This is a genomic window from Robbsia betulipollinis (genome assembly GCF_026624755.1).
GTDB lineage: Bacteria > Pseudomonadota > Gammaproteobacteria > Burkholderiales > Burkholderiaceae > Robbsia > Robbsia betulipollinis.
This window is the reverse complement of the sequence record NZ_JAPMXC010000004.1, coordinates 1-55,542: the sequence shown is the minus strand read 5'-3', so window position 1 is coordinate 55,542 and position 55,542 is coordinate 1. Positions and strand designations below refer to the sequence as shown.

Sequence of the window (55,542 nt, the reverse complement as noted above, 5' to 3'; positions counted from 1 at the left end):
TGAAGGAAGTCAATGGCCGCAAATTCCTCGTCACGATGGAGGAACCGAACGGCAACAAACCCGAGCCCATCACATTCGAGATCACTGGCGGCGGCGTAAGCTGGATTCGCTCGGCGTCCATCGGAGCACCGGCCATCATCCTGTCTTCGCCACCGCGGGCGGGCTGATGGCCGACGACTATCACGAACTCGCAAATGTCGTTGAGCTTGCGGACGCGGCGGAGTTGACGATTTCGCGCACCCGGCTGCTTCATGATGCCGTCGCGCGACAGCGTGATTTCACGATCGTACAGCTCCTGCAGCACAGCGAAGGCGACACGCCGAAGCTCGAATGCCTCATCGTCGATGTCGAGTGCGATGGAGTACCCCCCAAGAACGGCGCCGGCATCCACTATCGGGAGCGTTTGGCGCTGTGCGTGCCGGACGACCCTAAGCGGCTCGTCGACGTGTTGGCGCTGCGCAAGGATTTTCCGGTCCTGATGCACCAGAATCAGGGCATTGCCGGCGTCCCGGCTAGCCTGTGTCTCTATTTCGAGTCTGTCACCTCAGTAATGCGAACTTGGACGCCGCAAAGCTTCTTGCGGCGTATCCAATGGTGGCTCGAAAAAAGCGCCAGAGGTGAACTGCACCCGGCGGATCAGCCGGTCGAACATCTGTTCTTCGCAACGCCGTACGAGCTGGTTTTGCCGTGGGACCTAGCCGCGCTACGCAATAACGCGGAAGTTCGCTTCATTCTGGCCCGCGGCCCTGACCACCCCAATGGAGGCTTCACCTCCTTCCTTGAGGCGGTTCCAAGAGATGCCCCGCTCCAGGCCGACGCGGCTGCGCCGATCGAATTGACGTTGCCGCCGATTGTGCACGGCTTCATAGAGCGCGACCCGGCGACCTTGGGACAATTGGCGGATATTCTCGCCAGGCGCGGGGTCGAGCTGCTGCCTATACTGTCGACCGCACTGCAGGCGCGGGTAGGCGCCACGGGTGCAGCTGCATCCGCCGAAGACAAATGCACGGTTATCCTGCTCCATATCTCCATCCGTCGGACGGATGGCGCAGAGGTGGTCGGGGTCACACACCGCGCTTTCCTGACGCCGATGGGTGGACTTGAGCTTGGCGTGGCTACCGGGGCCTTGTTCTTTCACAACAAGCAATATTTCAGCGCAGCGGGCGTACTTGGCGCTGAACCTGCGACTGCGTGGCAAGAGCAGCCAGTGTTTCCGATGGACGTTTTGAGCAGAAACGACGCCCAAGCGGCCAGGAGACAGTCGGGCATCGACGAAGAGGGCCCCAACGCCGTGCTGGTCGGCGCAGGCTCTCTCGGCAGCGCGATGCTTAATCTATGGGGGCGCGCTGGCTGGGGGCGATGGACCGTCATCGACAAGGACCACGTCAAACCGCACAACCTGTCACGGCATGTGGCCTATGCCCAACATGTTGGCGACCCCAAGTCCGATGTCGTGGCAGGCCTGAACGCCGCGGTCATGAATGGCGCCACGGTGATCACGCCACTGAACGCCGATGCCACCGACTTCGAGCAAAGCTCAGTCAAAGGCGCGTTGACTAGCACGCAACTGGTCATCGATGCGTCAACGACGCTAGAGTATCCCCGCGCGGCAAGCGCCGTCGATGCGTTCGCTAGGCACATATCGGTGTTCATCACGCCAAGCGGCGACGCTGGAGTGTTGCTCGCCGAAGATGCTCAGCGTTCGCTTCGCCTTCGGACACTTGAAGCGCAGTATTACCGCGCCCTGATTCAACAGGAATGGGGACGCGCTCATCTCGCCGGCAACGTCGGTTTGTTCTGGAGCGGCGCAAGCTGCCGTGACATTTCGATGGTCATCCCGTATTCGCGGATCATGGGGCATGCCAGCACGCTCGCCGAACAGATCCCAGCGACGGCCGCGCACGAGGGCGCAGTGATCTGTGTGTGGCAGCGCGATCCAGTTCGTGGCTCTGTAGACGTTCACGACGTACCGGCCGTTGCGGAACGCCGCATGTCACTCGACGACTTCGATTTGTTCTTCGACGCCGGCATAGAGCAGCAACTGAGGGAGCTGCGCACGCAAGGTTTTCCCAATGAAACCGGCGGTGTTCTGCTTGGCTACTACGACTTTAATATCGGTGCGGTTGTAGTTGTCGCAGGCCTGCCAGCGCCGCCTGATAGCAAATCGAATCGCGACTCGTTCGAGCGTGGCATAGCAGGTTTGACGGAGGCCGTCGCCGAGGCATCCAGAAGAACCGCCGGTGTCGTTGGCTACATCGGCGAATGGCACAGCCACCCTCCGGGACACTCCAGCTTGCCCAGCAGGGATGATCTTTTGCAACTTGTCCATCTGGCCCTAGGCATGGCCGACGACGGACTGCCTGCTGTGCAGCTCATCGTCGGCGAAAACGATCTGCAGGTCGTGCAGGGGATGATGAAGTGAGCTTCCGCATGGCCTTATCCGCGTATTTGCGATACGAACAACCTGAGCTTGGTTGTCTTCTTCAAGTTCGGTTCATTCAAGGTCCTGTTCCCCGGCGATCTGGAAAAAAACGATGGCTGGTTGGCATTGTTCGAGCAGGCCGCCTTTCGCACCGAACTGGTGCGAACCACTGTATTCGTCGCATCGCATCATGGTGGAGCAAGTGGCTACTTCCAGCGGATATTCGACTACTGCGAGCCGCGGGTCGTTGTCGTCCCGGACAAGGCGCTCGTTCACCCCACTCAGAAACCGCAGTATCAATACGTGGCATCGGACAACGGCGTGCTCGTTTCAAATACCAATCGACGCCGGCGCTGCCCAACGACGCGAAGGGATACCGGACGCCGTGACGACCGAGGACGCAAAGCGACCTCGCCTCGGACTCGCGGCATCTGGCGGCGGAGTGCGCGCAGCTGCGTTCCACGCCGGCGTGCTGAAATATCTCGCTGAACAGAGTTTGCTCGAGCGGGTGCAGCATATTTCTTCGGTGTCCGGAGGGAGCCTTTTCGTCGGCCTTGTCATGTGCCGTGCTGGCTATAAATGGCCAACGTCCCAAGAATATACGGAGCGCGTCTACAACGAAGTCAAATGCACCCTGACAACCACATCCCTGCAACTCAGTGGTGCTCTCCGCCTGATTTTTAATCCGCTAAACTGGCGATTCGCTCTATCGCGGGCTAACATCCTGGAACGGACCATTTGGACAGTTTGGGGAATCAAGGAACCCTTGAGTTCAATAAGAGGCGGTCCGGTATGGTCGATCAATGGCACGACCGCTGAGACCGGACGGCGCTTCCGCTTCAAGAATGGCGGATTTGGCGATTACGAACTTGGCTACGCGCATGCCGGGGCACTAAGTCTGGCTTCTGCGTTGGCGGTGTCGGCTGCTTTCCCGGGAGGTATTGGCCCGTTGTCGGTCAAAACGCACCGCTTTGCGTGGAAAAAGAGTACAGAGTGGGATCTGGACGCAGTACCGATTGATATGAAGCCTCACTTTAAACGCCTCCACCTATATGACGGCGGGGTCTATGATAACCTCGGAATAGAACCCCTGTTTGACTGCGGCACGCAGCGGTTCAAGAAAGGCCGGGACACGCCGATCATTGACCACTTGATCGTGTCGGATGCCGGCGCTCCATTCGCGCGAGCGCGCATTAGCCATCCGCTCAACCCTGCACGCTTCAAAAGAATCGCCGACATCGCGCTCGACCAGACGAGAGCCTTGCGCGTGCGGAGCCTTTCGAACTTTCTGATCAACAATCCAGGCGCTGGCTTGTACCTACAAATCGGGGCCGGCGCGCTCGCTCAGATAAAAAAATTCGGCCCAGGTCGACCTGCGCAGGCCGCGCTTCTGGCGGGCGAATGGCTCGACACCACAATGGTGAAGGAGGCCGCAGCAATTCCAACGTCGTTAAAACGCTTGTCGGAAAAAGAGTTCAACCTACTCTCGCAACACGGTTACGAGACTGCGCGATGGAATAGTGAACTTTGGCGTTAGCGGATCTCCGACGTGGCAGTAGACGCGGCAGTAAAGTCGTTGAACACCTCTGACCCCGTAGGCCTCTTTTAACAAATTTCCTGACGGGGAAAGAGGGAAAAGACAAGGACTCGTTCCGTGCGCCGCCGCTGTATTGTATAAACATGATGCGAAAATTAATCTAATAAAAATGCGAGGGCTGCATGAAGCTTTTTGCTGAATATTATTTTTACCCTGTCGGTCAAGGCATGTTTTCAAGCGGCGCGCTTGGAACGAGGTTTTTCGGAGAATTTCATTGGGTATTCGATTGCGGATCCGTAAAGAAAAATCAGTCGCTCCTCGAAAATGAAATTAGGCGTCTGGAATTGCTCCTTTCGAGAACAGCTTTGAGATCAAAGCCAAAACTCGACGTGACATTCATTTCTCACTTCGATGTCGATCACATAAGTGGACTTGTCAAGCTTCTGAACAGTTTTGATGTAGACACTCTTGTTATTCCATACGTGCCCTTGTGGCAACGCATCGTCGCAACCATAACGTCTCCGCAGGCTGACAATCAGCGCTTTCAGCATTTCATGATGAACCCGGTATCGTTCATCGGCTCGCTCGATGGCGCGAAGGTTCGCAGAATTGTGCTGGTCCCGCCATCAGCCGGATCGCTGCCGGATGACCCTGACGATATCGTGCGGGATCCGCCATCGCCACTGGGTGGTCTGCCCCCGCTCGAACCAGATCGCATCATTGCCCCAGCCGATGAACAGATTGCTCTAACTGCAGATCGGCCGACGAACATATCAATAAGCTGCCTTGCACCTGGGGGGAGATTGCTGCTTGGGAAGGTGTGGGAGTTTGTGCTTTACAACGAACCCAACCTCAACATCAAGGCGACTGCACACTTCAAGCTCGCCGCGCGACGCGTAAGCACCGCGCTGCTCCAGACAAACGATCCGGATCAGCGTGACCGAATCCTGAAGCGGTTAAAGCGTATGTATGATCGCATCTTTGGGTCAACGTCCACCAAGAAGAACGAGATCTCGCTGTTTGTCTACGGCGGTCCTGTTGGTCGATATCTGGCACAGTACAGAGGAGCTAAGGACGACATCTCAAGAGCACGAACTGGTTATAATCATTTTAAGTTCTGGCACTGCCCCATTTGTGTAAATCACCTGCCGGTGAAAGTCGACGACACAGCTAATATCCTATACACCGGAGACGGATATCTCTCCAGCAAGCAACGAGTTCGAAAGCTCCGAGAGTATTTCGGTGCACGCCGACTAGAAAATCTCGCGGTTTTCCAAGTTATGCATCATGGATCGCTTAGAAACTGGCGGAAAGGAATTGCGGCCGAGTTCCAACCGGAGACGAGCATTTTTTGCGCGGACCCATCCTACAGTTATGGACATCCAAACCGCACCGTCTGGGACGATTTCGAGCCGTACGGTGCTAAGCTCGTAAACCGCGTGGGCGTGTTGCGGTTTTACAGGCTTAAGCTGCTATAGCTCGCGAACAATGGGAGCGCGGAGTGACCTTGCCTCAAAACGACGTACAGCAGAGATGTTGGATAATCTGTTGAACGGAGGTTGAGATGGGCGAAAAAGGCGTACCGAATCGGCGCTACATGGAGGAATTCCAGGAGGAAGCGGCGCGATTGGCAAATTCTGTTGGATACAACGAGGCGGCACGTCGTCTCGGGGTTCCGGCGGCGACGATTGGCAACTGGGCACGCAGGCGCTCGCCCGGGGCTGGGGCTGGTGATGTCGCATTGCCGGGGGTGCGGCAAGCCAAGCCCGGGCTGTCGGAGTTGGAGGCCGAGATCAGCCGGCTGCGCAAGGAACTGGCCAGCGCGAAGCTTGACGTGGAAATCCTCTCAAAAGCCACGGCATACTTCGCGAAGGGGTGGCGGTGAGGTATGCCTGGATCGAGACGAGCCGGGACCAGTACAGCGTGAGCCGACTTTGCCGGGTGCTGGACGTCTCGCGCAGCGGCTACTGCCAATGGCGGGTGTGCGCGCCGAGCACACGTTGGCAACGACAAGCGGCATTCGATGATGAAGTGGCGCGCCTGCACGCGCAAAGCCGGGGATCGTACGGCCTACCCCGATTGGTCAAGGCCTTGGCCGCCGAGGGCACAAAAACCAGCGCGGAGCGGGTGCGCCGCAGTCTGTTGCGCCAGGGGATTGCGGCCGGTGTATCGCCATGCCTGGCGAGCGACCACGGACTCGGCGCATCGCCTGCCGGTGGTGCCGAACGTATTGGCCAGGCGTTTCGATGGCTGGATGCCGAACCAGGCCTGGGTCGCAGATATCACGTATCTGCCGACCGGTGAAGGCTGGCTGTATCTGGCGGCGATTCTGGACCTGGGAAGCCGTCGCATCGTCGGCTGGTCGATGTCCGAGCGTATTGATGCAAAGCTCGTGTGTACGGCGCTGCGCTCGGCGTATTGGCAGCGTCGCCCGCCCCGCGGCCTGATTGTCCACAGCGATCGCGGGGTGCAATACGCAAGCTGGGCGCACCGGGAGCTTGCTGACCAATATGGCATGGTCATGTCAATGAGCCGGCGTGCGAATGCCTGGGACAACGCGCTAATGGAGAGTTTCTTCAAGACATTGAAGGTCGAGCAGACGTCGCGATGCCGATACGAGACGCGGGCACAGGCGAGACTGGACGTGATCGACTGGATCGAAGGTTTCTACAACCGACAGCGCATCCATTCTTCGATTGGATACCGTACGCCTTGCGAGTACGAGGCGATGTAAAAAGCGGCGTGAGTTGCTGTACGTCAAAGCGAGGCATGGTCACCATTCCGACCGTGGGTCGCAATATTTAAGCATTCGGTATGGCGAGCGATTGGGCACGGCGGGCATTGAGCCGTCCGTAGGCAGCCGGGGGACAGCGACGCTCTGGACAATAGCGTTAGTTCGGATGCGCAGCGAACCACGTACCCGAGCTTACGTCGATCGCCGGACCAAAGAAGGACTGTCCACCAAGGAAATTCACCGCTGTTTGAAACGCTATATCGTCCGAGAACTGTACCCGCTTATCCTAGTGGATCTCGCAGAATCGCGTGCCGCTTGACATAGGAGCGTCAATGCCCTGGCCGAGACGATCAACGGGCTATACAAAGCCGAGGTGATTCACCGCCGTGGTCCCTGGAAAACACGGAAATCAGTGGAGATCGCCACGCTTGAATGGGTGGCGTGGTTCAGTCATCACCGTTTGATGGGACCGATCGGTTATATTCCGCCGGCCGAGGCTGAGGCAAACTATTATCGGCGTGCCAAAATCGCTGACGTCGAGACAGTGTCAACTTAAACCAAACAGCCTCCACGAAAGTCGGCGTGGTTCATAAAATACTAGAAGTAATTTTTTAATTACGATTGAAATTACATTGCGAGTGATATACTAATTGAGCTTCACTAACGAAAAATGGAGAAAAAAATGGCGATTCTTAATCAAGAAAAAATTATGCAAGCGATCGATTGGGCGTATGAAAAGTCCGTAAATGGAGTGCCAGGATTGGATTCTGCTGTTGAGATGGCAGAAAGCTACATGAAAGAAGGGATTTCATCGTATGACCAATCAAATTCTTTAATTCGTTGGCAAAATACGAAGGCAATAACCTCAGGTTTCATTACTGGATTAGGTGGCATTCTAACCTTGCCTGTTGCCATTCCGGCAAATATCGCTAGTGTTTTATATGTTCAAATCCGTATGATTGCGGCGATTGCTCATATCGGAGGCTACAACGTTAGGGATGATAAGGTCAAAGCACTTGTTTATTCATGTTTGGTTGCCAATAGTGCTAAGGATGTTCTGAAAGACATCGGGGTCGCAGTTGGAAATAAAGTTGCATTGAATGCCGTAAAATCTATATCTGGTAAAACAATACAAGAAATAAATAAGAAGGTGGGAATGAAGCTATTTACCAAATTTGGTGAAAAAGGATTTATAAATCTTGGCAAGGCTGTTCCTTTGATTGGTGGCGTTATTGGCGGAACATTCGATGGAATAGCAACTAACACCGTAGGTAACATCGCACGAGATACATTTACGCCAGCAACTTGACCAGTGAAAAATTCGCAACGACACTTAACATAAAACCTGATCGCAGACATCTCATCGGCGCGCCCATCGTCCCAGTTTCGGCCTGGGACATTCACATTGCCTCTGTCAATGTCCGAAATGTCTATCGACCGGTAGTCAACTTGCGAAAGCCTTACGCTTTTTTTCGAGTGTGCCAAACCCCTCGCGATTCAGGATGAGGAGCAAGCTCAACATAAAGACGATCATAAATACGAGCGCGCTCCCAAATGCTGCTGGGAAGCCATAACGACTTGCCAGTCCTGTCAGAATGAGAGAGTTGAATGCACCCATCAAGTTAAGCACGCCATTCAATATGCCGTAAATTATCCCTGTTGAGGCCTCATTCGGCGCAGCATCAATGCCGATAACGGCCCATGCGCCGACGGTGGTGTTCATCGCCATCTGAGCTAGTCCAAAGAGCACTGCAGTTGTTTGTGCTGCACCCGCTTTCGCGGTTAGAAGGGACAGTGCAACACAGGCTGCGCCTACCAACATTGGGCCAACCGCGCCGATACGTCGCGCAGTCAAGCGCTCGAAGCGTTTTGCAAGGAAATCATTCAACGGACCGGATAAAAAGAATCCGGCAAACCCCAGTACCGATCCAATGCTAGACCAGACTGCGCTTTTCAGAATGGTCATGTGGAAGGTATAGAACATATAGCTGGGCACCCAGTACAGAAAAGTGAACAGGATGTATCCGAAAGTCAGGTAAATCAGCAAGAGCCCGGCGCCGGTGCGGGAGAGCAGCAATCCGCGAATTCCGGGCCAGTCCGGCTTATTCGTGGCGTCTTTCGCATTACCGATCCATGCGAGTTCATCTGCTTGAACACGTGGATCCTGTTCCGGCCGATCGCGAACCACCAAAATCCAAAAAGGCAAAATGACAAGTCCAGCAGCCCCAAATGCGATAAACGTCCAGTGCCATCCAAAATGAACGACTATCCACCCGGCCAGCACGCTGCCAACGGCAGGTCCGAGGTATTGCCCAGCACCGGCCCATGTGTAAGCCGTGGATCTTTCCGTAGGCGCGGCCCAGCTGTTCACGGCTTTCGCGTTATAGGGCCAAATCGGTGCTTCACCTGCTCCCATCAGTGCCCGGATCGCAAACCACATCCCAAGGCTCCCTGCAAAAGGTGTGGCAATCGTGAACAGCGACCACCAGCCTAGCGCAACCACCATCCCCCATCGCAGGCCAAGCTTGTCGGCAATCCATCCGCCGGGAAAATTGAACAAGGCATACGCTAATCCCCAGACGAATGCAATTTGCCCTATTTGATGTAAATTGAATCCGAACGCGTGTTGGATTGCTGGAATCGAGACAGAGAAGTTAACGCGGTCCATGTAGTTGATGAAAATTACAAGAAACATCAACAAAACAATCAGATATCGACGATGGCTCGAAGTTTTCGCCATATTTTGTCTCCTCTTTATCTGTCACCTCGAGGCGACGCTTTATATTTAGATGGGCGCAACACTGCTACTCTACGCCAATTGTGTCAATTTTGTGACATTGGTTGTCCGCATCCGTGCGGTCGGCAAGAAAGGGAGAGCGGTGTGGCAAGTCAATGGGAAATCGTAGGACGCCTCGTATTCGCGGCGGCGCTGGGCAGTGTGATCGGCTTCGAACGCGAACGTTTGTCGTGGTCGGCAGGGCTTCGTACGCATATGCTTGTGTGCGTAGGCTCGGCAATCCCGGATCCGACTCGTATCTGGATGTTGGGTACCTGAGATCTTGAGACGTTCGAGTGACGAAGTCAATTTGCCGGTAAATATTCGAATGCGACCACGCCCTGACAGTGGATCTTGTGAAAACGAGGGCCTTTAACGGGACGTTATACGTATAGGAATACTAATGGTCATAGCACTTGGATTTGTAACTAAGGTCGCAGCCCCCGGGCAGGGATACCTTGAATGACCTATTTATAAAACCTGTTTGTTATTGTCTCTGTCCAAAAGTATTGCACTCACGACACAATTAGGAATATCACGACCGGATAAAAAAGCGGTGTATTTCATCTGGTAAGGTCGATAGTATTCCCATCTTTCTATTAAGCGTCAACAAATCAGTTAAGTTGCCTAGAACGGGGAAAATATGAATGAGAAGGAGTCTCCTGTTCACCTGTAGGCCCTAGGAGCCTTCGAGGCGAGCGCGCGCCACCAAGGTGTTTTCGCAGCTGTGGCCGAGTTAAATGTCACACCTGCAGCTGTTGGGGCTCCTTGTACGAATACGACATTACTATCGAACGCTAACATTCAATGTCATGAATGGCGGAAAACCCGCGTCGAACGCGGCTGATATACAAGAGTTCAATCGAGAGTGCTAGATTCCGGCTTGGCGAAGACATCTGGATTGCCCTTGACCCTGCCGCGAGTTCTTTTACCAAACGGTACGTATCCTCTTGCGCGCGAAGGTCGGCACTTATCTCAGGAAGAGATGATTTCGTTCTGGCAAGATTGGGCGAGTCGTTATCCTATTATTTCTCTTGAAGACCCTTTGGCGGACAGTGATTGGGAGGGCTTTTCAAAAATCATCGCGCTTCTAGGTGATGAGGTGCAAATCGTCGGCGATGACTTATTCGTGACGAATCGGCGGTTTCATGATCGGGGGATTCGAAAGCATTGCTGCAATAGCATATAGATCAAGCCGAATCAGATCGGCCCGGTCAGCGAAACGTTGGACACCATGGCCATGGCCACGCAGGCAGGGTACACCTGCTTGGTATCGCACCGATCCGGTGAAACCAACGACACGTTTATTGCCGATCTGTGTGTGGGCGGAAACACGGGACAGATCAAGTTTTGCGCGCCCGCCCGTGGCGAACGGCTCGCGAAGTACAATCGCTTAGTGGAAATCGAACGTACGCTTGGCAGCGCCGCTGTTTGCCGGACGCGATGCGTTTCCAAGGATCAAGCGATCAGACGCCAAGCACTATTTATGATTTCAACTCTGTCGGCGGCGACAGCGTCTCGACGATGCTGTTGTTGTCCCGATCGATCTTTACAATGCTCAGGTCTTCGTTCAGGACATAAGCATAGCGGTTATCGTGCGTAAAGACAGTGGCTTGGCGCGGTTCTTTCAGCCCGGTAATGGTCGCTTCGACTTTTTGCGTTGCCACCGAAACGACGGATACTGAGTTATCACCCAGATTGCCGACGTAAATGAATTTTCCGTCTGGTGACAGCGCTGCGCCGTAAGGGTCTTTTCCGACAGGAATGGTGTTTGTAATTTTTCGATTTTGGATGTCGACCACCGCGATGGAATTCGTGCCGCTGTTCGCCGCAAATAGCGTCGTGCCATCGGCTGTGACGGAAATGGCGCGGAGCATTTTGAAACCGGTAATCTCACCGTCGATCTTATTGGTCTGGGTGTTGACGATCGTGATCTTGTCGCCAAGGAAATTTGTGACATAAAGCGTTCCATTATCGGGGCTCAGTCGTACCCCTTGCCGCGGCTGTGCGAAACCAGTGATAACCGCTTCGGGTTGAAACGCCCCCGTGTCATAGCGGGTTACGGTGCTTGCCGCTTCGTTATTGATGTAAAGCGACTTGCCATCTTTAGAGAGGATCGTACCGAAAGCACCTGGACCCACGGGTAATGTACGAATCGTCTTCAGATTTTTCGCATCAATGATCGTGACGGTTCCCAAACTGCTGTCGGAAATATAGATCCTATCGCCAGACGGCGAAAATACGATGTTGCGCGGCGTTACGTACCCGTGCAGTACTGCTTTTACCCGCTTAGCGCGCACGTCATAAACAATGATGTCGGGACGTTGACTATAGGACACGACGGCGAGCGTCTCGTCCGGGCTCAATGCTAAAGAATTATTGTGGATAGCACCGTCGAACGTCCACCGAGCCGTGTTGACCGATGCGGCCGTTTGTGCGGCGGGCGCGGTTGCTTCAGCATGCACTAATGGTGACGTAGCGCAACCAAGCGCCAATAGCGTCACCAGAGACAGACGTGAGACTCGAAAGGAAAGTGGCATGGTTATTTTAGTTCGTAATTGATGGGGCTTACCGTCTGCATTACGCTGACGCCGACACTCACACACCTGTTTTCCATAGCGTAGCGGCAGGGTGCTCTAGTATTGCTTATGCAGGTAATAGGTGCGCGATGGCATCGCGTTCAGCAACGAGTTCGTGCAGCGACAGCGCTATCTTTTCTAGCGCAAAAGGAGATATCTCCAAGTTTTCGATACGGTGATACGATCCCGCACTGCATCTCACGGGTACGCCAAACATCAGACCCTCTGGGATACCATATGAGCCGTCCGATGCGATGCCCATCGATACCCATCGACCATCGGTCCCGCTTATCCAGTCTCGCATCTGGTCGATTGCGGCATTCGCGGCCGAGGCTGCGGATGAGTGGCCTCGGGCTTCTATTACCGCAGATCCACGTTGTGCCACGATAGGTATGAAGGTCTCTTCATTCCACTGGGACAGCTCGGGGGAACTTGGAATCGGCACGCCGTTACTGGTACAGAATCGGATGTCTGGGAACATTGTTGGCGAATGATTGCCCCATACAACCATTTGTTCAATCGCGTGGCTGGGCACAGAAAGGCGCTGGGATAATTGTGAGAGCGAGCGGTTATGGTCCAGGCGAATCATCGAGGAGAAGTTTTCAGCAGGCAGGTCGGGCGCGGACTTCATCGCAATGTAGGCATTTGTGTTGGCCGGGTTGCCCACCACTAGCACTTTGACATCACGGTTAGCCACTGCGTTTAGCGCCTGCCCTTGCGTTGTGAAGATGGCGGCGTTGGCCATGAGCAGGTCGGCTCGCTCCATGCCTTTACTACGCGGCCGCGATCCCACCAAGATGGCATATTTCACGTCGGCAAATGCGGTCATTGCGTCATCGCTGATTGTCAAGCCAGTGAGCAGGGGAAAAGCGCAATCCTCGATCTCCATCACAACCCCCTTCAAGGCTTGTTGGGCTTGAGGTAGATCCAGCAAACTCAAGATGACAGGTTGATCGGCGCCGAGCAAGTCGCCATTCGCGATACGGAAAAGAAGCGAATAACAGATTTGGCCAGCGGCGCCGGAAACGGCGACTTTGATAGGAGGTTTTTGCATGACGATTTGCTTTTCTGTTGAAGAGTCGTTGCGATGTAGCGAAGATAAAGGAATCTTATGAATAACAAAAAGACATTATTATTATGATTTGGATGCGTAAAAAGCATGGCAGGGCGATTCATGGGGTATCGCGCCGATTAGATGAGGCGCATTTGGTACGAGCGCCGTACATCACGGCTTATCCCAGATAGGTAATATTTAGCGACGTCGCGCTGCAGGGCGAGGCATGGTACCGATCAAAAATAACTTCGACCCCAGGGAATAAACCACCCCTCATCCTCGTCTATCGATGGGTAAGGTCCCTTTTTTCGATATTAGGATATAGACATGAACCCAATTCGCTCGGTATCAACCCTGGCCCTCGTCATCGGCACCATGCTGTGCGCCGCCAGTGCATACGCGGAATCGCCTCCTATGATGACGGGGGGAATGTTGGTCGATAGTGGAGGCATGACGCTCTACACTTTCGACAAAGACGCTGTGGACAGCGGTAAAAGTCAGTGCAACGGACCATGCGCAAAGCTCTGGCCACCCGCTTTAGCTACGGCAGAGGCAAAACAAGCAGGTAACTTCACCGTCATCAAGCGGGACGATGGTGCGAGTCAATGGGCATTCAAAGGCAAACCCGTCTATACATATGCCGACGATAAGAAAGCGGGTGACATGAGCGGTGACAATTTCAAGGGTGTGTGGCACGTAATCAAGTAAAGTAGCGCCGTTATCTCACTGCCCAGCGAGCACCATGCGATCCCAGGACGAAGCGGCCATCGTTGCGTGTATACCCAGTCTGCGCCGTTACGCGCGTGGACTGACGTCCCATCGTGACCAAGCGGATGATCTTGTGCAGGACACGCTGGAGCGAGCATGGAAGCAGTTCTCACTGTGGCAAAGGCGCAGTGATATCCGTGCGTGGATGTTTGGCATTCTCCATAACCGCTTTATCGATCTGGCCCGCTCACAGCGCAGGAGTGTGGAACAGGATGTGGGTGACTCCTTGCCGGAGTGGCCGCAGCGTGCGATGCAAACCGATCAGCTTGAAATCCGTGACTTGCAAGGTGCTTTGCAACGCTTACCCATGGAACAACGGGAAGTGCTGCTGTTGATCGGTGTTGAGGGGCTGACATATCAAGAGGCCTCCAGTGTCTTGGACATTCCGCTAGGCACAGTAATGTCTCGCTTGTCACGCGGACGTGAAAGTCTTCGTCTGGCATTACAGGGACCGGAGGCGCAGGAGGTCATTCCTGCCCGAATGCAACTGGTGAAATCATGATTGACGATCAAGCGAATCCCGATCGCTCGATGGGCGCTCCTGTATTGGAGGCGGAACTGCATGCCTTTGCGGATCGTCAACTTAGCGGCGCGCGCCACGCGCAGGTTGAGCAATTTCTTGCCTCGCACCCTGCAGAACGCCAGCGCGTGGCGGCCTGGCAACGGCAGAACGGGTTGATGGCCGCGTGGCTTGATCCAGTATTAGAGGAACCGTTGCCTACGCGTTTGCCGACGTCGCCTATCGCGACGGTAAGGTCTTGGCGAGGTATAGCGGCAGGGCTCATCATTGCCCTCGCCAGTGGCAGCGGCGCGTGGATTGCGCGGGGCAGTGTCGATAACCACTCCCTACAACTCGCCAGTGGAGGGGCGCCGCATCAGATACTGGCAGCGAATACGTCCGATCTGGAAGGTTTTGCGCGGCGCGCGGCGGTAGCTTATGTGGTCTACAGTCCCGACGCCCGACGCCCCGTGGAAATTGGCGCGGATCAAGAGCAGGCGCTGGTCACGTGGCTGACGAAGCGCATGGGCACAGCCATACATCCGCCTTCGCTGGCCGGGTTGGGCTACGAATTGATTGGGGGGCGATTATTGCCTGGCGAACGGGGACCCGTCGCGCAGTTTATGTATCAAGCAGCAGACAAAGCGCGTTTGACGCTGTATGTGACGCGCGATGTCAGTAACAAAGACGTCGGCTTCCGTTTTGGGAATGACGGTCCAGTGAACGTGTTCTACTGGATAGACGACCATTTCGGCTACGCCATCTCAGCCGGTACGGATCGATCGACGTTGCTGAAAGTGTCCCAGGAAGTCTATCGGCAGCTCAAGGCGACACGGCCCGTGCCGGCGACGTGACTTCATGCCTCGGCCACTGACTTATTCAGAGGTAAGTTTTTGATCTGTTAAACGTGCTTCCCGAACCAACGCGATGAAGGAGGCCGTACTCGGCGAGAACGATCGATTTTTCAGCCAGATCATTCGTAATGATCGCTTGATGTCAAAGTCGATGAGTTTTACCGTCGCCAATTCTTTGCGACGCAGCTCGTCGGCCACGCTGAGGCGCGAAAGATAGGCTAAGGATTTACCGCGCAGCAACATGCGCTTGATTGCCTCCGTATGACTGATCGACATGGCCGGGACGATTGTCAGATTCGCGCGAGAATAGGCCTCTTCCACGGCTGCGCGCGTACCCGACCCGGGCTCCCGCAAAATCAATTGTTTGTTTAGTAACGTTGTCGCCGCCACTTTTTTACCGGCCATTGGGTGAGAAGGGGAGGCGACGATGACGATTTCATCTATCCCAATTTCCTCGGCATCGAAGATGTTGGCATCGTAGGGACCCTCTATGAATCCCAAGGCATAGGTCTGGGCCATCAATCCCGCTTCCACCAACTCCGTGTTCACGACGTTCAACTCGATGTTGACCTGCGGATACGTTCCGTTGAATCGTGCAATCATGTCTGGTATCAAATAGACGCCGACCGTCGCACTTGCCCCGACAGCCAATTGCCCTGCCGTGAGACCGGCTAGTTCGCGCAACTCGGACTCGGCGGCATCTGCCAGCGCGAAGATGCGTTCGGCATAGGTCAACAGTACGTGGCCTGCTTGCGTCAAAGCAACGCCGCGCGGCAGGCGATCAAACAATATCAGACCGATGCGGCCTTCTAATTCCTTGATTTCACGCGTTACTGCAGGTTGGCTGACATTCAGTCTTCCCGCACCCCCGCTGACAGAGCCAGCGCGAGCAACCGACAAGAAGGCTTCGAGGTGGGTAAAATTCATAATTTAAAGGTATCGATAAAATATCAAGTATGTATTTTTATTATACATAAAACTGCACTATGATTCCTTTTATGGAAACCGAGCAGTGCCAACTGCTCCTGGGAGAGAAGAAGTGAATAAGCAGCCAACACCAGAAAGTCTTTCAACATCCCGATTTTCGCCTTTCATCGCCGTCGGTCAGCGGCGCGAGATTGTCCGGCAGTTCACGCCAAATTGGTTCGCGATGACGATGGGCACAGGCATCGTTTATTTGATCCTGCTCGCGCTGCCAATTCAGTTTCCGGGACAGGTTCACGTAGCAGAGGGACTGTGGATGGTAGACAGTCTGTTTTTCGTGACGTTCTCGGTGCTGTTTTTATCGCGATTATTCTTCTTCAGCGAAACCGTACGTCCGATGCTGGACCATCCGATTCAGTCGATGTTCCTAGGCGCCATTCCGATGGGCTTGATTCCGATCGTCAATGGGTTGACGAACTTTGGGCCGGGATTGTTCGGTCCCGCCGTCCTCGACGTCGCGCAGGTGCTGTGGTGGCTCGACGCAGCTCTCGCGGTGTCCATTGCTTGTTTGGTGCCGTATCGGATGTTCACGAGCCAAAAGCATTCGGTCGATCAGATGACGGCGGTGTGGCTGTTGCCGATTGTGGCACCAGAAGTGACCGCATCCAGTGCGGGGGTGCTGGCACCGCATTTGTCGCAGGGCGCTGCGCAATTATTGGTTGGTACCGGGTACGTGCTCTGGGCCATTTCCGTTCCGCTCGCGTTTTCGGTATTGACGATCGTGTTTTTGCGCTTGGCGCTGCACAAGCTACCGCACCGGGACATGGCAGCCTCATCTTGGCTGACGTTGGGTCCCATCGGAACAGGGAGTCTTGGGCTGCTACTGCTGGGCCAGGCTGCACCGCTCGCTTTTGCTGGGACGCCTTTGGCGCACTATGCCGACATGGCACGCGACATTGGTTTGTTCGCTGGCTTGCTGATGTGGGGCGTGGGCGTATGGTGGCTCATCATTGCCGTCATATTGACGCTGCGTTATCAGCGTGAGGGGATGACGTTTAATCTGGGCTGGTGGGGTTTCACCTTTCCAATCGGGGTCTATACGTCAGCGACATTTACGCTGTTCCGCCTCACCCAGTTTTACCCATTCGCCGTAATCGGGATGGTGCTTGCTGTCGCGCTGTTCTGTTTTTGGTTGCTCGTTGTCAGTAAGACGCTAGTGGGCATGTGGCGCGGTCATCTGTTTCAAGCGCCTTGCTTAGCGACAGCAAAGAAAAATTAATTCAGTTTTACCCAAACGAAGGCACATGATGAACCAAGTCACCCGATATCTCGCCGCCGCTGGGCTGGTCTTAATGACGAGCGGCGCTTATGCGCAGGCCGTACTCCACGTCTACGGCCCCGGCGGCCCGGCCCCGGCGATGAAAGAAGCAGCGGCGGCATTCCAAAAGCAAACGGGTACGCCTGTCATGGTGACGGCCGGTCCAACGGGGCAGTGGTTGGCAAACGCAAAAACCGACGCTGACGTTATCTATAGCGGCTCTGAAACAATGATGACGGATTTCATCAATGCATTAGGAGATCAACTGACGCCCCAGTCGGCCGAGCCGCTTTATCTGCGACCCATGGCCATGTTGGTGCGACCTGGCAATCCGCAGCACATCAAACGCTTCGCGGATCTCTTTAAGCCCGGTGTCAAGATCTTGGTTGTGAATGGCGCGGGCCAAAATGGCGTTTGGGAAGACGTCGCGGGTCGTACTGGCGACATCAAAAAAGTCGCGGCGCTACGTAAAAATATAGTCGGTTACGCGGGCAACAGCGCCGAAGCGCGCAAGACATGGACGGAGAACACGGATATCGATGTTTGGCTGATCTGGAATATCTGGCAAGTCTCGAATCCGACACTGGCTGACGTTGTGCCGATCGAGCCCCGTTATGCCGTGTACCGCGATACAGGCGCTGCTATTACAAAACGCGGGGCAGAAAACCCCGCATCGGCGCAATTTGTCGCGTTTCTAAAATCGCCTGAGGGCGCCGCTATTTTCTCCCGATGGGGCTGGCTGACCAAAATGCCGAAAACCACAATGCGGACGGTCAGCGCTGAAAGCAAGCATTAATCGAGAGAGCCACCTCCAGCAACTGGCTTGCGGAAGGATCCGTAATCAACAAAGGCCTCGCACGTACGATTAATCCGGATGCCTTTGCCGTAAATGCCCGCGTCGATCAACATGACCGGCGGCAATACGCGGCTGACACCGATTCAGTGTCCGCAGTGGTCTTTACAGATCACAAATTGCGACCGTTGGCGACAGCGAGGCGCATGCGCATCGCGTCGGCATCAAGATCGATAATCGAATGCTCTCGCTAGAAAACATTCCGCACGCGCTGGCAAATTTCAACACATACGGCTTCATCAAGATGGTGGTGGAAGCCAGCAGCGGGCAAGTCATTGGTGTGACCAGTTTTTTCCTTACCCGATCATGGACGAGGGACTCAAGCTCAATGCCCAGAGCCTCTTAATGGATCTTGATCAGCTCTCTCGTTGTGCCGATTAAGCGGGGGCGACAAACCTTGATTTGCTTTCTCAGGACGAGCGAGCAGTTCGGCCGAACGGAGCAGAAAGTCCCGTTTGATCAAGCGCCTCTCGCATGCTTTTTAGGCATTAATATGATAGGTAATTGATATTTTTCATATACCAAAAAAAAGCGCATTCTATCTAAACACTGGAGAACAGGATGAACAAACGTACGATGTTTCTCGCTGCAGCCTTGTCCTTGAGCGCGCTGACGTGCCATGCACAGTCCAGCACGGAGGGCTTTTGGACCACGCCGACGATTGCAGGCTATGGGAAGATGCACGCGCTGCCTAAAGCCGCCTATCAGCCTCAAGCAGAAAAGCAGTACAAAATTGTGTTTGCACTAACGCAAGGCGCCAAAACGCCCTCTGCAGTAAATCCTGGACTCGATCACGTCGCGCGCACGGTCAATTTATATGTTGCTTCGGGCGTACCGATTGACCACCTGAAGTTCGTTGCCGTCGCCTATGGTGCAGCCACGCCGCTGGCACTGAACGACACTCAGTACCGGGCCAAATTCGGCGTTGCGAATCCAAATCTGCCGTTGATTGCAGCACTTAAAGCGCATGGCATCGATGTGTCTGTCTGCGGACAGGCGGTGGCCGAGCATCACTTCAAATACGACTGGCTCGACAAACAAGTGACCTTGGCCTTATCGGGATTGACGACCGTGACGACCTTGGAGTCCGGTGGTTATGTCCTCATGCCTTTGTAAGCTTTTCTCGTTCATCGCGCGTGTATGAGCGCACAGCATTGAGGTCGATATGGCTACGTCATTTTTGAGATACCCCCGTGTTGTAGGGGCGCTGCTCGTGGCATTCATCGCGAGCAGCGTCATCGTGCCAGTGGAAGCGGCAGACGTCGGCACCCCAACTGCTGCGAGCAGCGTCTATCCTCCCTGGCAGCACGGCGCAAACAATGATGCGCTGAAGCGAGGGCTGGGATTTGATGAGCCGGACGCAGATAATCTGGCGGATTTTCATGGGGATCCGCAGCATCCAGCGCTGTCGCTGTTTGTCGGTGGCAATTACTTCTTCGCCATGGCGCCGCTGGTAGCCCAGTTCGAAAAGCAATACCCGCAGTACAAGGGCCATATTTATTGGGAAACCATTCCTCCTGGTCTGCTGGTCAAGCAAATGGAGGCGGGCGGCACGGTCACGGTCGGCAACATGACTTGGACGGTTAAGCCTGATGTCTATTTGGCGGGATTGAATGCGGTCAAAAAGCAAATTGATGCTGGCAACCTCGTTGCACCGGCCACGCCGTATGCCACGAATAATCTGACGATCATGGTGGCTGCCGGTAATCCGAAAAATATTACTGGTCTCACCGACCTCCAAAAGGCCGATATAAAGCTTGCGATGCCAAATCCCGCGTTCGAAGGCGTGGCACATCAGATTCAGGCGTCTTTGAATAAGGCCGGAGGCGATGCGCTTTCAACTGCGGTTTATAAGACGAAGCTAGACGATGGCTCAACGCAGTTGACGCACATCCACCATCGGCAAACGCCTTTGTGGATCATGCAACATAAGGTTGATGCGGGTGTGACCTGGAAATCCGAGGCGCTTTTCCAGGAGCAAGTAGGGCATCCCATCAGCCACGTCGATATTCCAGACGAACAAAACACGACAGCAATTTATGCCGCAGCCGTTGCGAAAGGTGCTCCTCACGCTCAGGCAGGCGAGCAGTGGTTGCACTTCATCAAATCGCCCGCCGCGCTTTCCATTTTTGAGCGATATGGATTTAAGCCCTATGTGGCCGCTGCAAAGTAGGCCGTGAGCAGCCCTGCGCGCATAGCGGGGTTGGGGCCCACCAACGCATCTTCTCTTCGAGGTTGTCATGAACACTGTTAATCGTCCATTCAGCAGGGTCGCTTCCCTGCCTGCCGTCAACGTCAATCAGGCTTGGCGCATTGCGGCTATCGCGATGCTGTCGGTACGTTTTATCCAAGGCTTTATTTATTATGGCGGTGGCTCGCGTCGTTTCATTTTCGCCCCCAGTAAATTGAATCCGGATGCGGCGCACTGGATGGCAAACAAGTTTCAAACGGCGATGCCTGGCGCCTTGCTGGGCACAGGCCATCTGATCAGTTTTATGCTGCATCACTTCTACATTCTGTATGCAGGCGTGCTGCTCTTCAGCGCAGCTGAATTGGTTGTTGGCTTAATGCTGATGGCCGGTCTGATGACGCGAGCGGCGGCGTTGGTGTCAATGGGCTTCTCCGTCATCCTGATGCTGATGTTCGGCTGGCAGGGCGCGACGTGTATTGACGAATGGACGATGGCAGCGTGCAATCTCGCAATGGGCGCGACGCTGTTGTTAGGCGGCAGTGGCGCTTATTCCGTGGACAATGTTTTGCTGAAGCGCAAGCCGGCCTTGGCCGAGAGTCGGGTCTTTCGCTGGGCGAGCGGCAGCATGAGCTTGCCGGTCAATGAACTGAAATTCCGCAATATCGCGCTGGCCGTATTTGCACTCGTCGTGGTGTTCAACGTTGCCACTTACAACTACTATCGCGGCTCTGTCGTGACCCCGTTTCATAGCGGCCCAGTAAGCCCAACCACGCACCACTTGACGCTTTCGAATGCTGTGCTGATGCGAGATGGCAGCGTGCAGGTGCATGTGTCGCTTGATGGTGGGACCCCGGAGGCACCAGTACATGTCGTGAAGGCTACGGTGACGGATACAGCGGGAATGGTCGTTGCGCAGTGGGATGCAGCGGCGCTGTCCAAATTGCCGAAGTCCAACTTTCAAAACGACTATGACTATAACAAGTTTGGACCCGGTCCGTTCGGCATACGCGCGCCGATGGGCGCAGCTGCAACGCTCTCGTTGTCTAGTCTGAATAAAGGCGATGCGAATACCTCGATTGCGGCGGGCGATACCATCAACCTAACGGATGTTGATGGGAAGACATTTTCGGCGACGTTGAGTCAACCGACATCCTAACGGATTACCCCTTTCAAACAGCTCAATACTGGATCGTCTTATGAAGGGGGCCGCTAATGTAGACACTGCACAAGTCCTATTCGACTCTTTAGCGCTGGCCGGGGAGCGCGAAAAACGCGCCTTGCGCCTGGGCCAGCCACACATGCGTCAACTGACGGCGTACGTTCATGAACTGACCAAGCGCACAGGGCTCGTCCCGTATTTTGACCCCATGGACGGAGGGTGCCGCGCAAAAATACTGCTTCTGTTGCAGTCCCCTTCGGCGTATGCAGTGCACCCCCGGTTTGTGTCTCAAGATAACCCGGTTGCGACACAACGAAATCTTCGATCGTTTTTAGCCGAGGCAGGCGTAAAGCGCGAAATGCTGGTGATGTGGAACATCTTTCCCTGGTTGCCAGAAAGCCGGGGAGCGCGAAAACGCGGCCTGAATAAAATAGATTTTCAGGAAGGCCTCGCTGAGTTACCCGGCTTACTCGTTCTCTTGAAGGATCTGCGGGTGGTCGTTCTCGCAGGACGCGGCGCGCAGAATGCACATACGTTTCTAGCTAGCTGCTTACCGGGCCTAACCATCCTGGACATGCCGCATCCCAGCCCGTTGGCAGTTTGCGCAAATAGGGGAGTTGCGCCGAAGATCGTGTCGGTGCTGAAGTATGCCCACGACCTCGCCTTAGACGCCGAGCTGACGGACAGGGTTGGGCCTTGACATATTTATCGTATGTATGAGCTGTACCCGATTCCGTGGACACCATCCTAAGCTTGTAGCATCGCCTCTTTAAATGCAACTGGGCTAACGTAGCCCAACGTTGAATGTCGGCGCATTGGATTATAGAAACGTTCGATGTAATCGAACACGTCCGACCTTGCTTCATCGCGTGAACGATAAACCTTGCGCGCAGTGCGTTCGGTCTTTAGCGATGAGAAAAAGCTCTCCATCGCTGAATTGTCCCACACGTTTCCGGACCGACTCCTACTGCACGTAACACCTAAATCACGCAGTAAATCTTGGAAATGGTCACTTGAATATTGGGCGCATTCAACCGGTCGTCGCAACACCTCTGATTTAGGAGGTTGCGATGCGCCCCATCAGTAGTGGCGATTTTGATTACCGTGCCAGCAATGCTCAATGGCATGCCGATCGCGCCGCTAAGCGGCCAAGAATAAGCAAGCTTGTTGCCAACTCCATATTGCGCGATTATGTTCAAGAGCGGCTCGCGGGTAAAATTACCAGCTCATGTGGTGTGAGTTTGTCGGACCAAGCGTGACATGGACGGCGCGGCGAGTCGTCCATCGTCAGAACAGGCGCTGGTCAACGGCCTGGAGCCCAGAGCAGATTGCACAACGACTGCAGGTCGACTTCCCTGGGGACCTATCGATGAGAGTCAGCCACGAGACGATCTACCAAGCTCTGTATATTCAATCGCGCGGTGCGCTGCGCCGTGAACTTACAGCCTGTCTGCGATCTGTCGCTCGATAAGGAACGGTCCGAAAGTTCCTGCGGATACGCCAAACTAGCGTAGTGCGGGCAATTACAGCGGCTCTGTTAATCCGAGCAAGTAAGACAATACGAGCAAGGTTGCCGTTGCAATCAGTAGTAAGAGTGTTACGTTGCTAGTAATGTCGTGGCGATTTCTCTTTAGTCCTAAGCCGATGCGATTATCCAGGCAACGGCACATAGGGCATAGCGATTGATGTTCAATCATGGGTTTTCTACAGGTCGGACATTGAGCGAGCATCATGGCGGTCACACCATCAGTATGGTAACTAGGGACAAATGTGAGCATGGCGCAGATTTAATGCCGGGAGAATGGCGCCCATGGTGCTTTGAGAGCTCATTCAACTGGCTTTATAAATTCGTCGACGACTGGACGCAGCTCCGGAGGGAGGCGCGATTTCTCTGGCGCGAATACTTCGAGTGCGTCAATATCGCTATTTCCAACCAGCGCCCAGACGCCCCAACTCCACGGGTATTTTGACGTAGGCGATGTCAACGTTTTCGTTCGCTAGTGCAGCGGCGAGTTGCTGGAAGTTTTCCTCATCTATCGAGACTGTGACCGCTATAGGCTGATCGGCTAATTCAAAAAAACCAATAGAATGGAATTTCCCCAAGTGGTCGAACCCTTCTGCTCCGCTTACTAAAGTGCCGCCTTTAGCCCCATGTTCCTTCGTGAATTTCAGTAACCATTCGCCGATGGACGTGTGGTTGTGGCGCCGGTTTTGTTCAGTGAAAAACGTGACTTGGTATGCGTTCATCATTCTGTCTCCTCACTCGTTGTATTAAATAGGGGCCTTGGGAAACTCCCATGCCCCAACCGTCATTCGTGCCAACCCGAAATGCTGCCGCTCAGGGTCTCCCAATGTGTGAGCAGGCGTAGGTAAGTGTTTGATCAAAAATCAGATCTGGCCCATTTTCCATGCACGTGCCATTTTTGAACCGGCTCAGCTGTAGCGACCTCTAATGATGGTGCGAATTGATTATCGTACGAAGGCCGTATGTCCCGCATAGGTCGCGGCCGCGCCTAGCGTTTCTTCTATGCGTATGAGTTGGTTATATTTTTCAACGCGCTCACCACGACAAGGCGCACCTGTCTTTAGGTGACCCGTGCACAGTGCCACCGTCAGATCTGCAATGAAGCTATCTACTGTTTCTCCGCTGCGATGGGATACCATAGCGCTCCATCCCGCCCTGTAAGCCATATCAACCGCAGCGCGGGTTTCAGTAAGTGTTCCTATTTGATTTGGCTTTATAAGCACTGCATTGGCGACATCCTCGCGTATGCCGCGTGCGATTCGCTCTACGTTTGTCACAAAGAGATCATCACCAACTAACTCAATCTTGCTGCCAAGTGCGTCATGCAGCGTTTTCCAGCCAGCCCAATCGTCTTCGGCTAGCCCATCTTCTAACACCGCGATGGGGTATTTGTTTGTCCAATCAACGTATAGTTCGACCAACTCATCAGCAGTGATACTTCGATTTTCACTATGTAAGTGATACAGCCCATCCTTGAAGAATCCGCTGGATGCAGGATCGATGGCGATCACGACATCTTCTCCTGGTTTGTATCCGGCCGTCTCAATAGCCGTGAGGATCAGCTCCACTGCGTCGCTGTTTCGCTTCAACGCCGGCGCGAAGCCACCTTCGTCGCCCACCGCCGTGGAATGACCGCTTTTTTTCAAGTTGTCGCGAAGACAGTGATAAATCTCGGCACCCCATCGCAGGCCTTCAGCGAAGCTTTCCGCACCGACCGGCGCTATCATGAACTCCTGAAAATCGGCGCCTTGCCAATTTGTGTGAACACCGCCGTTGAGGATGTTGAACATCGGCACTGGCATCCGGTTCGCATGCGGGCCGCCTAGGTACTCAAAGAGCTGTAGCCCTTCGCCCTGAGCGGCCGCTCGTGCGACCGATAAACTCACTGCCAGCAAAGCGTTGGCGCCGAGTCGAGCCTTGTTCGGCGTGCCGTCCAATTCGATTAAGACGCTATCAATCCCGCTTTGATCACTCGCGTCCATACCTTGCAGGGCGACGGCGATTTCAGTATTGACGTTTGCAACGGCATGGCGGACACCCTTACCACCAAAACGCTTCGCGTCCGCATCCCGTAGTTCGACCGCCTCGTGAACGCCAGTAGAAGCCCCCGATGGCACCGCAGCGCGCCCGGTCGCTCCACCAATGAGCCGCACGTCAACTTCGACGGTCGGATTGCCGCGAGAATCTAGTATCTCGCGGGCGTGTAACGTTTGGATGGAAAAATCCATGAACAACTCCCAGTGCAAATAGTTCAAAAAGACCCGTATTTAATGGGTGACTGCATCGCGTAAACAAACGGGGTGTTCGACACCTCATCCCCGTCCTGGAGCTTCAACAACCAAAAACCTCGACCACTTTATTCCGCCGACACGGACGCCCGAACGGTCACCGAAGGGCTTTGCGCCATCGTCAGGTTGGACGCGCCAAAGAAACGGTAGTCATGCCGAGAGCCGCCATGGCTAATGAACCACCGACGTGGAACGCCAGTAGGCGAGCCGACCAACCTAGGCGACCCTCTCGCAGCGTCGTTAGCAGCTCAGCCGAAAACGTTGAAAAAGTAGAGAGTCCCCCCGCTAAGCCCGTAATTAGAAACAGTCGCCATGCCGCAGATAGACCCGGCGATACAGCAAAATAAGCGATGGCGAACCCGACGATGTAGGCAGCAATTAAATTCGAGGCAAGTGTTCCCATCGGCAGATTAGGTACCCATGCATTCATCGCCAGACTTAGGCCATAGCGGGTGAGAGCGCCAACGGTTGCGCCGGCGCTAATGGCGATAACGGTGGAAGCACCGAACATCATCATCCCGCCTTGACGCGCGTGGCTACGCCTGCCACTGGCGTGTTCATGAGAGGCAGCTCACAGAGCACGGCACACTTGGTCGGCAACAATGCCTGCGACGATGCAGGGGAACAGCGCGTCATAGCGCATGCGCCCGATGGTGAGCACTTCGAGGCCAAAGACCGTGCCTGCCAACGGCGTTCCAAACACCGACGCGAAGCCAGCGCTGATGCCGGCCATCAATAGGATGCGACGGTCTTCCTGCTGTATGCGGAACAATCGGGTGAGCTGATCAGCGAGTGCGCCGCCCATCTGTACAGCGGTACCCTCGCGGCCTACTGTTGCGCCAAATAAATGCGAAATAATGGTTCCGCCCAACACCAGCGGAACCATGCGTAATGGCACGACATTCTTTGGGTCGTGGATTTCGTCGATGATGAGATTGTTGCCGCCATCGACAGTTTTCCCTAGCAGGTGATACACAAGCCCTACGGAAAACCCTGCCACAGGCAATAGCCAAATAATCCAATGATGGGTTTCACGCCAATCGGTCGCCTGATCGAGTGAAGCGAGGAAAAACGCAGAGGCGCAGCCGGCGAGAAGAGCGACGACACTGGCGATGACAAGCCACTTGCCGATATACGGCAAAAGCTTGAGTTGTTCTGGGCGGGGAAGGCGCGGCATTGGTCATATTTGCTCGAATTGTTCGGGCTGACCAACGGCAAGAGAGTGTGCGCGAACGCCTACAGCCCTGACCGTGATCAGGTTTCTGTAGGCGTCATCAGCAGCACAATGTCGACTGCGGTTAAAGGAGGAACACCATCTCCCTAACCAAACGATACCGAATGGATCCCAAATCGTCCAGATTAATCGGAAGTTTTTTTGATTAGAACAAAAAAAACAATTTGTCTCTACAGTTTATTTGTTACGATCGTTACTTTATGATTGTTCGCATGAAGACACAAAACTGGCTATTGCTGACCTATAAGGTCCCCGCCGAGCCCGCAAAAACGCGAATCGCGTTATGGCGAAAGCTCAAGGGTATGGGCGGCATTTACTTGCAAAACGGCGTGTGCCTGCTGCCGAAGACCGATGATCACACGCGTCGCTTGAAGATCATGGAAAACGAAATCCACGAAATGGCTGGAGAGTCGGTGCTGCTTGAAACGATTGCCCTCGACCAAAGTCAGGAAGATAAGGTATTGGGTCGCTTCAAGGCCGATCGCGATGAACAGTACATCGAGTTCATCGACAAATGTGACGACTTTGACGCGGAAATCGCAAAGGAAACCGCGGCGAATCACTTCACCTATGCGGAACTCGAAGAAAACGACGCCGACCTGAAAAAACTGCAGACCTGGCTGGAAAAGATTCGCAAGCTCGACTTTTATGGTGCCACCCGTGCGGAAGAGGCGCAGCGACGTCTGACGGCATGTGAAGGTCTACTAGACGTCTATGCCCAACGCGTTTTCGAAGCACATGACGAAAACCGCTAATCTGGAGCGAACATGCAACTTACCGTTCTCAGCTACAACACCTTGTTCGCAGGGCGAGAGGGTACCAACGACGTACGTGCCCGAGCGCAAATCGAGTTAATAAATCAAATTCACCCGGATGTATTCCTGATGCAGGAGGCGAAGGGCTTTGACGCTAACGGAGGCGCGTGGCTGTATGCGATGGAAGAGCATCTTGGTCTGCGTGGGTTCTTGGCGGTCGCGCCAGGAACCGGTCAGCACGTGGCCATTTTTATCCGCACGCCGCTTCGTCCACTTTCCTTTGAGCCAGATAGTGGTCATTTTCACCACGCGCTTGCTACGCTGAAGGTGGCGGTTCCAGGCGTTAGCGAGCCCATCACCTTTCTTAGCGCGCACCTTTGCCCAAACGGACCCGATGTGCGCCGTCGCGAGGCGGCATATTTGGCAGTGCAAGTCGCACCCGAAAAGCTAACGTTGCTCGGCGGAGATTTCAACGCTGCCTCACCGCATGATCCTGAGCCAGAAGGTTTCAATGTCTTGCCGGCGCACCACCGTATTCGCTACCTAGATGATGGTTTAGTGAGTGCGGACCGTACCGTATTGGCGAGGCTCGAAGCCGCCGGATGGGTCGATCTTGGGAACCAGCTTGACGCTCGCAAGACAGCAACCGTACCCACTCAAGGATATCCAAATGCCGAGTTTGCAAATATGCGCTGCGACTACCTGCTCGCATCTGCTTCTCTGGCGAAGAGTGCACGTCATTATGAGGTTGTGCGCACCGCGGCAACAGACCTTGCCTCGGACCACTATCCGGTCCTCGCACGCTTTGAGCTATCGTAAAGGTAGATCGACTATGCGGCGTATCGGTCACGCTTAATCCGCAGTGTCAATTTAGCCAAAACAGGCTTCCTGGGACGAATTTAGTATGACTAATGAGAAAGACGGGCGTAGCGTTGATACTCAAAAGGTGCCGAGCGGATGGCTCAACCGCACCGTTGCAGGTGCAGGAATAACGAGCGCATTCGGTGACTTTTGCTACGAAACAACGACGGTCATCCTACCGGGTTTTCTAGCAGTCTTGGGTATTCCTGCGGCGGCCTTGGGGCTCATTGAAGGCGTAGCCGATGCTGTCTCAAGCTTCACAAAGATGGCCTCCGGTTATATTGCAGACAAGCTTGGTCACCGAAAGCGCCTAGTGTTAGTAGGATACGCGCTCACCCCAATCGGGCAGGTTCTGATTGCGCTGGCCGCGGGATGGCCGCTACTGTTACTTGGGCGTTTAGTATCCTGGTTCGGTAAAGGCCTGCGGGGGCCGCTTCGCGATGCAATCGTCATTCAGGCCGTCAGCCGACAGACGCGGGGGCGTGCTATGGGCTTTCACCGCGCGGTCGATACCATCGGAGCGGTCCTCGGTCCATTATTGGGCGTGTCCGTGCTCGGCTGGGCACAAACTTTCCACTGGGATGACGCGTCCGGTCCCTTTCGATTAGTTCTATGGCTGTCGGTTGTTCCAGGCGCGCTTGCTGTGGTGGCATTCCTGACGCTTGTCAACGATCCTGAACGTTCGCCCAATCCTGGATTGCGCCTTTTCAGCACGCTGCGGGGACTTCCCGTGAGCTTTAAGCGCTATTTAGCAGCGGTCGGAATATTCGGGCTGGGCGATTTCTCGCATAGCTTGCTGATCCTTGGGGCGACTCAATTGCTCACTCCCTCGTTTGGCGTAGTGCACGCGGCTCAAATCGCCGGACTGCTTTATGTTGGGCGCAACATCGTCCAGGTAGTGGCTTCGTATCCCATCGGCGCATGTGCCGACCGCGTAGGCGCACTGGCGCTCCTAGTTGGAGGATACGCTTTGGGCGCATTAACTGGCGTCTTGATGATGCTCGCCTTTTACCTCTCGTCGGCGAGCATACCGTTACTCGCTGGAATCTTCCTCATCGCAGGCCTGTATGTGGCAGTACAAGATGCGCTGGAATCGACAGTGAGCGCGGATATGGTGGCGCAAGACACGCTCGCGACCAGTTACGGCGCACTGGGGACGGTGAATGGTTGCACAAAATTTCTGTCTAGTTCCGTACTTGGTTTGCTGTGGACGGGCGTATCGCCAATCGTGGGCTTTGGTCTTGCCGCAATAGTGATGGTAACGGGCACGTTTGCTCTGATGCGTATTCAACGAGAGCGGCCGCGCGGCTGATGTGGCGCGCTCAAGCACTGTGATCGTTTCGGTGCCGTTTTACTCCATTCATATAACGATAAGGGATAAGCCATGATTTTATGGACTATTGCAGCACCTGCGATGCTCGCATCGTTTATGGGCGCGGGCGTCGAGTGCGTTGAAGCCCTGACAATCGTTTTAGCCGTTGGTACGGTTCGAGGTTGGCGTTCCGCGCTATTGGGCGTAAGCGCTGCGCTAGCCGTTCTCATATGCTTGGTAGCAATACTAGGCCCGTCATTAACGCGTATCCCCCTAGATTGGGTGCAATTAACAGTGGGAACATTGTCGCTGCTGTTCGGCCTACGCTGGTTACGAAAGGCGATTTTGCGCGCTGCGGGAGCGAAGCCATTGCACAATGAAGCGGTGGCGTATGAGAAGGAAACCGCCAATCTGCGATCGATCGAATCCGTCACACCATGCAGGGTGGATGTGCTTGCCTTTATGACGTCCTTCAAGATTGTTATGCTGGAGGGTATTGAGGTCGTCTTTATCGTCATTGCAATTGGTTCTAGCACGCAACTGATGGTACCCGCGTGCCTGGGTGCGTTGCTAGCCCTTGGTGCCGTGATTGTGCTCGGTCTTGCGCTTCATCGCCCGCTGACAAGAGTGCCGGAAAATTCCCTCAAATTTGCGGTGGGCGCCATGCTGAGCGCTTTCGGTACATTTTGGGTTGGAGAGGGCATCGGCGTTGAGTGGCCGGGCGCTGATGTGTACTTGCTGGCGTTAATTGTCGCTTTTCTGGGGATCGCGTTTTTGCTGGTGAAGGTCGTGATCGGGCGCGCCAAGATTCCTACATTGCAGAGTCAATCAACTTCAGCATCGTCGAGCCCAACGAAGCTAGGCGCCATTGCCCTGGTACGAAATGAACTTTTTGGTCTGTTTGTTGATGACGCAAGATTTGCTGGTGGGATAGTGGTATGGGTGTTGATCGGCTGGTTTCTAGAAGGTCGGATAACATTTGGAGTGCATGCTGACGGCGTATGTTTCGCAATGGGCCTTTTGGGGATATTGGCGTTGAACGTTTTGTCATCCAAAAAAAATTAGGGGGGGCTGTGGCATCGCTCATATTGGTGCGGCATGGAGAATCTCAGTGGAATCTGGAGCAGCGTTTTACCGGTTGGGCTGACGTAGGATTGACGGCCCGGGGAATCGAGCAAATGCGGGTCGCTGGCACCGCGTTGCTGAGCGAAGGCATCGAACTCGATGTGACATTTTCGTCGGCCTTAAGCCGGTGCATCCACTCGCTTTGGATTTTGCTTGAATCGATGGACATGGTTTGGGTGACGCAACATGTCGACTGGCGGCTTAATGAGCGCCATTACGGCGCACTTACAGGTCAGATGAAGATGCGCGCGGAGGAACGCTACGGAACGCTCGCCGTGAAAGAGTGGCGGCGCGGTTACGCTGCACAGCCGCCGCCACTAGACGAGGCTGCGAGAGAATATGTGAATCTCGATCAACGCTACGCAGGTGTGCCTGCGCGAGATCTCCCAAAGACTGAGTCGCTGTCACAGACGGTCGGACGAGTATCTAAAGCGTGGGTAGAGGCCATCGCCCCCCAGCTGTTATACGGGCGATCCGTCGTGGTCGTGGCACATGGCAATAGTTTGCGCGCGCTCACCAAGATTGTAGAGGAACTATCGGACGCGGAGGTCGGACAAGTCGAGATAGGCAACGGCGAGCCGTGCATCTACGACATCAATGCCGCATTAAAGGCGACGAATAAGCGCATCCTCATGCAAGACATCAAAAGCCCATCACATATTCTCTAGCGTGATCTTCTGAAATGGCGAAAGTCACGCTACAGAGAAGATGCCTTGAGCGTCTCGATCTGCGGGTAAGGATGTCGTTGCTGTTGGATTTCTTAATTGACGATGATACAACACGTTTCTTATCATTCGCATGAAAAACTCCAAGGTGCCGATCGTCCTGCCGTACTGGGCATGTAGCGTTAGGGGATAAGGAATTCCGCGCGGTCCCTTCCCGCCATCCATCTTGGTGGTTTACCCCGACCGGCCCAGGTCGCCCCGGTTTCGGGATCGCGATACTTCGGTGCGACAGGCTTTGACCGGTAATTTCTTTCTCGGCTAGTACTTGGAATATACAACCCGAGGTCGGCAATCGATAGACCAAAAAGAGCAATCTTACTTTTTATCTCGTTGACTACTGCTTGCTTTTGCTCAGACTTGATCGCATTAATTCGGGTTTCGAGTGCTTCCTGTTCTTTAAGAAGCTGTTCGAGCTCTGCTGGTTCTGCCATGGTTGTCCCCTTGCCTTTATGTTGTTCGTAACGTACATCAAAGTACGCCTCAAATGCGGCCCATGTTCACTTCCCGAATGCCTTTGCGGTCTCGTAAAGCAATCGCCGCCTGGTTGAGGGCACTACGCATTTCTTCAGCATTCTTAATGCCTGGAAGCACCCATGTGGGATTATTCGAATCGCTCGTCATTACGACGATCGCGCCGACGTTAAACATGCGCTGCCACCACGGATGAATCGACGTCAAATCTTGGATTCGGAAAAGTTCCAGACTCGTGACGCGCTTGTTTAAAATCCCTCGACGCAACGTGATGCGCTCGGAATCGATGATGATTTCCGTGAAAGCGGTTTGCAGGTAAGACAGACCTACGCTGAAGACGACAATTGCGACCGCAATCGTTGGGACGATTAACGGCACCGGCCATTGCCCTAGGGCATAGATGTACGCGCCCACGATGACCACCAATGCCAACAGCCCTTTTACGAACGTCGCTGCATTCACCACCTGCGAAGGCGATCCATCGAAAATTATGCGTTTTTCAGTAGCGAAAGCGACAAGGTTTGAATCGGTCATTATCTTAGGTGTCATGTCGTGCGACGGTGCCGTTAGTTTACAAGATTTATGAATCAGCCTTGTTTCGACTAGTAAGTAGTCTTGTTCGCCTGCCCCATAACCCTTTGACTAACGGGTCGTTGCGCCAGGTCTTGGATAGAGCGCAGTGCTGAACCTGTTACGTCTAAGGCATCGAAAATTGTTGGCGCGGTTGCCGCTGCGCGCAAGGCCGCTTGAATGATTGCGTGGATTTGGGCTTGCTCAGAACGAACCGTGACAGGGCGCATGACAAACTCCTATTGAGATAAGAGGTCTACCGTCCACTGCTAAATGGGGTGGGCAGACCATTGGCCGGGTTAGCAGACAGGCTCAATAGAAACCTGCGCATCCGAGGATGCCCCGACCAAGGCCCGCCCATTGTTGGGCGTGCAAAGGCAACGGACGAAAAAAAGCCGCACAGCGGCGGTCCGCCTATTGAGATTCCGGCTGCTAAACCAGGTCGCCTTTGTTTAGGCGACGATTGAGTATACAGAAATTAGGCACGAAGCAAAGCACGTAAGGATAATTTTTTGTTTTTCGATGCTTTGGCTAATTCAGTTGATCAGCGGTGGCAGGGCTGGTCCGTACCCACGCATTCACCATGGCATCCTTTGCAAAACTGTCGCTGTGCTAGACCTTCCAGGTTCCAAGCGTTCACGTTTTTCAGCAAAGGCGTGCCTAAAATATGTCCGTCTTCTTCTGCATAAAAAGCGGGTTCGCCAGCTCGAATGGCATCGTGAATTACATCGCTGCCAAACGCGGCGCGAAGCTGATCGATCCAGGCCGCTACCGTGGGCATATCCGCACGCAAACTCTTTGTCGTCTTGCCGCTTGGCATTCGTTTTCGCCCGGAAATCGTCTAAGCAAACGCCGCTTCGGCACTTCGTGCGCACATTGGTTGTCACGAACAAAGCAAACCCGACCCATCCCTGTTTGCCGACAGGCGTACCGCCGACGCCAACAGAAAGGCCCAAGGTGCAGCAACACCGTGGGGCCTAGGCCGTAAAACTCACAGGAGTACAACGGTTGCCAGCATTATAGCAATAGGCGGCACCGCCGCCACACAAGATCACAGATACTGCGCAAAAACAAATACGGTTTAGCAGGTAGGGGGTTAGCTTTAGTCGGTGGCGAAACCTTCGAATACGGCGGTATGGATACGTCAAAAGGCACAAACGAAATTAAATAAATATAATTCTACTATTTAAAACTATTGCATAACCGATCGAACTAAGGCATAATTACTACATGGAAGCAGCAAACAGATTCGCCGCAAGGTGATAACCCTCCAGGGAACAGCGGCAGCAACCGTCCCTTGGTTTCTTTGTAAAACACAGGAGTACATATTATGAAATTATCATCCCGCTTTGGTCGTAACGCCCCGGTTCTTCGTTCACATTTGCCGCTGACTGATGATCAAATCCGCAACGTAGCGCCGTCTATCTTTGCCGACGCCGCGCACGACAGCCGTTCAAAGCGCTATGCCTACATTCCGACCATTGAAGTTTTGGATGGACTGCGCAAGGAGGGTTTTAGCCCGTTCATGGTGGCGCAGACTCGCGTACGTGACGAAGGCAAGCGCGAACACACAAAACACCTGATTCGCTTGCGCCATGCCAACCAAATCGAGGGTAACGAAGTCAATGAAATCATTTTATTGAATTCCCACGATGGGACAAGCAGCTACCAGATGCTCGCCGGTCAGTTCCGCTTCGTTTGCAAGAACGGCATGGTGTGCGGAAAGACCACTGACGATATCCGCGTGCCGCATAAAGGAAACATCTTGCACGAAGTCATTGAAGGTGCGGTGCGGGTATTGGATTCATTCGAAACGGTGGTTGAGCAACGCGAAGGTATGCAAGCGCTCACGCTCAACCAAGGCGAGCAAGCCGCGTTTGCTCGCGCGGCCCTGGAGCTTAAATATCAAGCGAGCACGACCGGTGCCCCGGCCCCTGTCACCGAATCGCAAATATTAGCCCCGCGCCGGATGGAGGACCGCGCGCCGGATCTGTGGACCACGTTTAATCGCGTTCAAGAAAATATCATCAAAGGCGGACTTTCCGGACGTAACGCGAAAGGTCGCCCGATGCGTACCCGCGAGGTAGGTGGTATTGACCAAAACATCAAATTGAACCGGGCTTTGTGGGTGTTGGCCGAAGAGATGCGCCTGTTAAAGGCAAACTGCTAAAAGTTCATATGGGGGTCACTGGCCCCCATACGGCAACACAGAAAACACGCACCAACGCCGCGTAAAGCCTGTTGCGCTTGGTGCGTTTCATAGGCGGCCGCGCGCTCTGAACTGTGAGAAAATAGAATGCTATCTTCTATTGAATCAATACTTGGCCTTCGACGCATGCCTCTGCCTACGACACCCGCAACAAAAGAACCGTTGATGACGCCCGAAGAATTCGAGGCACTTATGCCAAAAATGCGACGCGTCACGATGGGCACAATCGAAGTGTTGCGGCGCATCATGGTGGAAGGCGAGACGCGTAAAACCGTCGCAGATGCAACCGGGCTTACACCCCAACGCATTGCGGGCATGATCCAGCAATTTCGTGCGGCACAAAACGATATCCCGCCTGGTTGGGTCGAGGTCAAAGAGTGGTTCCCGCCCGAGTTGGCCGCACGCGTAAGAGCGATGGCCGCAGAAGCCAAAGCAGAAGCCGCAAAAAAGTGAGCGAGAAACGCCGAAGCGTGTCGCTGCGCGAAAACTGCGAACTGACGATCGCAGCGCTAACGCCGGCGTTACGTTTTAGTCGCGCTCACGGCTCGCTAACGCCTTGCCGTGCGGTGGTCATCTTGGCGCATCAAACGGTGCCTTGTTGATCGGTGGCATTTCCTTGGCATTAGAAACCCCGCTCGGCTCGCTGACGCATTGCCGGCTTCGGTCGCTTGCGAGCGTCGCGTCATCACGCATGCTCAATCCAAATCGTCGGACCATATCTGACCTAATCCGGCTTCGGCGCAAAGGATTGCCCACGCCGAATACGGGATTGGTGCCTCTTCGGCGATCCATCTGCGCATCTGACGCCCCCCCTTATTAGTCATACCCAAAAAAATGGACACTTGTACGGCGGTCATTCCCAAACGTCGAATCACTTCCCGAACTTCTGGTCCGCTCGGTTGAAGATAATACGCACCAGGGGCCAAGCACTCTCGGCGGATCTCTATTTGGTGGATTGTGTTCATCTTGTTCAACTCAAATATTCGTTGTAAACAGTCGCTAATGATCCAGCCCCCACAGCTTCGCTGCGGGGGAAACACGCAACCTTCGGTTGCTTGACGACCCCAAAACCTTCGTATATTTGAGGTCTGTCCAAAGCATCCCTTCACTCACGTTACGGGCACGGCGCGCACCCCACGCCACTGGCGCGGGTCCCCAGGCGCCTTGCTTTGGGCGCGACGGCGCGCGCTAAGCGTTTGAGGTCCGTCGAAACCTTTGTTTAGCAGGACGGGGGGTATTCACCGCAACAGGCCAAACATCGCCAAGCGTCAGCCGGGCGATCAGTCAATCAGGGTTAGTCAATCGCGCCGCCAATTGTAGCGGCCTCCGCATGGTCGAAGGCAAAATCCCGGAGGTGATGATATCGCTGACCAATGACTCTGTCGCGGGTCAATTCCACCAAGTGGCAAAGCGCAAACATCGTCACCACAATGCCAAACGCGTCAGCACTAAGCACCCCGTCAAAGCCATTCAGGTCCCACTGAACGCGAACAGGACCACTTAGGGGGGCGAGATAGAAACCACCATTTGATAACTCGAAGAATTCCCAAATACCGCCGCTGTATTCAAGCGACAGACGAGACGCCCAATCGTAAATCATTGCCTCGCCACGCACGAAATGTTTGCCAAAATAGGTTGGCAGAAAATTCGCACGCATTTCAGCGGCAACCGGCTTTACAGTAATTGGTTGATCTTCCATTTCGATGGTCATATTTAATTCCCGTGTCGCCCTTGCGAAGCGCAGGACATAAATCCATTTTAGGACCTAAAGTCATATGCAGCAACTAATAAATAAAATATTATCATCTTAAAAAATCAAAAATTTACGTTCCATTATAGGACAAATAGTCCTATAATGTATCTATGGCAAGCAATCAAGCTTGTCCTTCTCCGGAAATATCTGATGAACAGCACAGAACACGAAATCGATGCTTTGGCGGCATCTGTTGAACTGTCCCCTCTGGAAACTGATCTGGGCAATGAAAGCAAGATCGAATACGTCGCGCTTTCTCGTTTGCGTACATCGCCTCTGAATGTGCGACGCAAAGCGGCAACTGGAATCGAGGGGCTGGCCGATAGCATCCTGGCTAAGGGACTTTTGCAAAATTTAGTAGTCCATGCGGTAAAAGGCGGTCGCGGCAAAAATACCCATTTCGGTGTCTGTGCTGGTCAACGGCGTCTTGCCGCTCTTGCCGCCCTTGCAAAGGACGGAAAAATCGCCGCGTCATACCCGGTAGCGGTCAAAGTGGTGAGCGATGCTGAAGCGCTTGCCGCTTCGTTGATCGAGAACCACGCCCGTGAAGCAATGCACCCCGCCGACGAATGCCAAGCCTTTAAGCTTTTGATTGATGAAGGCCGCAGTGCCGACTATATCAGCGCGCTTTTCGGCGTGTCCCCTCTCACGGTGCAACGTCGGTTAAAGCTTGCCAACGTGTCGCCGCGCTTGCTGGACCTGTACCGCGAGAACGGTATCAGCACCGACCAAATGACCGCCTTAGCCTTGACTGACGATCATGCTTTCCAAGATCACCTTTGGTTCGATGCGGCGCAAAAATGGTCGCGTGATGCGCATCATTTGCGCTCGGCCATTACGTTAGAAGAAGTGCATGCGAGTCGTACGCCGCTTGCTGGATTCGTCGGCCTGAACGTGTACGAAAAGGCAGGCGGGTACATTCGGCGCGACCTTTTCAGCAACAGTGACGACGAGGGTTACATTGCGGATATGCCCTTGCTGGAAAGCCTCGCCACGGATCGCTTGGCAACGATAGCCGATGAGATTCGCGCCGAAGGCTGGAAGTGGGTAGAAACCCGGCTCAAATACGACTACAGCGAAATGAGCGCCTTTACGTCTTTGCCGTCCCATACGCGGGAAATGACCATTGCGGAACAACTCGAATTTGAAAAACTCAAGTCTGTTCGAGACACAGCCGTCGAAGCGCTTGACGCCTATCAAGCCAGCGTAGAAGAAAACGCCGAAAACGAAAAGGACGGGGTTTATGAGACGTTGGACGAAGCCGCCACGCTTGCCAGTGAAGCCCTTGATGAATACGGCGCACGGCTCGAAGCGTGGACCGCATCCCAACGAGAGCAATCAGGGGTGTTTGTGATAGTAGACAACGATGGGGATGTGCGTATCGAGCGTGCCCTATCCGAGCGCAAGCGACATCGAGCAACGGGCGAAGCCGGTACAGAGAGCAAAAAGGTAGCGGCATTGCACAGCGAAAAACTGGTACGTCGCCTGACGGCGCACCGTACCGCCGCTGTTAAGGTCGAACTTGCCGCACAGCCTAACGTCGCCCTGGCCGTACTGATGCACCGCATGATCCCGTCAATTTTTGCGGAGAAGTACGGCAACATTTATGGCAATCGCGCTATTGAAGTGCAAATCACGACTTCACGCGAGCGCTTGATGAAAGAGGCCGACGACATGGCAGAAAGCCCCGCATGGATCAAGTTCGAGGCCGAGCGGGCAAAGTGGACCCGCATGATGCCCAAGGAATATGCGGACCTGATGGGATGGTTGCTTGAAGCAGGCAATGACATTACCGCCAACCTATTCGCCTTTTGTATCGCCTCCACCGTTGACAGCGTTTCACCGACTGACACCGGCCACCCCGTAAACGCTGTAATGGACACGCTAGGCGTCGATATGACCGCCTATTGGACGCCGACGCGAGCCAGCTACTTAAACCACGTCACCAAGGCGCGTATCTGCGATGTCGTCTCCAGCGCCGTATCTGCGAAAGCCGCCGCCCCACTTGCGAGCATGAAAAAGGATGAGGCAGCGCAAACAGCCGAAAGGTTGTTGACCGGTACGAACTGGCTCCCCGAGGTGCTTACTAATCGGGAGCATGCGAAGGTCACCTTTTATGGGGGGATGCAGAGCGACGAGGACGACGAAACCGACGACGCGGACGCCGAATAATCGTTAGGTCAAGCCATCCGAGCGCTCAGCGGATGGCAAAGCCTTTTTATTTATTGGGGATACAAAAAATACTTGCTCGGTCCATTTTATGGGGATACAATAATAACTATGGAAATCACATTCGATCCTTCAAAACGCGATGACACTTTCAGGACACGGGGCTTAGCATTTGAGGATGCCGCGTTCATTTTTGAAGGGCGCACCGTCGATATGGTGGATAGCCGGAACGACTACCAGGAGGAACGCATCATCACGGTTGGCATGCTCGAAGGCCGAATGATAGTGGTGGTCTGGACACAACGCGGTAACGCACGCCGCATTATTTCAATGAGAAAGGCTAATGAACGCGAACAAGAGAAATTTGCAGAGCGACTTAGAAAAATCTGATGCCCGTTCATTGACGGCTGAGGACTATCAAGAAATCCCGGAACTGGATGACGCGTTTTTCTTGAACGCCGACGAACACAAAAACGGCGTGCTGGTGAAGCGCGGACGTGGACGGCCAGCAGGATCGAACAAAGAACAGATGAATTTGCGAATCGACCGTGACGTTATCGACGCATATAAAGCGCAAGGCGATGGATGGCAAACGCGCATGAATGAGGCATTGCGTGCGTATGCTCTCACGCACGGTTTATTGTCTTAACATTTTTTTAGAAATGCAGAAACAGCACTATGGCCCCGACATCAAAATAAAATAAACTGGGCACCGCTAATGCAAACGCGTCTTTTACAGATCGGAATTTTTAAAACCTCTTTCTAAAGACTGCCTTTTGATTCATTTTTGTTTATCAGATCGAACGGCGAGGGATGAAAAAATTTATCCCGCGCTTTCCGCCTTTGGGATTTTTGATCGAGTGATAGGCCCCTGAGCACTTCGGGGGGTAACTCAGCGGTTAGCCAATCTTCAGGCAATACGTATTCTGCGAGTTTAGCGGAGGGCTTGGGTCTGGGGACGGAAACCGAACTGCCTGCCGGAGTTTTTTCTACCGATGATGTCGCGTGTCGGTCCTGCGTAATTTCGGATTTGGTACCCGACGACTGCTCCACTTTTCTGCGTTCCTTTCGGATACGAACCAGCAGCATATTGAAGTTGGGTTGCGCGATGTCGAGTCCCATTTTCGCCAATTCGTCGCGTGCTTGTGCCCGACTCACGCCCGATTTGATCGAGTGTTCTACCGCGTCGAACACGTCTCTGAAGCGCATCGCTAGTGATCGATCTGAATCTTTTGCTAGCTCGGCAAATCTGGCGTTGATGTCGCTGGCGTCCATATCGGTGTCCGAGTAAGGTTTTACATCTAACTGTCACTTTCGTGTCACTCTCTGTAACCTCAATGTTACCTGCATGTAGTTTCGGCGTCACCCCTTGGTACTTTGATGTAACCGATGTGTGATTGGCATGTCACTGCCATGTCACTTAAGTGTTATCTCCTGTACAAAAATGGCAGCAAAAGAGGGCACGACGGATATGTATACGAAACCCCACTGGGGTTCCATATACATATCGTGCTCAAAGGGGGAACCCCTTTGAAAACCCCGCAGGCTTCGCCTGCCGGTGCGCCGACTCGGCACGCATTAACGGGCAGGCATCTGCGCTGCTGGTGTGCGTAACCCTAGTTGGCCACAATCTATATGCAACTAACGAGCAACGCGGCACGCTCGCATAGATATTGCGTAGTTACCCTATAACCTAGCGTTGGTCCATCGAGCCAATGCGCCGAGCTTCAAACGAAAATTCTTTATAAAATTATTATATGGCCCAATACGACCAAGCAACGCCTATGGTGAGCAACGACCATCAGGGCATGGAAGACAACCATCAAGACATCTTCTTCGCGGCGGTTTCGACCACGCGCATGCCGATGATCGTCACAAATCCACGACTACCAGACAACCCCATTATTTTTGCCAACCCGGCATTTCTTGAAATGACGGGATACAGCAAAGCCGATATCTTTGGGTCCAACTGCCGATTTCTTCAAGGCGCAGACACCGACCCAAACACCGTATCGGAAGTCCGTGACGCTATCGCAGGACGCCGCGAAATTGCTACCGAGATACTAAATTACCGAAAAGATGGTTCAACGTTCTGGAATGCTTTGTTCATCTCGCCCGTAGTCGATGAAAAAGGCGAATTAGTTTATTTCTTCGCTTCCCAGCTCGATGTAAGTCGGCGCCGGGACGCGGAAGAGGCATTACATCAGTCGCAGAAAATGGAAGCGCTCGGGCAATTAACAGGTGGTATAGCCCATGACTTCAACAACCTACTTCAGGTAATGACCGGGTACGTGGATCTTTGTCGCTTGGCCGCTGATAAACCTGGTGGAATTGATCGTGTCCACGCAGGCTTAGACAAGATTAAAAAAGCCGTCGATAAAGCAAGTACGTTGACCGCACAACTCTTGGCGCTCGCAAGAAAACAGCGTTTAACCGGGCGTGTTGTAAATTTAAATTCAATGGCTGGCGAAATGATCGAATTAGCGGGCCGAACGTTGGGCGAAAATGTCTCGCTTCGAACCCAATTCGCCTCCAATTTACGCAACGCTCGCATTGATCAAACGCAGCTCGAAGTGTCCATTTTAAATGTGCTGCTCAATGCTCGGGACGCGCTCGCCGGGCGGCCCGACGCGACAGTCATTGTAAAAACGGAAAACATTGAACTTGAACACTCGCAAGTTTTTGGGTTCGCCAACCTACCGCCAGGTCATTACGTTTGTATTGCGATCACTGACAATGGCACAGGTATCGCGCCGGAGGTCATTGATCGCGTGATGGACCCGTTCTTCACCACCAAGGAAGAAGGCAAAGGCACTGGTCTCGGGCTTTCAATGGTATATGGATTTGCCAAACAGTCTGGGGGGGCGGTCAACATCTATTCAGAGCTCGGCATCGGTACGACGGTACGCCTTTACTTTCCTGCTGACGATGCGGCTACACCTTCGAATGCACCTGTTGTGCGAGCGATCGAGCAGCCCGGTACGGAGACGATTTTGATCGTTGATGACCGTCCGGAGGTAGCAGAGGTTGCGCAAGCCATGCTGGAGGAAATCGGCTATACCACTCATGTCGCATACGGCGGCGTTGAAGCGCTGCAAGTCATGAGCGAGAATCCCGCGATCGACATGGTGTTCACGGATCTCATCATGCCCGGCAAAATGAACGGTGTGATGCTCGCCAGAGAAGCGCGAAAGATGCAGCCAAACGTAAAGATATTGCTAACCACTGGCTATGCTGATGCCGATATGCAGCGCACGGACGAGAAAGGGGTCGAATTCGATGTCATCCACAAGCCCTATGGTCGTGCTGAGTTGGCGCGCAAGGTTCGAATTATTTTAAACGGTCCCACAGGGGTGGGCTAGTTGTCAGGGAGCTTTTACAAACCGCCGCCACGATTAGGGAGCAGCCCTGCGCCACGATATTTAAACGTCGGCGCTGGTTGCCGTAGAGCTTATCTATGCAACCGAAGACTGGCATGCAATGAATGGTGGCGAGCGGAAAACCTTGGGTAAAGCCGGAGAAGCGTGCCCAACACGTTGGCCGGACAAGCAGTTCATGTAGCGATCTGCCTGCGCGACTGGCGTTGAGATCGATCATGTCGCTACCCGTGTGACAACCCGCGCGTCGACAACGTACAGCAAATGACTTGCCAGTAAGATGATTTCCACCGCCTCGCGCGGGGTATCTACAGAAACATCCCGATGGGAGTGTGGATTTTTATAGGTCCCAATCGCTCCGGAAAATAACGCCGACATAGCTTCTTTCTCACCTCCCTCTGCACTTAGGTCGGTCAAAGCACCTGTCGTCGCATGAAAGGCCTTTCGAACTAGATTTACCCCGACGTCCGAATGCGGCAAATGCGCAGCATCTCGAACAGCGATCTCAACGGCCCGCATAGCCTGAAAAACGGCCGTAGAGTACTCACAACGCATGAATGACAACCAAACCGTCGTGGCGATCGATGGATGCAGTAACTCTTTTGGTAACAACCGAGCAGTTCGGTAATCAGCAAACTGCGCTTGATTTTCAAATTTCTGAGCTCTACGACTCAAGCGTCGCCATCCCATATGACCATTCGTTGCATCAGATGGAACAATAAGTCCTTGCGCTTCCAACCAGGCAACTGCTTCGATCACAGCCATGTCGATTAAAGGCTGATGAGTTCGGGGGTAGGTCGGCCTGCCGTTAGTGGGGATATTCGTATCCCAAAATTCGTTGATAAACGTGGCCGGATGAAACGTGCCTGCATGGCCTGCTCCCGCACGGGTATCTGCTTCAACGCGTTTCTGTATCAGGAAGATCAACGTCGCAGCCAATTCTTCGGCTTCTAATGCGATCAGAACTTCTGGGTCAGGTATCGCTTCGGGCAGCTCGCGCATCTTGCCTCCTATATGTGACAAAAGACGTTACCACATATAGGTTTCCGTAGGGCCAGTGCTATGCAAACAACCAGTTAGGCCGCGCGGCTGGCGTACCCACGAGGATGCCGGGCAACAAAAACATGCGGGCAAGAAACGCGCAAGGGCTAGTTCTCCGTTCCTGAAACGACCGTTTTCTGGACAATAAAAAGCAGAGCAGGGTTCTAGTATTGGCTGTTGTTCGGCCTGAACAGACGGTCGAAAACGCGGCGATCATTGGCGGAAACCCACGGCTGAGCGGTCATTGTCCTGAATTCGAAGTGGCCGCGCTTGCCCTACTTTTCTCTCGCGGCTCGGTGACTGCCAATTATGCGGTTACCGCATGTCGCATGATCGCAGTCAAGCAGTCGCCGCCAATCTTTTCTTTCGCTACTTCGGTGTCGTAATAAGTTTGCAGACTCATCCAGCTTTGCGGGTCGGTGTTGAAATAAGCACCCAGCCGTACCGCTGTATCTGCGGTAATTGCTCGCTGACCTTTCACGATCTCGTTAATGCGGCGAGCGGGTACTCCAATGGCCTTCGCAAGAGCATATTGCGAGATGCCCAATGGCTCCAGCCAATCCAGCGCGAGGATTTCCCCGGGTAATGTCAGCGGAATTTCACGTGTCATGTCGTACTCCGTTGTGTTTGCAGCCGCAATCGAGTCAATGATAATCAACGATCTCAACGTCTGTTGAGGTTCCGTTGGCAAACCTGAAACAAATCCGCCACTGATCGTTAATCCGAATGCTAAATTGTCCCGCCCGATTTCCTTTTAAAAGCTCCAGCCTGTTGTTCGGGGGGATCCGCAAGAAGTTGAGATCCATTGCCGCGTGTACCTGCTGCAATTTCCGCATCGCGACTGTCTCAATATTTACGAAACGCGCCACTCGCTTCCCGTGAAAGAGCGTTTCAGTATCTTTGCACTTAAACGATGTGATCATCGACAAATAGTAACGCACCGCGTTACTAGCGTCAATCGTTACGATCGGCGCAAGCTATGTCGTCGTTCAGCAAGTCGTGCCCTTGGTCGTCCGCCTCGCGCGCGGAAGCGGACAGTCGAAAGCCTGTTGCCTACGACCGCTATGGCCGAACAACTGCCGCACGCCTCAGACTTATTTGCCTAGGCTTTTATTATAAACCTCGGCTTTGTCGTTACTCTTGATAAAATATGTTATCAAGAGTGTTAAGCCAATCAATTGTTTGCCGGAGCAATAATGAAAAAGATGTGGCAGCGAGCGCGCGGTTGGTATGAGGGCGAAGGCAAGGCCACGCTTTACGACAATGACCCCGACAGCGGGGTTTTTATCATGCCAAGCTTCCACACGGAATATCACTGGACAGCGACCGTAGCGCGCTCGTTGGTGAACTTCTATGGTCTCAATTGGCAGTTTATGTGTAGCACTATCATTGCACTAGTCGGCATCTATCTCGCTTATCGGGCGCTCAAATGAAGAACCATCTTGCCGGGCTGCTTCCTGTCGTACCCGCGCCTAAGCCAAGGGCACTTACGGCGGTTGAGTTTCATCGACTCGCGGATGTACCACCCGAAACCGAATGGTTTGCCAATCTCAACAACCCGCAAACGCGGCGTGCCTATGAGGCCGATATGCGCGACTTCATGGCGTTTTCTGGCATCGAACAGCCTAACGAATTTCGCATTGTCACCCGCGCTCATGTGCTCGCCTGGCGTAAGACGCTAGAAGATCGCGTGCTATCTGGCGCGACGATCCGGCGCAAGCTCGCCGCGCTGTCTTCGCTTTTTGAATATCTGTGTGAGAAGAACACGGTTGATTTCAACCCGGTGAAAGGCGCGAAGCGGCCCAAGATCGAAAGCAATGAGGGAAAGACGCCCGCGCTTGGAGACTATCAAGCTCGCGCCTTGCTTGATGCTCCCGACCCGCAGACGTTGAAAGGCCGACGCGACCGCGCCATGATCGCTGTCTTGCTGTATCACGGGCTGCGACGCGAAGAATTGTGTTTGTTGAGAATCAAAGATATTCACGACCGGCGCGGCGTCGCACACCTGCGTATTCACGGCAAAGGCAGCAAGTTGCGCCATCTGCCCCTGCACCCAGGGAGCGCTGAACGCATTCACGCCTACCTCGAAACGTCCCCTCATGGCCAAGTGCCGGATGCGGCTTTATTTCAAGCATTACGACGACCCAAAGGCCAATCACTGGCGCAGGGCATCACCGCCGATGGTGTCTATCGATGCGTGCTGGCTTATGCCACCCAAGCCAAGATTGCCGTCGTGGGCTTCGGTGTGCATTGCCTGCGGGCGACGGCCGCAACAAACGCACTCGATCATGAGGCTGATATCGTCAAGGTGCAGGAATGGCTAGGGCATGCCAATATTGCCACGACGTGTATCTATGATCGTCGGCAAAGCCGCCCTGAAGACTCGCCTACCTTTAAAGTGAATTATTAGATATCTGTCATCGCGTAGGCCCTCATCGTAACTAGGTCCTACGGGAAGGCTTTAAGCGCTTCTTCGTTTGTGCGATGTAGAACGTATTTCCGCATTTCTGACCAATAGCAATTGGCAACGTATAGCGGTCCAACGGTCCCACCACGCTTTCCGATAAGCCTTCAATAGCAAATTTGGTGGGTAAGGAATTCTTCGAGACATTGCGACCCCGAAATCCGTCAACACGAACAATGACGTTATCCAACGTGCGAGTGCTTAGCTCGTGTCGGCGCTACTTCTTTTTGCGAAAGCTCCTGCACTATGCCGCAATCGCCAACGGCTTGCTCCATTCCGCACCGGCTTCGCAATTCGAGAAGCTGGTTGCGTAAGCCGAGCAGCTCTTCGATCCGGTGGTCTACGTGAGAAATGTGTTCGTCGACCAATGAATTAACAGCACCACAACCTTCTGCCGGTGCATCCGTCAAATCCAGCAACGCTCGAATTTCGTCATGTGCCATATCGAGCGCACGACAGTTTCTAATGAAACGTAACCGCTCAACATGCTTTGCCGAGTATTCGCGGTAGTTCGCCTCGGTACGCTCTGCATCGAGCATTAATCCTTCCTTTTCGTAAAAACGGATAGTTTCCGTCGTACACCGGGTGATTTTTGCTAATTCGCCAATTTTCATGTTGCTTCCAAGAAAGGCTTGACCTTGTAGTGGCTTCAAGGTGTTTACTACACCATAAATCCTGCAAGGACGCCACAATGGCTGAGCGAATAGACAACGTAGTCACGAGCGCGGAAGAATCGCCGCTGAAAAACAACGAGCATAGCTGCTGTACTGACCACCACCGCGCAAAAGCGGCCTCGGACGGTGGACACCGACTCAATACTGCCAAGCAGCGTTTCACAATAGCGCTCGTCAAGGAACACGCTGCATGCGGTCATAGCAATGACCATTCGTCATCAACGCACGATCATGATGGACATTCTCACGCCCGCTCTGCTCACGATCATGGACATGACGAAGGGCACGAACACCCCCACGACGCCCATGACCACGATTACAAAGGGAATGTTCATGGTCACGATCATTCGTCGCACTCCGACAGTTGCTGCTCTTCCGCGGTGCCTATACTCGCGAGCCTCCCCGAGGCGCAGATCGTCGGCTCAAACGTGCGCACGCCGATTCGTATCATGCAAATGGACTGCCCGACCGAAGAAACGTTAATTCGGAAAAAACTGGGGACCATGAAGTCTGTTGGAGGTATGGAATTTAACCTCTTGCAGCGGGTATTGACCGTAGAGCATACGCCGGAGTCATTGGAATCCGTCGCAGAGGCTATCCGCTCTCTCGGGTTTACGCCCGAGCTGCCGAACTCGACCGGGAAGCTTGATGCTGTAGGCGTTGAGATTAGAAAGCCTTGGTGGCCTTTGGCGTTGGCCGGAGTGGCGGCGGTAGGCTCGGAAGCTGTAAGCTGGCTGGGAGCCTCGGTATGGATCTCGGCAGCGCTTGCGATTCTGGCGGTCGTTGCTTGCGGGCTGACGACCTATAAAAAGGGCTGGGTCGCCATTTCCAACGGCAATCTGAATATTAATGCTTTGATGAGCATTGCGGTCACCGGTGCGCTCGTGCTCAGGCAATGGCCTGAGGCTGCGATGGTGATGGTGCTGTTCACCATCGCTGAACTCATCGAAGCGAAGTCGCTCGATCGTGCAAGAAATGCCATTAAGGGCCTCATGCAGCTCACCCCGGCGACCGCGACGGTGCGCCAGGCGGATGGATCATGGACTGATATTGACGCCAAGTCGGTGACTGTTGGCGCGGTAGTACGCGTCAAACCTGGTGAGCGTATTGGACTAGATGGAACAGTTGTTGGAGGACGCTCGACCGTAAATCAGACATCCATTACCGGAGAAAGTCTTCCAGTAGACAAGACACAAGGCGATTACGTTTTCGCGGGCACGATCAACGAAGTAGGCTCACTAGAGTTTGCCGTCACGGCTATAGCGGGAAACACGACCCTTGCTCGCATCATCCATGCGATCGAAGAAGCTCAGGGTGCGAAAGCGCCTACGCAACGTTTCGTCGATCAATTCGCTCGAATTTACACTCCGGTCGTCTTTGCGGTCGCCCTCGGGGTTGCCATCCTCCCACCGCTCATTGCTGGTGGTAATTGGCAAGATTGGGTTTATAAGGCGCTTGTCCTGTTGGTAATCGCTTGCCCGTGTGCATTAGTGATCTCTACACCTGTCACGATTGTTAGTGGCCTAGCTGCGGCAGCACGAAAAGGGATCTTGGTTAAGGGCGGAGCGTATCTTGAGGAAGGTCGAAAGCTGACATGGTTGGCCCTTGATAAGACAGGCACGATAACCCACGGGAAGCCTGAGCAAACCGACTTTGAAATGTTGGATAGCGCAGCTAATTCGGACCTATGCAGACGTGTAGCATCCAGTTTGGCTGGCCGCTCGGATCATCCAGTTTCCCTGTCTATTGCCAAAGCAGGGCAAGCGGAAGGGCTCAGTCGCTTGAACGTAGATAATTTTGAGGCGATTCCAGGCCGAGGTGTACGCGGCATGATTGATTCAACCACCTACACTCTTGGTAACCACCGACTTGTGGAGGAGCTTGGACAGTGCTCGCTTGCTTTGGAAGCCCGCCTTGAATCATTGGAGCAGCAAGGCAAGACGGTTGTTGTACTGAGCGATAAAACCCACGCCCTTGCGTTATTTGCTGTCGCCGATACGGTCAAGGAGACTAGCCGTGCGGCGATCGCGGAGCTTCACCAACTGGGTATCCGCACCGCAATGCTAACGGGTGATAACACGCATACGGCAAAAACCATCGCTCAAGCGGTGGGCATCGATGAGTCCCGTGGGAATCAGTTGCCAGAAGATAAGCTAAAAGCGGTGGTCGATCTATCCGCTGATGGCTCGGTGGTCGGCATGGTGGGTGACGGTATTAATGATGCTCCGGCGCTTGCGCGGGCCAATATCGGTTTTGCGATGGGCGCAATGGGAACCGACACGGCAATTGAAACCGCCGACGTCGCTCTTATGGACGATGATCTGCGCAAAATTCCTGCCTTTGTCCGCCTTTCAAAATCGACGCACACGATTCTTGTACAAAACATCGTATTAGCCCTCAGCATCAAAGTCGTATTTTTGACCATAACGCTGGTGGGATTTGGAACGATGTGGATGGCCGTATTTGCCGACGTAGGAGCGAGTTTGCTCGTTGTAGGTAACGGGTTGCGGTTGCTACGAAAATAACAGGTATGCGGCCCGCATGTAGATTTGCATCCGTATGGTATTTGTTTTTGCTGCAATACGAGTTGCTTACACGGCATGGTTCGCCCAGGAGCGCTCGCTAATGTATTTGTCGAGCAGGATGCCGTATCGTTGAATTACACACCTTTCTTTCGATAGGCCTCTTTATTGCTTTATGTCTGCGGACTAAAAAAAGTGGCTTTCGTGCTTGCGCACGAGAACCTATTAAAGCACCCAGGCATCTTGTTATGAGTCGCGGAATTATCGAACCTAGGAGCAGTTATGAACGAACACGCGCATCACGATCACGGCGAGGATAAGCCCAAGGAACATGCGGGCCATACCCATGAAAGTGGAGGACACCACCACCATACTCCGCCTTCTGGTTTCGATGCTGCTTTCGCGATCGGTTCAGCATTGAACGCGCTGTTTGTTATTGCCGAAGTGATCTTTGGACTCGGGGCTCACTCCATTGCACTGCTGGCCGATGCTGCGCACAACTTGGGCGACGTCCTCGGTCTGCTGTTAGCTTGGTGGGCGGCGTGGCTCGGACGTCGTCGCCCCACAGCTAACCGGACATATGGATACGGGAGAAGTTCGATTTTGGCATCGCTCACGAACGGCGTTGTACTTCTCGTCGGCGTGGGCGGCATCGCTGTCGAAGCAATTCGCAGACTTATCGAAGGCGTGCCTGTAGGAGCTGTCGGTGGAAAAACAGTGATGATCGTCGCCGCTATTGGTATAGCTGTGAACGGAATCACCGCATTGCTCTTTGCAAAAGGACGAAAAGGTGACCTGAATGTCAAGGGTGCGTTCTTGCACATGGCGTCGGATGCAGCCGTGTCGGCGGGGGTTGTTGTTTCCGGTTTGATCATGTTAATGACAGGATGGTCTTGGCTCGATCCGGTCGTCAGCTTACTAATAGCCGCAATGATTCTTGTGTCCACCTGGGGCCTATTGCGAGATAGTATTAACTTGGCACTGGACAAGGTTCCTGAAGGGATTGACTCTCAGAAGGTCAAGGCATTTCTCGAAAGCTTGAGTGGGATAAAGAACGTGCACGATCTTCATATCTGGCCGCTAAGCACGACAGAGACAGCACTAACAGCACATCTCGTTCGTCCACAGGCAGGCGAAAACGATCGATTTTTGCATGAAACTTGCGAAGAGCTAGAAGAGCGATTTGGGATCGGGCACGCGACATTCCAAATTGAGTCCGGCGACCCTTCTTACGCGTGCCATCTTGCTTCACAGGACGTTGTTTAAAATACCGCCGTTTCAAATGTAAAGGGTTCGGAGCCTGTGCTGTATGCAGTAAACCGGTGGCCGCCGCCTTATGGGCCACTGCCGGTGGCCCATAAGGCCTATCACTGGTGCAGGGCATCACCGCCGATGGTGTCTATCGATGCGTGCTGGCTTATGCCACCCAAGCCAAGATTGCCGTCGTGGGCTTCGGTGTGCATTGCCTGCGGGCGACGGCCGCAACAAACGCACTCGATCATGAGGCTGATATCGTCAAGGTGCAGGAATGGCTAGGGCATGCCAATATTGCCACGACGTGTATCTACGATCGTCGGCAAAGCCGCCCTGAAGACTCGCCTACCTTTAAAGTGAATTATTAGATATCTGTCATCGCGTAGGCTCTTATCGTAACTAGGTCCTACGTGAAGCAATTAAGCGCTACTTCGTTTGTGCGACGAAGCAAAACGGATTGCCACCCCGAAGGCCATTGCGGAGATGGTAGACACCCCTAAGACGGTCCATTCCACGGGAACGTAATTGCGGTTGACCGCCCAGATGGCCGCAGCGGAAATGGGCGCGATGCCTTTGGCGATATTCGACGGCATCGACAGTAAGCCACTGACCGCGCCATACCCTTCCGTCCATAACACGTCCTGAACGACAGTGCCGCGCAGGATGGTCATCATGCCGTTTGCTCCGCCATAAATAATGGCGAAGGCGATCAAGCGAAAAGGCGAAGTGCCCGCCCAAATCAAAATCAAGACCGACAAAGGAAACGCAATCGTAATCACGATGCCGACCGTCGAAGGCCGCGAGCCTCGCCCTGCTGTGAACCAAAGCACACGGGCTAGGACCTGCGCTGGCCCGATGACTGCCATCGTGGTCAAGATCAACGTTGCCGAGACGTGACGCTCAGTCATAAGCGGCACAAGATGAAAAGTCAGCGCCGCAAACGTCGCATAGTAGGTGGTGAAGCAGACCGCAAGTGCCCAAAATGTGGGTGTTCGTAATGCGCGGCGCGCGGCAGCCGAATTGACCGCTTGAAGCGCGACCTTGTGTTCGAGTTCGTTCTCACGAGGCGCATCCTTGCCAACAGCGAACCAATGCGCAGGTAGGCAAATCGCCAAAATCGAAACGGCCAGTGCTATCAGCGCACCACGCCATCCAAACCAATCGACAAATCCTTGAGTCAGGGGAATAAAGACTGTGCTGGCGAATCCGGCGACCAACGTTATCAGGGTAATTTTTGTGCGGAAACTGCCCGGATAATCGCGTGTGATCACCGCAAACACGGGATCGTAAAGAGTCGCCGCCATGGCGATGCCTAGCCCTATCCAGACCACGAACAGCGTGACCGGACTATGCGCCTGTGACCATAACAAAAGCATCGCCGCCCCGAGGACCGATCCGGCCACCATCACACGTCGGCCATGTCCGTTGTCAATCCACTTCCCGACCGGGTAGGCGGCAAGCCCCGACACGAGCAACCCTAACGATAGCGCTGCGTTTGTCTCTGTTCGGCCCCATCCCATCGATCGCTCCATTGGCACGACGAATAGGGAAAAGCCGTAGTAGATAGCGCCCCATGAAACCAACTGTGCAGCGGCAAGTACCCAGGTCGCTAAGGTTCCGCTCTCACTGCGCTTCGTTATCGTCGCTGTCTGCATGCGCGCCTGCGGTATCGTGGACCATTGCCGCCGCTGCAAGCGTCGTGGCTAGCTCCGGGTGCGCTTGCTTGCGTTCGCTATAGCGGTCAGTGAGATAGTCCGATCTATCCCGCACAAGTAGTGTGAATTTGTATAGCTCCTCCATTACGTCCACGACACGCTCATAGTAGGCAGACGGCTTCATACGGCCATTACCATCGAATTCCTGATATGCCTTCGCGACGGAAGATTGATTGGGGATCGTGACCATGCGCATCCAGCGTCCAAGGAGGCGCAGCGCGTTCACCGCGTTAAAGGATTGGGAACCCCCACATACTTGCATGACGGCCAGCGTGCGCCCTTGGGTCGGTCGGACCCCGGCGCTTTCGAGCGGAAGCCAGTCAATCTGATTCTTAAATACGGCGGTTAGCGTGCCGTGCCGCTCCGGGCTACACCAGACTTGTCCTTCAGACCAAAGCGAAAGCTCGCGCAGTTCGACCACTTTTGGATGATCGGCCGGCACGCTATCGACCATCGGCAAATCGTGTGGATCGAACACGCGCGTGTCCGCTCCGAAGTGTTGCAAAACACGTTCGGCTTCCAATGTGAGTAATCGACTGTAGGAGGTCGGCCGCAGTGAGCCGTAAAGTAGCAAGATGCGCGGCGCATGGTCTGAAACTGACTTTGGCTCCAGTTTTTGCAGGGTCGGGGTATCAAGGTGCGGCGCGCTGATGTTCGGCATCCCTTCTAACATTAGCTGAGTCTCCGTCCATCACTGCCTATAACCTTTTCGCCATCTTCCTTTGCAAATGCGCCCTTTTGCTCTGCTGGCAGAATATCCAGCACGACTTCGGAGGGGCGGCACAGACGCACGCCCATTGGCGTCACGACTAGGGGCCGGTTAATAAGAATGGGATGCTCCTGCATCGCATCCAGCAAGGCGTCATCAGTCAGCGACGTGTCGGCCAGCCCTAACTCCGCGTAAGGCGTGCCCTTCTCACGAAGCAACCCCCTAATGGTTAGGCCCGCGCGGGACACAAGGTCCACCAGCGTTTCGCGGCTTGGCGGGTATTTCAAATATTCGATAACCTCTGGCTCGATGCCAGCATTGCGAATCATCGCTAAGGTGTTACGCGAGGTCCCACAATCAGGATTGTGATAAATCGTCACGTTCATCGTTTAGATCCTTTTTATTAGTTGGCTTTCGCCTCGTACCAGTGCTGTGAGCGATTCACGATACCGACAACGAGCAGCATTACCGGTACTTCGATCAACACACCTACGACCGTGGCGAGCGCTGCGCCAGAATGAAACCCAAACAGGCTGATGGCCGTCGCGACAGCTAACTCAAAGAAATTACTTGCCCCGATGAGGCTCGACGGTCCCGCCACGCAGTGGGCAACGCCTAATTTCCGGTTCAGCAGATAAGCAAGCCCGGAATTAAAGAAGACTTGAATAAGGATTGGCACGGCCAACATCGCAATGATCATTGGCTCCTTGACGATCTCCTGGCCTTGAAAAGCAAAGAGCAATACGAGTGTTGCAAGCAAAGCCGCGATTGAATAGGGGCCGAGCTTTGCCACCGTCGATTGAAAATAGGCGTCTCCGTGCCGCAGCAAGGCGCGCCGGATGAACTGCGCCAATACCACTGGCACGATGATGTACAAGCCCACTGACGTGATGAGCGTATCCCAGGGAACGGTAATCGCAGATAGGCCAAGCAACAGAGCAACAAGCGGCGCGAATGCCACGATCATGATCGAGTCGTTTAGAGCCACCTGGGAGAGCGTGAAATAAGGGTCCCCCTTGCATAGCTGCGACCATACAAAGACCATTGCGGTGCAGGGCGCAGCGGCGAGCAAGATCAAACCCGCAACGTAGCTATCGAGCTGGTCAGCGGGCAGAAAAGGCGCGAAAACGTGTCGAATGAAAATCCATCCGAGGAGTGCCATTGAAAACGGCTTAACAAACCAGTTAACAAAAAGGGTTACGCCGATGCCGCGCCACTGGCTTTTTACCTGGGTCATCGCCGCGAAATCGATCTTCACCAGCATGGGAATGATCATGACCCAAATGAGGACGCCAACCGGTATGTTGACCTGGGCAAGCTCCATTTTCCCAACAGCTTGGAATACACCAGGGAGCACCTTGCCAAGCAGGATGCCACCGATGATGCAAAGCGCAACCCACACCGTTAGATAACGCTCGAAGAATCCTATAGCCGACGGTGCTTGTGAAGCGGTAGTGTCACTGGCGCTCACGTTATTCCTCCACCGGCTTGTCACCGATTGCGCGCATTTCTCGCTGAATGGCGGTGCGATCCAATATGTTTAGAGGCAAGTCGACAAACTGACGGACACGCCAGAGCAGTTGTCGATATATTTTGCTGAACAGCGCTCGTTTCTCTGCATCCGAGCCTTCGAAAGCAGCGGGGTCTTGAAAGCCCCAATGGGCTGTTAGCGGCTTGCCCGGCCAAATCGGGCAAGTTTCGCCTGCTGCTTGATCGCATACCGTAATCACGAAATCCATGTGCGGGGCATCGGGTGTAGCAAATTCGTCCCAACTCTTGCTTCGCAATTGGGCAACGTCATAGCCAAGCGCTGCACACTGTTCTATAGCGAAAGGGTTCACCGTGCCGCTTGGATGGCTCCCGGCGCTGTATGCACGAAATCGGCCTTCGCCCATGACGTTGAATAGCGCCTCTGCCATCACGCTTCTTGCGCTGTTACCCGTGCAAAGGATCAGGATCGAATATTCGTTTTTATTCATGTTTTGCTCGACGTCTCAGGTTTGCAAACGGGAATGACACTTACGGCGCATTGATCGCCGTCACAACAGTTTTCGGTCAGAAAGCCTATCAAACCCTGCATTGCATCGAAGTTCGCAGAATAAAAAACGAACCGACCATCTTGCCGCGCGCTCACCAGTTCGGCGTGCGATAAGTCTTTCAAATGAAAGGACAGGCTGGATGGCGATACCCCTAGTTTCTGGGCGATTTCCCCTGCTGGCATGCCGGTAGGCCCCGCGATCACAAGCAATCGGAAGATCGCGAGACGCGATTCATGAGCGAGCGCGCTTAAAGCACGTACAACGAGATTGGAGTCCATGTGCAGGACAATACCGTATACATTTCAATACTTCAATAGTTATTGAAATATTAGTAGAAGGGGTTTGTGTGTTAGTTATCGACCGTTTACTGGGCACATGCCAAAATGGTCATTTTTCAGACAAACCCGATTGGCAAGGTGTCCACAAACTCGTAAACTGCGTATTCCGGTGAACGTGACCGCTGATTCCGTTATCGTGACCGATTGCGCATTGAATGGTGTTACGCGTTCAGATTGTAGTGGTGGCGGTCACGATGGGTCGATGTTTATCTCCTTTTCAAGGGTTTTGGTTGCGGGCTGACGTAGCGAATCGCCGCTCAGTGTGAAGCGATGGTTTCGCTGCATGATGCGATCGAGCAATGCGTCGGCGATGGTGGCGTCACCGATCCAAGCGTGCCAATGTTCGATTGGAAGTTGGGAGGTGATGATCGTGGCCCTTGTGCCGGCGCGATCGTCAATAATCTCCAACAAGTCAGAGCGCGTTGCGCTATCGATACTGCCCATTCCGGTGACTGTCAAGGTAGTTGGAACGTGATCTACGCGGCCTCTAATTCAGGCAAGATGCTTCGCATTTCGTGATCTGTTCGCGGATTAAGCCAGACACTGCCAATAGGTTGCCAGTTGCGCAGTTGGCCAGACCATCGTGCCGGGTGTTGCTGCCGTGCAAGTTCATAGAGCTGTTTGCGTTTTTCAAGAATCAGCGCATCCTCTGCCGCATGGCGTTGAGCGGGTGCGACGAACCGTATCGCACTATGGCGATGCTCGTGGTTGTACCAATTGATGAAGTGATGCACCCACACGCGT

The 55,542-nt window shown here is 54.0% G+C and carries 53 protein-coding genes, 12 pseudogenes and 1 riboswitch (1 of these 66 only partly in view); of the genes and pseudogenes, 38 read left to right on the top strand and 27 right to left on the bottom strand.

Going from position 1 to position 55,542, the window contains the following annotated elements:
- Positions 1 to 167, top strand: the 3' end of a protein-coding gene (mblB, locus tag OVY01_RS14685) for an anti-phage 6A-MBL system MBL-fold protein (protein ID WP_267848339.1). 988 nt of this gene lie to the left of the window's left edge; only the last 167 of its 1,155 coding nucleotides appear in the window; its start codon lies off the left edge, out of view; it ends in the stop codon at positions 165 to 167.
- On the top strand, positions 167 to 2,422 hold the full coding sequence (cap2-3, locus tag OVY01_RS14680; protein WP_267848338.1) for an anti-phage 6A-MBL system cap2_3 protein: 2,256 nt from the start codon (positions 167 to 169) through the stop codon (positions 2,420 to 2,422). Before mblB ends, cap2-3 begins: the two co-directional genes overlap by 1 nt.
- 72 nt (positions 2,423 to 2,494) lie before the next feature.
- On the opposite strand, the gene OVY01_RS14675 is transcribed toward cap2-3, so the two are convergent.
- A complete protein-coding gene (locus tag OVY01_RS14675; protein WP_267848337.1) occupies positions 2,495 to 2,698 on the bottom strand; it encodes a hypothetical protein in 204 nt (67 codons plus the stop codon).
- Between the two features lie 109 nt (positions 2,699 to 2,807).
- On the opposite strand from OVY01_RS14675, the gene OVY01_RS14670 reads away from it, so the two are divergent.
- From OVY01_RS14670 to OVY01_RS14645, 6 genes and pseudogenes are all read left to right on the top strand, one after another.
- A complete protein-coding gene (locus tag OVY01_RS14670; RefSeq protein WP_267848336.1) occupies positions 2,808 to 3,959 on the top strand; it encodes a patatin-like phospholipase family protein in 1,152 nt (383 codons plus the stop codon).
- A gap of 182 nt (positions 3,960 to 4,141) precedes the next feature.
- Positions 4,142 to 5,437 (top strand): ComEC/Rec2 family competence protein, encoded by a 1,296-nt coding sequence (locus OVY01_RS14665; protein WP_267848335.1) that lies wholly within the window; start codon positions 4,142 to 4,144, stop codon positions 5,435 to 5,437.
- Between the two features lie 86 nt (positions 5,438 to 5,523).
- Positions 5,524 to 6,693 (top strand): annotated as a pseudogene (locus OVY01_RS23315) (IS3 family transposase).
- Positions 6,694 to 6,835: 142 nt separating this feature from the next.
- A pseudogene (locus tag OVY01_RS23310) lies at positions 6,836 to 7,012 on the top strand (IS110 family RNA-guided transposase); the annotation flags it as partial.
- A 12-nt stretch (positions 7,013 to 7,024) separates the two neighbouring features.
- Positions 7,025 to 7,249, top strand: a pseudogene (locus OVY01_RS23305) (IS3 family transposase); the annotation flags it as partial.
- A 126-nt stretch (positions 7,250 to 7,375) separates the two neighbouring features.
- Positions 7,376 to 8,002 carry an EcsC family protein gene (locus tag OVY01_RS14645; RefSeq protein WP_267848333.1) on the top strand — a complete coding sequence of 209 codons (627 nt, stop codon included), beginning with the start codon at positions 7,376 to 7,378 and terminating at the stop codon, positions 8,000 to 8,002.
- A gap of 135 nt (positions 8,003 to 8,137) precedes the next feature.
- On the opposite strand, the gene OVY01_RS14640 is transcribed toward OVY01_RS14645, so the two are convergent.
- Positions 8,138 to 9,433, bottom strand: a complete 1,296-nt coding sequence (locus tag OVY01_RS14640) for an MFS transporter (RefSeq protein ID WP_267848332.1) — start codon at positions 9,431 to 9,433, stop codon at positions 8,138 to 8,140.
- A gap of 141 nt (positions 9,434 to 9,574) precedes the next feature.
- Between OVY01_RS14640 and OVY01_RS14635 the strand changes: the two are divergent.
- The 3 pseudogenes from OVY01_RS14635 to OVY01_RS14625 all read left to right on the top strand — a co-directional run.
- A pseudogene (locus tag OVY01_RS14635) lies at positions 9,575 to 9,712 on the top strand (MgtC/SapB family protein); the annotation flags it as partial.
- Positions 9,713 to 10,112: 400 nt separating this feature from the next.
- Positions 10,113 to 10,232 (top strand): annotated as a pseudogene (locus OVY01_RS14630) (LysR family transcriptional regulator); the annotation flags it as partial.
- A gap of 105 nt (positions 10,233 to 10,337) precedes the next feature.
- Positions 10,338 to 11,072, top strand: a pseudogene (locus OVY01_RS14625) (phosphopyruvate hydratase family protein).
- On the opposite strand, the gene OVY01_RS14620 reads toward OVY01_RS14625, so the two are convergent.
- Both OVY01_RS14620 and OVY01_RS14615 read right to left on the bottom strand, forming a co-directional pair.
- Positions 10,954 to 12,009, bottom strand: a complete 1,056-nt coding sequence (locus OVY01_RS14620; RefSeq protein WP_267848331.1) for a beta-propeller fold lactonase family protein — start codon at positions 12,007 to 12,009, stop codon at positions 10,954 to 10,956. The pseudogene OVY01_RS14625 and the gene OVY01_RS14620 sit on opposite strands and share 119 nt — an antisense overlap.
- Before the next feature lie 106 nt (positions 12,010 to 12,115).
- Positions 12,116 to 13,102 carry a malate dehydrogenase gene (locus OVY01_RS14615; protein ID WP_267848330.1) on the bottom strand — a complete coding sequence of 329 codons (987 nt, stop codon included), beginning with the start codon at positions 13,100 to 13,102 and terminating at the stop codon, positions 12,116 to 12,118.
- 327 nt (positions 13,103 to 13,429) lie between these two features.
- Between OVY01_RS14615 and OVY01_RS14610 the strand changes: the two genes are divergently transcribed.
- From OVY01_RS14610 to OVY01_RS14600, 3 genes are read left to right on the top strand one after another with little or no spacing between them, the layout of a single operon-like run.
- Positions 13,430 to 13,810, top strand: a complete 381-nt coding sequence (locus OVY01_RS14610; RefSeq protein WP_432422251.1) for a COG4315 family predicted lipoprotein — start codon at positions 13,430 to 13,432, stop codon at positions 13,808 to 13,810.
- 34 nt (positions 13,811 to 13,844) lie between these two features.
- A complete protein-coding gene (locus OVY01_RS14605) occupies positions 13,845 to 14,372 on the top strand; it encodes an RNA polymerase sigma factor (RefSeq protein WP_267848329.1) in 528 nt (175 codons plus the stop codon).
- Positions 14,369 to 15,223, top strand: coding sequence for an anti-sigma factor family protein (locus tag OVY01_RS14600; RefSeq protein ID WP_267848328.1), 855 nt, complete (start codon positions 14,369 to 14,371; stop codon positions 15,221 to 15,223). The genes OVY01_RS14605 and OVY01_RS14600 overlap by 4 nt, the downstream gene beginning before the upstream one ends.
- Before the next feature lie 21 nt (positions 15,224 to 15,244).
- Here the strand turns inward: OVY01_RS14600 and OVY01_RS14595 are convergent, their stop codons facing one another.
- Positions 15,245 to 16,150 (bottom strand): LysR family transcriptional regulator, encoded by a 906-nt coding sequence (locus OVY01_RS14595; protein WP_267848327.1) that lies wholly within the window; start codon positions 16,148 to 16,150, stop codon positions 15,245 to 15,247.
- Between the two features lie 112 nt (positions 16,151 to 16,262).
- Here OVY01_RS14595 and OVY01_RS14590 point away from each other — a divergent pair, with 112 nt between their 5' ends.
- The 7 genes and pseudogenes from OVY01_RS14590 to OVY01_RS14560 all read left to right on the top strand — a co-directional run bounded on the left by OVY01_RS14590 (position 16,263) and on the right by OVY01_RS14560 (position 22,368).
- Positions 16,263 to 17,426: a TDT family transporter gene (locus OVY01_RS14590; RefSeq protein ID WP_267848326.1), complete on the top strand. Its 1,164-nt coding sequence runs from the start codon at positions 16,263 to 16,265 to the stop codon at positions 17,424 to 17,426.
- 28 nt (positions 17,427 to 17,454) lie between these two features.
- Complete coding sequence (locus OVY01_RS14585; protein WP_267848325.1) at positions 17,455 to 18,261, top strand: substrate-binding domain-containing protein; 807 nt, start codon at positions 17,455 to 17,457, stop codon at positions 18,259 to 18,261.
- Between the two features lie 99 nt (positions 18,262 to 18,360).
- Positions 18,361 to 18,699 (top strand): annotated as a pseudogene (locus OVY01_RS14580) (mercury(II) reductase); the annotation flags it as partial.
- 180 nt (positions 18,700 to 18,879) lie between these two features.
- Positions 18,880 to 19,434, top strand: coding sequence for a DsrE family protein (locus tag OVY01_RS14575; protein ID WP_267848324.1), 555 nt, complete (start codon positions 18,880 to 18,882; stop codon positions 19,432 to 19,434).
- Between the two features lie 49 nt (positions 19,435 to 19,483).
- On the top strand, positions 19,484 to 20,491 hold the full coding sequence (locus tag OVY01_RS14570) for a molybdate ABC transporter substrate-binding protein (RefSeq protein WP_432422250.1): 1,008 nt from the start codon (positions 19,484 to 19,486) through the stop codon (positions 20,489 to 20,491).
- A gap of 67 nt (positions 20,492 to 20,558) precedes the next feature.
- The gene (locus OVY01_RS14565) at positions 20,559 to 21,665 is read left to right on the top strand and encodes a TQO small subunit DoxD (RefSeq protein WP_267848322.1); all 1,107 of its coding nucleotides are present in this window, start codon (positions 20,559 to 20,561) and stop codon (positions 21,663 to 21,665) included.
- Positions 21,666 to 21,705: 40 nt separating this feature from the next.
- A complete protein-coding gene (locus tag OVY01_RS14560; protein WP_267848321.1) occupies positions 21,706 to 22,368 on the top strand; it encodes a uracil-DNA glycosylase in 663 nt (220 codons plus the stop codon).
- Between the two features lie 47 nt (positions 22,369 to 22,415).
- Here OVY01_RS14560 and OVY01_RS14555 read toward each other — a convergent pair.
- Positions 22,416 to 22,691, bottom strand: a pseudogene (locus tag OVY01_RS14555) (IS3 family transposase); the annotation flags it as partial.
- 65 nt (positions 22,692 to 22,756) lie between these two features.
- Here OVY01_RS14555 and OVY01_RS23300 point away from each other — a divergent pair.
- Positions 22,757 to 23,127, top strand: a pseudogene (locus OVY01_RS23300) (IS30 family transposase); the annotation flags it as partial.
- Between the two features lie 464 nt (positions 23,128 to 23,591).
- On the opposite strand, the gene OVY01_RS14540 reads toward OVY01_RS23300, so the two are convergent.
- The 4 genes and pseudogenes from OVY01_RS14540 to OVY01_RS14525 all read right to left on the bottom strand — a co-directional run.
- A complete protein-coding gene (locus OVY01_RS14540; RefSeq protein ID WP_267848319.1) occupies positions 23,592 to 23,915 on the bottom strand; it encodes a DUF190 domain-containing protein in 324 nt (107 codons plus the stop codon).
- A gap of 222 nt (positions 23,916 to 24,137) precedes the next feature.
- Complete coding sequence (eno, locus tag OVY01_RS14535; protein WP_267848318.1) at positions 24,138 to 25,421, bottom strand: phosphopyruvate hydratase; 1,284 nt, start codon at positions 25,419 to 25,421, stop codon at positions 24,138 to 24,140.
- A 181-nt stretch (positions 25,422 to 25,602) separates the two neighbouring features.
- Entirely contained in the window at positions 25,603 to 25,992 is a 390-nt protein-coding gene (gene crcB, locus OVY01_RS14530) for a fluoride efflux transporter CrcB (protein ID WP_267848317.1), read from the bottom strand.
- 75 nt (positions 25,993 to 26,067) lie between these two features.
- Positions 26,068 to 26,658, bottom strand: a pseudogene (locus OVY01_RS14525) (chloride channel protein); the annotation flags it as partial.
- 81 nt (positions 26,659 to 26,739) lie between these two features.
- Positions 26,740 to 26,810, bottom strand: a riboswitch (Fluoride riboswitch).
- 117 nt (positions 26,811 to 26,927) lie between these two features.
- On the opposite strand from OVY01_RS14525, the gene OVY01_RS14520 reads away from it, so the two are divergent.
- The 5 genes from OVY01_RS14520 to OVY01_RS14500 all read left to right on the top strand — a co-directional run bounded on the left by OVY01_RS14520 (position 26,928) and on the right by OVY01_RS14500 (position 31,436).
- Entirely contained in the window at positions 26,928 to 27,470 is a 543-nt protein-coding gene (locus tag OVY01_RS14520; protein ID WP_267848316.1) for a Chromate resistance protein ChrB, read from the top strand.
- A gap of 12 nt (positions 27,471 to 27,482) precedes the next feature.
- Positions 27,483 to 28,289, top strand: a complete 807-nt coding sequence (locus tag OVY01_RS14515; protein ID WP_267848315.1) for an endonuclease/exonuclease/phosphatase family protein — start codon at positions 27,483 to 27,485, stop codon at positions 28,287 to 28,289.
- An 85-nt stretch (positions 28,290 to 28,374) separates the two neighbouring features.
- Positions 28,375 to 29,643 carry an MFS transporter gene (locus OVY01_RS14510; protein ID WP_267848314.1) on the top strand — a complete coding sequence of 423 codons (1,269 nt, stop codon included), beginning with the start codon at positions 28,375 to 28,377 and terminating at the stop codon, positions 29,641 to 29,643.
- Positions 29,644 to 29,715: 72 nt separating this feature from the next.
- Positions 29,716 to 30,708 (top strand): COG4280 domain-containing protein, encoded by a 993-nt coding sequence (locus tag OVY01_RS14505; RefSeq protein WP_267848313.1) that lies wholly within the window; start codon positions 29,716 to 29,718, stop codon positions 30,706 to 30,708.
- Complete coding sequence (locus OVY01_RS14500) at positions 30,645 to 31,436, top strand: 2,3-bisphosphoglycerate-dependent phosphoglycerate mutase (protein WP_267848312.1); 792 nt, start codon at positions 30,645 to 30,647, stop codon at positions 31,434 to 31,436. Before OVY01_RS14505 ends, OVY01_RS14500 begins: the two co-directional genes overlap by 64 nt.
- A gap of 179 nt (positions 31,437 to 31,615) precedes the next feature.
- Here the strand turns inward: OVY01_RS14500 and OVY01_RS14495 are convergent, their stop codons facing one another.
- From OVY01_RS14495 to OVY01_RS14480, 3 genes are all read right to left on the bottom strand, one after another.
- On the bottom strand, positions 31,616 to 31,924 hold the full coding sequence (locus OVY01_RS14495) for an H-NS histone family protein (RefSeq protein WP_267848311.1): 309 nt from the start codon (positions 31,922 to 31,924) through the stop codon (positions 31,616 to 31,618).
- 49 nt (positions 31,925 to 31,973) lie between these two features.
- Positions 31,974 to 32,498 carry a PH domain-containing protein gene (locus OVY01_RS14490; RefSeq protein ID WP_267848310.1) on the bottom strand — a complete coding sequence of 175 codons (525 nt, stop codon included), beginning with the start codon at positions 32,496 to 32,498 and terminating at the stop codon, positions 31,974 to 31,976.
- A gap of 580 nt (positions 32,499 to 33,078) precedes the next feature.
- Positions 33,079 to 33,354, bottom strand: a complete 276-nt coding sequence (locus OVY01_RS14480) for a hypothetical protein (RefSeq protein ID WP_267848308.1) — start codon at positions 33,352 to 33,354, stop codon at positions 33,079 to 33,081.
- Positions 33,355 to 33,864: 510 nt separating this feature from the next.
- On the opposite strand from OVY01_RS14480, the gene OVY01_RS14475 reads away from it, so the two are divergent.
- Complete coding sequence (locus OVY01_RS14475; RefSeq protein WP_267848307.1) at positions 33,865 to 34,704, top strand: DUF932 domain-containing protein; 840 nt, start codon at positions 33,865 to 33,867, stop codon at positions 34,702 to 34,704.
- A 204-nt stretch (positions 34,705 to 34,908) separates the two neighbouring features.
- Positions 34,909 to 35,196, top strand: a complete 288-nt coding sequence (locus OVY01_RS14470; protein ID WP_267848306.1) for a TrfB-related DNA-binding protein — start codon at positions 34,909 to 34,911, stop codon at positions 35,194 to 35,196.
- 841 nt (positions 35,197 to 36,037) lie between these two features.
- Here the strand turns inward: OVY01_RS14470 and OVY01_RS14460 are convergent.
- On the bottom strand, positions 36,038 to 36,454 hold the full coding sequence (locus OVY01_RS14460) for an antirestriction protein (RefSeq protein ID WP_267848305.1): 417 nt from the start codon (positions 36,452 to 36,454) through the stop codon (positions 36,038 to 36,040).
- Positions 36,455 to 36,646: 192 nt separating this feature from the next.
- Between OVY01_RS14460 and OVY01_RS14455 the strand changes: the two genes are divergently transcribed.
- The 3 genes from OVY01_RS14455 to OVY01_RS14445 all read left to right on the top strand — a co-directional run bounded on the left by OVY01_RS14455 (position 36,647) and on the right by OVY01_RS14445 (position 39,314).
- Positions 36,647 to 38,668 carry a ParB/RepB/Spo0J family partition protein gene (locus OVY01_RS14455; protein ID WP_267848304.1) on the top strand — a complete coding sequence of 674 codons (2,022 nt, stop codon included), beginning with the start codon at positions 36,647 to 36,649 and terminating at the stop codon, positions 38,666 to 38,668.
- 108 nt (positions 38,669 to 38,776) lie between these two features.
- Positions 38,777 to 39,055, top strand: a complete 279-nt coding sequence (locus tag OVY01_RS14450; protein ID WP_267848303.1) for a BrnT family toxin — start codon at positions 38,777 to 38,779, stop codon at positions 39,053 to 39,055.
- Positions 39,009 to 39,314 (top strand): BrnA antitoxin family protein, encoded by a 306-nt coding sequence (locus tag OVY01_RS14445; RefSeq protein WP_267848302.1) that lies wholly within the window; start codon positions 39,009 to 39,011, stop codon positions 39,312 to 39,314. Before OVY01_RS14450 ends, OVY01_RS14445 begins: the two co-directional genes overlap by 47 nt.
- Positions 39,315 to 39,427: 113 nt before the next feature.
- On the opposite strand, the gene OVY01_RS14440 is transcribed toward OVY01_RS14445, so the two are convergent.
- Positions 39,428 to 39,940, bottom strand: a complete 513-nt coding sequence (locus OVY01_RS14440) for a hypothetical protein (RefSeq protein ID WP_267848301.1) — start codon at positions 39,938 to 39,940, stop codon at positions 39,428 to 39,430.
- A gap of 482 nt (positions 39,941 to 40,422) precedes the next feature.
- Here OVY01_RS14440 and OVY01_RS14435 point away from each other — a divergent pair, with 482 nt between their 5' ends.
- Positions 40,423 to 42,027 (top strand): histidine kinase famiy protein, encoded by a 1,605-nt coding sequence (locus tag OVY01_RS14435; protein ID WP_284700896.1) that lies wholly within the window; start codon positions 40,423 to 40,425, stop codon positions 42,025 to 42,027.
- A 231-nt stretch (positions 42,028 to 42,258) separates the two neighbouring features.
- Here OVY01_RS14435 and OVY01_RS14430 read toward each other — a convergent pair whose 3' ends face one another.
- From OVY01_RS14430 to OVY01_RS14420, 3 genes are all read right to left on the bottom strand, one after another.
- Positions 42,259 to 43,044, bottom strand: coding sequence for a TIGR02391 family protein (locus OVY01_RS14430; RefSeq protein WP_267848300.1), 786 nt, complete (start codon positions 43,042 to 43,044; stop codon positions 42,259 to 42,261).
- A gap of 346 nt (positions 43,045 to 43,390) precedes the next feature.
- Positions 43,391 to 43,693: a HigA family addiction module antitoxin gene (locus OVY01_RS14425; RefSeq protein WP_267848299.1), complete on the bottom strand. Its 303-nt coding sequence runs from the start codon at positions 43,691 to 43,693 to the stop codon at positions 43,391 to 43,393.
- 34 nt (positions 43,694 to 43,727) lie between these two features.
- Entirely contained in the window at positions 43,728 to 44,006 is a 279-nt protein-coding gene (locus OVY01_RS14420; protein WP_267848298.1) for a type II toxin-antitoxin system RelE/ParE family toxin, read from the bottom strand.
- Positions 44,007 to 44,279: 273 nt separating this feature from the next.
- Between OVY01_RS14420 and OVY01_RS14415 the strand changes: the two genes are divergently transcribed.
- Positions 44,280 to 44,516 carry a hypothetical protein gene (locus OVY01_RS14415; RefSeq protein WP_267848297.1) on the top strand — a complete coding sequence of 79 codons (237 nt, stop codon included), beginning with the start codon at positions 44,280 to 44,282 and terminating at the stop codon, positions 44,514 to 44,516.
- Positions 44,513 to 45,493 carry a tyrosine-type recombinase/integrase gene (locus OVY01_RS14410; RefSeq protein WP_267848296.1) on the top strand — a complete coding sequence of 327 codons (981 nt, stop codon included), beginning with the start codon at positions 44,513 to 44,515 and terminating at the stop codon, positions 45,491 to 45,493. The genes OVY01_RS14415 and OVY01_RS14410 overlap by 4 nt, the downstream gene beginning before the upstream one ends.
- A gap of 236 nt (positions 45,494 to 45,729) precedes the next feature.
- Here OVY01_RS14410 and cadR read toward each other — a convergent pair whose 3' ends face one another.
- Positions 45,730 to 46,161 (bottom strand): Cd(II)/Pb(II)-responsive transcriptional regulator, encoded by a 432-nt coding sequence (cadR, locus tag OVY01_RS14405; protein WP_267848295.1) that lies wholly within the window; start codon positions 46,159 to 46,161, stop codon positions 45,730 to 45,732.
- 77 nt (positions 46,162 to 46,238) lie between these two features.
- Here cadR and OVY01_RS14400 point away from each other — a divergent pair, with 77 nt between their 5' ends.
- The 3 genes from OVY01_RS14400 to OVY01_RS14390 all read left to right on the top strand — a co-directional run bounded on the left by OVY01_RS14400 (position 46,239) and on the right by OVY01_RS14390 (position 50,365).
- Entirely contained in the window at positions 46,239 to 48,746 is a 2,508-nt protein-coding gene (locus OVY01_RS14400; protein WP_267848294.1) for a heavy metal translocating P-type ATPase, read from the top strand.
- 279 nt (positions 48,747 to 49,025) lie between these two features.
- Positions 49,026 to 50,009 carry a cation diffusion facilitator family transporter gene (locus OVY01_RS14395; protein WP_267848293.1) on the top strand — a complete coding sequence of 328 codons (984 nt, stop codon included), beginning with the start codon at positions 49,026 to 49,028 and terminating at the stop codon, positions 50,007 to 50,009.
- 107 nt (positions 50,010 to 50,116) lie between these two features.
- Positions 50,117 to 50,365, top strand: a complete 249-nt coding sequence (locus OVY01_RS14390) for a tyrosine-type recombinase/integrase (protein WP_267848292.1) — start codon at positions 50,117 to 50,119, stop codon at positions 50,363 to 50,365.
- 51 nt (positions 50,366 to 50,416) lie between these two features.
- Here the strand turns inward: OVY01_RS14390 and OVY01_RS14385 are convergent, their stop codons facing one another.
- The 8 genes and pseudogenes from OVY01_RS14385 to OVY01_RS14350 all read right to left on the bottom strand — a co-directional run.
- On the bottom strand, positions 50,417 to 51,652 hold the full coding sequence (locus OVY01_RS14385) for an MFS transporter (protein WP_267848291.1): 1,236 nt from the start codon (positions 51,650 to 51,652) through the stop codon (positions 50,417 to 50,419).
- Positions 51,621 to 52,385 (bottom strand): arsenical resistance protein ArsH, encoded by a 765-nt coding sequence (arsH, locus tag OVY01_RS14380; RefSeq protein ID WP_267848290.1) that lies wholly within the window; start codon positions 52,383 to 52,385, stop codon positions 51,621 to 51,623. Before arsH ends, OVY01_RS14385 begins: the two co-directional genes overlap by 32 nt.
- The gene (gene arsC, locus OVY01_RS14375; protein WP_267848289.1) at positions 52,385 to 52,807 is read right to left on the bottom strand and encodes an arsenate reductase (glutaredoxin); all 423 of its coding nucleotides are present in this window, start codon (positions 52,805 to 52,807) and stop codon (positions 52,385 to 52,387) included. The genes arsH and arsC overlap by 1 nt, the downstream gene beginning before the upstream one ends.
- A gap of 17 nt (positions 52,808 to 52,824) precedes the next feature.
- The gene (arsB, locus tag OVY01_RS14370) at positions 52,825 to 53,892 is read right to left on the bottom strand and encodes an ACR3 family arsenite efflux transporter (RefSeq protein WP_267848288.1); all 1,068 of its coding nucleotides are present in this window, start codon (positions 53,890 to 53,892) and stop codon (positions 52,825 to 52,827) included.
- A gap of 1 nt (position 53,893) precedes the next feature.
- Positions 53,894 to 54,400: an arsenate reductase ArsC gene (locus OVY01_RS14365; RefSeq protein WP_267848287.1), complete on the bottom strand. Its 507-nt coding sequence runs from the start codon at positions 54,398 to 54,400 to the stop codon at positions 53,894 to 53,896.
- The gene (locus tag OVY01_RS14360; RefSeq protein WP_267848286.1) at positions 54,397 to 54,738 is read right to left on the bottom strand and encodes an ArsR/SmtB family transcription factor; all 342 of its coding nucleotides are present in this window, start codon (positions 54,736 to 54,738) and stop codon (positions 54,397 to 54,399) included. Before OVY01_RS14360 ends, OVY01_RS14365 begins: the two co-directional genes overlap by 4 nt.
- Before the next feature lie 249 nt (positions 54,739 to 54,987).
- Positions 54,988 to 55,245: pseudogene (locus tag OVY01_RS14355) on the bottom strand (ATP-binding protein); the annotation flags it as partial.
- 29 nt (positions 55,246 to 55,274) lie between these two features.
- A pseudogene (locus OVY01_RS14350) lies at positions 55,275 to 55,542 on the bottom strand (hypothetical protein); the annotation flags it as partial.

Excerpts from the sequence above, each read along its gene's own strand:
- cap2-3 (WP_267848338.1), top strand. The coding sequence starts at position 167 with ATGGCCGACGACTATCACGAACTCGCAAATGTCGTTGAGCTTGCGGAC.
- OVY01_RS14665 (WP_267848335.1), top strand. The coding sequence starts at position 4,142 with ATGAAGCTTTTTGCTGAATATTATTTTTACCCTGTCGGTCAAGGCATG.
- OVY01_RS14645 (WP_267848333.1), top strand. The coding sequence starts at position 7,376 with ATGGCGATTCTTAATCAAGAAAAAATTATGCAAGCGATCGATTGGGCG.
- OVY01_RS14640 (WP_267848332.1), bottom strand. The coding sequence starts at position 9,433 with ATGGCGAAAACTTCGAGCCATCGTCGATATCTGATTGTTTTGTTGATG.
- OVY01_RS14620 (WP_267848331.1), bottom strand. The coding sequence starts at position 12,009 with ATGCCACTTTCCTTTCGAGTCTCACGTCTGTCTCTGGTGACGCTATTG.
- OVY01_RS14615 (WP_267848330.1), bottom strand. The coding sequence starts at position 13,102 with ATGCAAAAACCTCCTATCAAAGTCGCCGTTTCCGGCGCCGCTGGCCAA.
- OVY01_RS14610 (WP_432422251.1), top strand. The coding sequence starts at position 13,430 with ATGAACCCAATTCGCTCGGTATCAACCCTGGCCCTCGTCATCGGCACC.
- OVY01_RS14605 (WP_267848329.1), top strand. The coding sequence starts at position 13,845 with ATGCGATCCCAGGACGAAGCGGCCATCGTTGCGTGTATACCCAGTCTG.
- OVY01_RS14600 (WP_267848328.1), top strand. The coding sequence starts at position 14,369 with ATGATTGACGATCAAGCGAATCCCGATCGCTCGATGGGCGCTCCTGTA.
- OVY01_RS14595 (WP_267848327.1), bottom strand. The coding sequence starts at position 16,150 with ATGAATTTTACCCACCTCGAAGCCTTCTTGTCGGTTGCTCGCGCTGGC.
- OVY01_RS14585 (WP_267848325.1), top strand. The coding sequence starts at position 17,455 with ATGAACCAAGTCACCCGATATCTCGCCGCCGCTGGGCTGGTCTTAATG.
- OVY01_RS14575 (WP_267848324.1), top strand. The coding sequence starts at position 18,880 with ATGAACAAACGTACGATGTTTCTCGCTGCAGCCTTGTCCTTGAGCGCG.
- OVY01_RS14570 (WP_432422250.1), top strand. The coding sequence starts at position 19,484 with ATGGCTACGTCATTTTTGAGATACCCCCGTGTTGTAGGGGCGCTGCTC.
- OVY01_RS14565 (WP_267848322.1), top strand. The coding sequence starts at position 20,559 with ATGAACACTGTTAATCGTCCATTCAGCAGGGTCGCTTCCCTGCCTGCC.
- OVY01_RS14560 (WP_267848321.1), top strand. The coding sequence starts at position 21,706 with ATGAAGGGGGCCGCTAATGTAGACACTGCACAAGTCCTATTCGACTCT.
- OVY01_RS14540 (WP_267848319.1), bottom strand. The coding sequence starts at position 23,915 with ATGAACGCATACCAAGTCACGTTTTTCACTGAACAAAACCGGCGCCAC.
- eno (WP_267848318.1), bottom strand. The coding sequence starts at position 25,421 with ATGGATTTTTCCATCCAAACGTTACACGCCCGCGAGATACTAGATTCT.
- crcB (WP_267848317.1), bottom strand. The coding sequence starts at position 25,992 with ATGTTCGGTGCTTCCACCGTTATCGCCATTAGCGCCGGCGCAACCGTT.
- OVY01_RS14520 (WP_267848316.1), top strand. The coding sequence starts at position 26,928 with ATGAAGACACAAAACTGGCTATTGCTGACCTATAAGGTCCCCGCCGAG.
- OVY01_RS14515 (WP_267848315.1), top strand. The coding sequence starts at position 27,483 with ATGCAACTTACCGTTCTCAGCTACAACACCTTGTTCGCAGGGCGAGAG.
- OVY01_RS14510 (WP_267848314.1), top strand. The coding sequence starts at position 28,375 with ATGACTAATGAGAAAGACGGGCGTAGCGTTGATACTCAAAAGGTGCCG.
- OVY01_RS14505 (WP_267848313.1), top strand. The coding sequence starts at position 29,716 with ATGATTTTATGGACTATTGCAGCACCTGCGATGCTCGCATCGTTTATG.
- OVY01_RS14500 (WP_267848312.1), top strand. The coding sequence starts at position 30,645 with ATGTTTCGCAATGGGCCTTTTGGGGATATTGGCGTTGAACGTTTTGTC.
- OVY01_RS14495 (WP_267848311.1), bottom strand. The coding sequence starts at position 31,924 with ATGGCAGAACCAGCAGAGCTCGAACAGCTTCTTAAAGAACAGGAAGCA.
- OVY01_RS14490 (WP_267848310.1), bottom strand. The coding sequence starts at position 32,498 with ATGACCGATTCAAACCTTGTCGCTTTCGCTACTGAAAAACGCATAATT.
- OVY01_RS14480 (WP_267848308.1), bottom strand. The coding sequence starts at position 33,354 with ATGCCAAGCGGCAAGACGACAAAGAGTTTGCGTGCGGATATGCCCACG.
- OVY01_RS14475 (WP_267848307.1), top strand. The coding sequence starts at position 33,865 with ATGAAATTATCATCCCGCTTTGGTCGTAACGCCCCGGTTCTTCGTTCA.
- OVY01_RS14470 (WP_267848306.1), top strand. The coding sequence starts at position 34,909 with ATGACGCCCGAAGAATTCGAGGCACTTATGCCAAAAATGCGACGCGTC.
- OVY01_RS14460 (WP_267848305.1), bottom strand. The coding sequence starts at position 36,454 with ATGACCATCGAAATGGAAGATCAACCAATTACTGTAAAGCCGGTTGCC.
- OVY01_RS14455 (WP_267848304.1), top strand. The coding sequence starts at position 36,647 with ATGAACAGCACAGAACACGAAATCGATGCTTTGGCGGCATCTGTTGAA.
- OVY01_RS14450 (WP_267848303.1), top strand. The coding sequence starts at position 38,777 with ATGGAAATCACATTCGATCCTTCAAAACGCGATGACACTTTCAGGACA.
- OVY01_RS14445 (WP_267848302.1), top strand. The coding sequence starts at position 39,009 with ATGAACGCGAACAAGAGAAATTTGCAGAGCGACTTAGAAAAATCTGAT.
- OVY01_RS14440 (WP_267848301.1), bottom strand. The coding sequence starts at position 39,940 with ATGGACGCCAGCGACATCAACGCCAGATTTGCCGAGCTAGCAAAAGAT.
- OVY01_RS14435 (WP_284700896.1), top strand. The coding sequence starts at position 40,423 with ATGGCCCAATACGACCAAGCAACGCCTATGGTGAGCAACGACCATCAG.
- OVY01_RS14430 (WP_267848300.1), bottom strand. The coding sequence starts at position 43,044 with ATGCGCGAGCTGCCCGAAGCGATACCTGACCCAGAAGTTCTGATCGCA.
- OVY01_RS14425 (WP_267848299.1), bottom strand. The coding sequence starts at position 43,693 with ATGACACGTGAAATTCCGCTGACATTACCCGGGGAAATCCTCGCGCTG.
- OVY01_RS14420 (WP_267848298.1), bottom strand. The coding sequence starts at position 44,006 with ATGATCACATCGTTTAAGTGCAAAGATACTGAAACGCTCTTTCACGGG.
- OVY01_RS14415 (WP_267848297.1), top strand. The coding sequence starts at position 44,280 with ATGAAAAAGATGTGGCAGCGAGCGCGCGGTTGGTATGAGGGCGAAGGC.
- OVY01_RS14410 (WP_267848296.1), top strand. The coding sequence starts at position 44,513 with ATGAAGAACCATCTTGCCGGGCTGCTTCCTGTCGTACCCGCGCCTAAG.
- cadR (WP_267848295.1), bottom strand. The coding sequence starts at position 46,161 with ATGAAAATTGGCGAATTAGCAAAAATCACCCGGTGTACGACGGAAACT.
- OVY01_RS14400 (WP_267848294.1), top strand. The coding sequence starts at position 46,239 with ATGGCTGAGCGAATAGACAACGTAGTCACGAGCGCGGAAGAATCGCCG.
- OVY01_RS14395 (WP_267848293.1), top strand. The coding sequence starts at position 49,026 with ATGAACGAACACGCGCATCACGATCACGGCGAGGATAAGCCCAAGGAA.
- OVY01_RS14385 (WP_267848291.1), bottom strand. The coding sequence starts at position 51,652 with ATGCAGACAGCGACGATAACGAAGCGCAGTGAGAGCGGAACCTTAGCG.
- arsH (WP_267848290.1), bottom strand. The coding sequence starts at position 52,385 with ATGTTAGAAGGGATGCCGAACATCAGCGCGCCGCACCTTGATACCCCG.
- arsC (WP_267848289.1), bottom strand. The coding sequence starts at position 52,807 with ATGAACGTGACGATTTATCACAATCCTGATTGTGGGACCTCGCGTAAC.
- OVY01_RS14365 (WP_267848287.1), bottom strand. The coding sequence starts at position 54,400 with ATGAATAAAAACGAATATTCGATCCTGATCCTTTGCACGGGTAACAGC.
- OVY01_RS14360 (WP_267848286.1), bottom strand. The coding sequence starts at position 54,738 with ATGGACTCCAATCTCGTTGTACGTGCTTTAAGCGCGCTCGCTCATGAA.